This window comes from Streptomyces sp. NPDC052396 (assembly GCF_044593195.1).
Lineage (GTDB): Bacteria > Actinomycetota > Actinomycetes > Streptomycetales > Streptomycetaceae > Streptomyces.
The window spans coordinates 1-54,668 of record NZ_JBIUAW010000019.1 but is presented as its reverse complement, the minus strand read 5'-3'; the positions used below and the strand labels follow the sequence as shown (position 1 = coordinate 54,668).

The 54,668-nt window shown below is 69.8% G+C and carries 56 protein-coding genes and 3 pseudogenes (1 of these 59 running past the window's edge); 26 read left to right on the top strand and 33 right to left on the bottom strand.

Annotated elements, in window-relative coordinates:
• Together ACIHFE_RS31715 and ACIHFE_RS31710 are read right to left on the bottom strand one after the other, a co-directional pair.
• Positions 1–734, bottom strand: the 5' portion of a protein-coding gene (locus ACIHFE_RS31715) for a methyltransferase domain-containing protein (protein WP_400112120.1). The gene continues 73 nt to the left of window position 1, outside the view; the window shows 734 of its 807 coding nt (coding positions 1–734); it begins with the start codon at positions 732–734; the stop codon falls past the left edge of the window.
• A 56-nt stretch (positions 735–790) separates the two neighbouring features.
• On the bottom strand, positions 791–1,708 hold the full coding sequence (locus ACIHFE_RS31710) for a LysR family transcriptional regulator (protein ID WP_400112118.1): 918 nt from the start codon (positions 1,706–1,708) through the stop codon (positions 791–793).
• A gap of 107 nt (positions 1,709–1,815) precedes the next feature.
• Between ACIHFE_RS31710 and tdh the strand changes: the two genes are divergently transcribed.
• A complete protein-coding gene (gene tdh / locus ACIHFE_RS31705) occupies positions 1,816–2,856 on the top strand; it encodes an L-threonine 3-dehydrogenase (RefSeq protein ID WP_400112116.1) in 1,041 nt (346 codons plus the stop codon).
• A gap of 40 nt (positions 2,857–2,896) precedes the next feature.
• A complete protein-coding gene (locus ACIHFE_RS31700; RefSeq protein ID WP_400112114.1) occupies positions 2,897–4,084 on the top strand; it encodes a glycine C-acetyltransferase in 1,188 nt (395 codons plus the stop codon).
• Positions 4,085–4,246: 162 nt separating this feature from the next.
• Here the strand turns inward: ACIHFE_RS31700 and ACIHFE_RS31695 are convergent, their stop codons facing one another.
• Entirely contained in the window at positions 4,247–4,645 is a 399-nt protein-coding gene (locus ACIHFE_RS31695) for a winged helix-turn-helix transcriptional regulator (protein WP_400112112.1), read from the bottom strand.
• Between the two features lie 111 nt (positions 4,646–4,756).
• Between ACIHFE_RS31695 and ACIHFE_RS31690 the strand changes: the two genes are divergently transcribed.
• Complete coding sequence (locus tag ACIHFE_RS31690) at positions 4,757–5,422, top strand: NADPH-dependent F420 reductase (RefSeq protein WP_400112110.1); 666 nt, start codon at positions 4,757–4,759, stop codon at positions 5,420–5,422.
• A gap of 290 nt (positions 5,423–5,712) precedes the next feature.
• Positions 5,713–6,429 (top strand): transglycosylase SLT domain-containing protein, encoded by a 717-nt coding sequence (locus ACIHFE_RS31685; RefSeq protein ID WP_400112108.1) that lies wholly within the window; start codon positions 5,713–5,715, stop codon positions 6,427–6,429.
• On the opposite strand, the gene ACIHFE_RS31680 is transcribed toward ACIHFE_RS31685, so the two are convergent.
• Together ACIHFE_RS31680 and ACIHFE_RS31675 are read right to left on the bottom strand one after the other, a co-directional pair.
• Complete coding sequence (locus tag ACIHFE_RS31680; protein ID WP_400112106.1) at positions 6,430–6,687, bottom strand: hypothetical protein; 258 nt, start codon at positions 6,685–6,687, stop codon at positions 6,430–6,432.
• A gap of 145 nt (positions 6,688–6,832) precedes the next feature.
• Positions 6,833–9,337 carry a SpoIIE family protein phosphatase gene (locus ACIHFE_RS31675; protein WP_400112104.1) on the bottom strand — a complete coding sequence of 835 codons (2,505 nt, stop codon included), beginning with the start codon at positions 9,335–9,337 and terminating at the stop codon, positions 6,833–6,835.
• A 341-nt stretch (positions 9,338–9,678) separates the two neighbouring features.
• On the opposite strand from ACIHFE_RS31675, the gene ACIHFE_RS31670 reads away from it, so the two are divergent.
• The 3 genes from ACIHFE_RS31670 to ACIHFE_RS31660 all read left to right on the top strand — a co-directional run bounded on the left by ACIHFE_RS31670 (position 9,679) and on the right by ACIHFE_RS31660 (position 12,791).
• The gene (locus ACIHFE_RS31670) at positions 9,679–10,566 is read left to right on the top strand and encodes a LysR family transcriptional regulator (RefSeq protein ID WP_400112103.1); all 888 of its coding nucleotides are present in this window, start codon (positions 9,679–9,681) and stop codon (positions 10,564–10,566) included.
• Positions 10,567–10,705: 139 nt separating this feature from the next.
• Complete coding sequence (locus ACIHFE_RS31665) at positions 10,706–12,250, top strand: AMP-binding protein (protein WP_400112102.1); 1,545 nt, start codon at positions 10,706–10,708, stop codon at positions 12,248–12,250.
• 163 nt (positions 12,251–12,413) lie between these two features.
• Positions 12,414–12,791, top strand: coding sequence for a pyridoxamine 5'-phosphate oxidase family protein (locus tag ACIHFE_RS31660; protein WP_400112101.1), 378 nt, complete (start codon positions 12,414–12,416; stop codon positions 12,789–12,791).
• A 14-nt stretch (positions 12,792–12,805) separates the two neighbouring features.
• Here ACIHFE_RS31660 and ACIHFE_RS31655 read toward each other — a convergent pair whose 3' ends face one another.
• A complete protein-coding gene (locus ACIHFE_RS31655) occupies positions 12,806–13,243 on the bottom strand; it encodes a nucleoside deaminase (protein WP_400112099.1) in 438 nt (145 codons plus the stop codon).
• Entirely contained in the window at positions 13,240–14,058 is an 819-nt protein-coding gene (locus ACIHFE_RS31650) for an LLM class flavin-dependent oxidoreductase (protein WP_400112097.1), read from the bottom strand. Before ACIHFE_RS31650 ends, ACIHFE_RS31655 begins: the two co-directional genes overlap by 4 nt.
• 93 nt (positions 14,059–14,151) lie before the next feature.
• On the opposite strand from ACIHFE_RS31650, the gene ACIHFE_RS31645 reads away from it, so the two are divergent.
• Complete coding sequence (locus ACIHFE_RS31645) at positions 14,152–14,598, top strand: Lrp/AsnC family transcriptional regulator (RefSeq protein ID WP_400112095.1); 447 nt, start codon at positions 14,152–14,154, stop codon at positions 14,596–14,598.
• 12 nt (positions 14,599–14,610) lie between these two features.
• On the opposite strand, the gene ACIHFE_RS31640 is transcribed toward ACIHFE_RS31645, so the two are convergent.
• The 3 genes and pseudogenes from ACIHFE_RS31640 to ACIHFE_RS31630 all read right to left on the bottom strand — a co-directional run.
• Positions 14,611–15,117, bottom strand: a complete 507-nt coding sequence (locus ACIHFE_RS31640) for a GNAT family N-acetyltransferase (protein WP_400112093.1) — start codon at positions 15,115–15,117, stop codon at positions 14,611–14,613.
• A 60-nt stretch (positions 15,118–15,177) separates the two neighbouring features.
• Positions 15,178–15,624 (bottom strand): SRPBCC family protein, encoded by a 447-nt coding sequence (locus ACIHFE_RS31635; RefSeq protein WP_400112091.1) that lies wholly within the window; start codon positions 15,622–15,624, stop codon positions 15,178–15,180.
• Positions 15,625–15,762: 138 nt separating this feature from the next.
• Positions 15,763–15,936, bottom strand: a pseudogene (locus tag ACIHFE_RS31630) (chloramphenicol phosphotransferase); the annotation flags it as partial.
• A 116-nt stretch (positions 15,937–16,052) separates the two neighbouring features.
• On the opposite strand from ACIHFE_RS31630, the gene ACIHFE_RS31625 reads away from it, so the two are divergent.
• Complete coding sequence (locus ACIHFE_RS31625; protein ID WP_400112089.1) at positions 16,053–17,510, top strand: HEAT repeat domain-containing protein; 1,458 nt, start codon at positions 16,053–16,055, stop codon at positions 17,508–17,510.
• A gap of 219 nt (positions 17,511–17,729) precedes the next feature.
• Here the strand turns inward: ACIHFE_RS31625 and ACIHFE_RS31620 are convergent, their stop codons facing one another.
• The 3 genes from ACIHFE_RS31620 to ACIHFE_RS31610 all read right to left on the bottom strand — a co-directional run bounded on the left by ACIHFE_RS31620 (position 17,730) and on the right by ACIHFE_RS31610 (position 20,564).
• The gene (locus ACIHFE_RS31620; protein WP_400112087.1) at positions 17,730–18,839 is read right to left on the bottom strand and encodes a hypothetical protein; all 1,110 of its coding nucleotides are present in this window, start codon (positions 18,837–18,839) and stop codon (positions 17,730–17,732) included.
• A gap of 625 nt (positions 18,840–19,464) precedes the next feature.
• A complete protein-coding gene (locus ACIHFE_RS31615; protein ID WP_400112085.1) occupies positions 19,465–19,782 on the bottom strand; it encodes a hypothetical protein in 318 nt (105 codons plus the stop codon).
• 224 nt (positions 19,783–20,006) lie between these two features.
• The gene (locus ACIHFE_RS31610; protein ID WP_400112083.1) at positions 20,007–20,564 is read right to left on the bottom strand and encodes a hypothetical protein; all 558 of its coding nucleotides are present in this window, start codon (positions 20,562–20,564) and stop codon (positions 20,007–20,009) included.
• A 46-nt stretch (positions 20,565–20,610) separates the two neighbouring features.
• Here ACIHFE_RS31610 and ACIHFE_RS31605 point away from each other — a divergent pair, with 46 nt between their 5' ends.
• Both ACIHFE_RS31605 and ACIHFE_RS31600 read left to right on the top strand, forming a co-directional pair.
• The gene (locus tag ACIHFE_RS31605; protein WP_400112081.1) at positions 20,611–21,639 is read left to right on the top strand and encodes a KR domain-containing protein; all 1,029 of its coding nucleotides are present in this window, start codon (positions 20,611–20,613) and stop codon (positions 21,637–21,639) included.
• Positions 21,640–21,685: 46 nt separating this feature from the next.
• Positions 21,686–22,534, top strand: coding sequence for an endo alpha-1,4 polygalactosaminidase (locus ACIHFE_RS31600; RefSeq protein ID WP_400112079.1), 849 nt, complete (start codon positions 21,686–21,688; stop codon positions 22,532–22,534).
• 68 nt (positions 22,535–22,602) lie between these two features.
• Here ACIHFE_RS31600 and ACIHFE_RS31595 read toward each other — a convergent pair whose 3' ends face one another.
• The gene (locus tag ACIHFE_RS31595) at positions 22,603–22,950 is read right to left on the bottom strand and encodes a cupin domain-containing protein (protein ID WP_400112077.1); all 348 of its coding nucleotides are present in this window, start codon (positions 22,948–22,950) and stop codon (positions 22,603–22,605) included.
• 85 nt (positions 22,951–23,035) lie between these two features.
• On the opposite strand from ACIHFE_RS31595, the gene ACIHFE_RS31590 reads away from it, so the two are divergent.
• Positions 23,036–23,329, top strand: a complete 294-nt coding sequence (locus tag ACIHFE_RS31590; RefSeq protein WP_400112075.1) for an ArsR/SmtB family transcription factor — start codon at positions 23,036–23,038, stop codon at positions 23,327–23,329.
• A 15-nt stretch (positions 23,330–23,344) separates the two neighbouring features.
• Here ACIHFE_RS31590 and ACIHFE_RS31585 read toward each other — a convergent pair whose 3' ends face one another.
• From ACIHFE_RS31585 to ACIHFE_RS31575, 3 genes are all read right to left on the bottom strand, one after another.
• Positions 23,345–24,571, bottom strand: coding sequence for a PP2C family protein-serine/threonine phosphatase (locus tag ACIHFE_RS31585; RefSeq protein WP_400112163.1), 1,227 nt, complete (start codon positions 24,569–24,571; stop codon positions 23,345–23,347).
• Between the two features lie 238 nt (positions 24,572–24,809).
• Positions 24,810–25,019 carry a hypothetical protein gene (locus ACIHFE_RS31580; RefSeq protein ID WP_400112073.1) on the bottom strand — a complete coding sequence of 70 codons (210 nt, stop codon included), beginning with the start codon at positions 25,017–25,019 and terminating at the stop codon, positions 24,810–24,812.
• 37 nt (positions 25,020–25,056) lie between these two features.
• Complete coding sequence (locus tag ACIHFE_RS31575; protein ID WP_400112072.1) at positions 25,057–26,031, bottom strand: serine hydrolase domain-containing protein; 975 nt, start codon at positions 26,029–26,031, stop codon at positions 25,057–25,059.
• 94 nt (positions 26,032–26,125) lie between these two features.
• Here ACIHFE_RS31575 and ACIHFE_RS31570 point away from each other — a divergent pair, with 94 nt between their 5' ends.
• On the top strand, positions 26,126–26,578 hold the full coding sequence (locus ACIHFE_RS31570; protein WP_400112070.1) for a cytidine deaminase: 453 nt from the start codon (positions 26,126–26,128) through the stop codon (positions 26,576–26,578).
• 19 nt (positions 26,579–26,597) lie between these two features.
• Here ACIHFE_RS31570 and ACIHFE_RS31565 read toward each other — a convergent pair whose 3' ends face one another.
• Positions 26,598–27,005: an NmrA family NAD(P)-binding protein gene (locus ACIHFE_RS31565; RefSeq protein ID WP_400112068.1), complete on the bottom strand. Its 408-nt coding sequence runs from the start codon at positions 27,003–27,005 to the stop codon at positions 26,598–26,600.
• A 63-nt stretch (positions 27,006–27,068) separates the two neighbouring features.
• On the opposite strand from ACIHFE_RS31565, the gene ACIHFE_RS31560 reads away from it, so the two are divergent.
• The gene (locus ACIHFE_RS31560) at positions 27,069–27,656 is read left to right on the top strand and encodes a TetR/AcrR family transcriptional regulator (RefSeq protein WP_400112066.1); all 588 of its coding nucleotides are present in this window, start codon (positions 27,069–27,071) and stop codon (positions 27,654–27,656) included.
• A gap of 94 nt (positions 27,657–27,750) precedes the next feature.
• Here the strand turns inward: ACIHFE_RS31560 and ACIHFE_RS31555 are convergent, their stop codons facing one another.
• Positions 27,751–28,371: a TetR/AcrR family transcriptional regulator gene (locus ACIHFE_RS31555; protein WP_400112064.1), complete on the bottom strand. Its 621-nt coding sequence runs from the start codon at positions 28,369–28,371 to the stop codon at positions 27,751–27,753.
• A 36-nt stretch (positions 28,372–28,407) separates the two neighbouring features.
• Here ACIHFE_RS31555 and ACIHFE_RS31550 point away from each other — a divergent pair, with 36 nt between their 5' ends.
• Positions 28,408–29,208 carry an alpha/beta fold hydrolase gene (locus ACIHFE_RS31550; protein WP_400112062.1) on the top strand — a complete coding sequence of 267 codons (801 nt, stop codon included), beginning with the start codon at positions 28,408–28,410 and terminating at the stop codon, positions 29,206–29,208.
• Between the two features lie 6 nt (positions 29,209–29,214).
• Here the strand turns inward: ACIHFE_RS31550 and ACIHFE_RS31545 are convergent, their stop codons facing one another.
• From ACIHFE_RS31545 to ACIHFE_RS31515, 7 genes are all read right to left on the bottom strand, one after another.
• The gene (locus tag ACIHFE_RS31545; RefSeq protein ID WP_400112060.1) at positions 29,215–29,868 is read right to left on the bottom strand and encodes a response regulator; all 654 of its coding nucleotides are present in this window, start codon (positions 29,866–29,868) and stop codon (positions 29,215–29,217) included.
• Positions 29,865–31,106: a sensor histidine kinase gene (locus ACIHFE_RS31540; RefSeq protein WP_400112059.1), complete on the bottom strand. Its 1,242-nt coding sequence runs from the start codon at positions 31,104–31,106 to the stop codon at positions 29,865–29,867. Before ACIHFE_RS31540 ends, ACIHFE_RS31545 begins: the two co-directional genes overlap by 4 nt.
• 5 nt (positions 31,107–31,111) lie before the next feature.
• Positions 31,112–33,280: an MMPL family transporter gene (locus ACIHFE_RS31535; protein ID WP_400112057.1), complete on the bottom strand. Its 2,169-nt coding sequence runs from the start codon at positions 33,278–33,280 to the stop codon at positions 31,112–31,114.
• A 113-nt stretch (positions 33,281–33,393) separates the two neighbouring features.
• On the bottom strand, positions 33,394–34,323 hold the full coding sequence (locus ACIHFE_RS31530) for a hypothetical protein (RefSeq protein ID WP_400112055.1): 930 nt from the start codon (positions 34,321–34,323) through the stop codon (positions 33,394–33,396).
• Positions 34,324–35,094: 771 nt separating this feature from the next.
• Entirely contained in the window at positions 35,095–35,592 is a 498-nt protein-coding gene (locus ACIHFE_RS31525; RefSeq protein ID WP_400112054.1) for a DoxX family protein, read from the bottom strand.
• Between the two features lie 399 nt (positions 35,593–35,991).
• Positions 35,992–36,621, bottom strand: a complete 630-nt coding sequence (locus ACIHFE_RS31520) for a hypothetical protein (RefSeq protein ID WP_400112052.1) — start codon at positions 36,619–36,621, stop codon at positions 35,992–35,994.
• Positions 36,622–36,878: 257 nt separating this feature from the next.
• Positions 36,879–37,595 carry a TetR/AcrR family transcriptional regulator gene (locus ACIHFE_RS31515; protein WP_400112050.1) on the bottom strand — a complete coding sequence of 239 codons (717 nt, stop codon included), beginning with the start codon at positions 37,593–37,595 and terminating at the stop codon, positions 36,879–36,881.
• A 108-nt stretch (positions 37,596–37,703) separates the two neighbouring features.
• Between ACIHFE_RS31515 and ACIHFE_RS31510 the strand changes: the two genes are divergently transcribed.
• The 3 genes from ACIHFE_RS31510 to ACIHFE_RS31500 are packed head-to-tail and all read left to right on the top strand — an operon-like array spanning position 37,704 to position 40,023.
• Positions 37,704–38,048: a darcynin family protein gene (locus ACIHFE_RS31510; protein WP_400112049.1), complete on the top strand. Its 345-nt coding sequence runs from the start codon at positions 37,704–37,706 to the stop codon at positions 38,046–38,048.
• A complete protein-coding gene (locus tag ACIHFE_RS31505; protein ID WP_400112047.1) occupies positions 38,045–38,476 on the top strand; it encodes a hypothetical protein in 432 nt (143 codons plus the stop codon). Before ACIHFE_RS31510 ends, ACIHFE_RS31505 begins: the two co-directional genes overlap by 4 nt.
• Positions 38,473–40,023, top strand: a complete 1,551-nt coding sequence (locus tag ACIHFE_RS31500) for a multicopper oxidase family protein (RefSeq protein WP_400112045.1) — start codon at positions 38,473–38,475, stop codon at positions 40,021–40,023. Before ACIHFE_RS31505 ends, ACIHFE_RS31500 begins: the two co-directional genes overlap by 4 nt.
• A 124-nt stretch (positions 40,024–40,147) precedes the next feature.
• On the opposite strand, the gene ACIHFE_RS31495 is transcribed toward ACIHFE_RS31500, so the two are convergent.
• The gene (locus tag ACIHFE_RS31495) at positions 40,148–40,678 is read right to left on the bottom strand and encodes a winged helix-turn-helix transcriptional regulator (protein WP_400112043.1); all 531 of its coding nucleotides are present in this window, start codon (positions 40,676–40,678) and stop codon (positions 40,148–40,150) included.
• 79 nt (positions 40,679–40,757) lie between these two features.
• On the opposite strand from ACIHFE_RS31495, the gene ACIHFE_RS31490 reads away from it, so the two are divergent.
• Positions 40,758–41,402, top strand: a complete 645-nt coding sequence (locus ACIHFE_RS31490; protein WP_400112042.1) for a dihydrofolate reductase family protein — start codon at positions 40,758–40,760, stop codon at positions 41,400–41,402.
• 200 nt (positions 41,403–41,602) lie between these two features.
• On the opposite strand, the gene ACIHFE_RS31485 is transcribed toward ACIHFE_RS31490, so the two are convergent.
• Both ACIHFE_RS31485 and ACIHFE_RS31480 read right to left on the bottom strand, forming a co-directional pair.
• The gene (locus ACIHFE_RS31485; protein WP_400112040.1) at positions 41,603–42,790 is read right to left on the bottom strand and encodes a serine hydrolase domain-containing protein; all 1,188 of its coding nucleotides are present in this window, start codon (positions 42,788–42,790) and stop codon (positions 41,603–41,605) included.
• A gap of 671 nt (positions 42,791–43,461) precedes the next feature.
• Positions 43,462–44,460: a phospholipase gene (locus tag ACIHFE_RS31480; RefSeq protein WP_400112037.1), complete on the bottom strand. Its 999-nt coding sequence runs from the start codon at positions 44,458–44,460 to the stop codon at positions 43,462–43,464.
• Positions 44,461–44,847: 387 nt separating this feature from the next.
• Here ACIHFE_RS31480 and ACIHFE_RS31475 point away from each other — a divergent pair, with 387 nt between their 5' ends.
• The 3 genes from ACIHFE_RS31475 to ACIHFE_RS31465 are packed head-to-tail and all read left to right on the top strand — an operon-like array spanning position 44,848 to position 45,920.
• Complete coding sequence (locus ACIHFE_RS31475) at positions 44,848–45,210, top strand: DUF2089 domain-containing protein (protein ID WP_400112035.1); 363 nt, start codon at positions 44,848–44,850, stop codon at positions 45,208–45,210.
• Positions 45,207–45,467: a hypothetical protein gene (locus tag ACIHFE_RS31470; RefSeq protein ID WP_400112033.1), complete on the top strand. Its 261-nt coding sequence runs from the start codon at positions 45,207–45,209 to the stop codon at positions 45,465–45,467. Before ACIHFE_RS31475 ends, ACIHFE_RS31470 begins: the two co-directional genes overlap by 4 nt.
• A 21-nt stretch (positions 45,468–45,488) precedes the next feature.
• Positions 45,489–45,920 (top strand): SHOCT-like domain-containing protein, encoded by a 432-nt coding sequence (locus tag ACIHFE_RS31465; RefSeq protein ID WP_400112031.1) that lies wholly within the window; start codon positions 45,489–45,491, stop codon positions 45,918–45,920.
• A gap of 421 nt (positions 45,921–46,341) precedes the next feature.
• Here the strand turns inward: ACIHFE_RS31465 and ACIHFE_RS31460 are convergent, their stop codons facing one another.
• Positions 46,342–47,025 (bottom strand): response regulator, encoded by a 684-nt coding sequence (locus ACIHFE_RS31460; RefSeq protein WP_400112029.1) that lies wholly within the window; start codon positions 47,023–47,025, stop codon positions 46,342–46,344.
• On the bottom strand, positions 47,022–48,221 hold the full coding sequence (locus ACIHFE_RS31455) for a sensor histidine kinase (protein WP_400112027.1): 1,200 nt from the start codon (positions 48,219–48,221) through the stop codon (positions 47,022–47,024). The genes ACIHFE_RS31460 and ACIHFE_RS31455 overlap by 4 nt, the downstream gene beginning before the upstream one ends.
• 144 nt (positions 48,222–48,365) lie before the next feature.
• Here ACIHFE_RS31455 and ACIHFE_RS31450 point away from each other — a divergent pair, with 144 nt between their 5' ends.
• From ACIHFE_RS31450 to ACIHFE_RS31440, 3 genes are all read left to right on the top strand, one after another.
• Positions 48,366–49,112 (top strand): ABC transporter ATP-binding protein, encoded by a 747-nt coding sequence (locus tag ACIHFE_RS31450; protein WP_400112025.1) that lies wholly within the window; start codon positions 48,366–48,368, stop codon positions 49,110–49,112.
• 169 nt (positions 49,113–49,281) lie between these two features.
• On the top strand, positions 49,282–51,603 hold the full coding sequence (locus ACIHFE_RS31445; protein ID WP_400112023.1) for an ABC transporter permease: 2,322 nt from the start codon (positions 49,282–49,284) through the stop codon (positions 51,601–51,603).
• A gap of 239 nt (positions 51,604–51,842) precedes the next feature.
• Positions 51,843–52,139: a serine dehydratase beta chain gene (locus ACIHFE_RS31440; RefSeq protein WP_400112161.1), complete on the top strand. Its 297-nt coding sequence runs from the start codon at positions 51,843–51,845 to the stop codon at positions 52,137–52,139.
• On the opposite strand, the pseudogene ACIHFE_RS31435 reads toward ACIHFE_RS31440, so the two are convergent.
• A pseudogene (locus ACIHFE_RS31435) lies at positions 52,114–52,997 on the bottom strand (IS481 family transposase); the annotation flags it as partial. The gene ACIHFE_RS31440 and the pseudogene ACIHFE_RS31435 sit on opposite strands and share 26 nt — an antisense overlap.
• A 135-nt stretch (positions 52,998–53,132) precedes the next feature.
• Between ACIHFE_RS31435 and ACIHFE_RS31430 the strand changes: the two are divergent.
• Positions 53,133–54,017, top strand: a pseudogene (locus tag ACIHFE_RS31430) (IS5 family transposase).
• Positions 54,018–54,026: 9 nt separating this feature from the next.
• Here ACIHFE_RS31430 and ACIHFE_RS31425 read toward each other — a convergent pair.
• Complete coding sequence (locus ACIHFE_RS31425; protein ID WP_400112021.1) at positions 54,027–54,488, bottom strand: nuclear transport factor 2 family protein; 462 nt, start codon at positions 54,486–54,488, stop codon at positions 54,027–54,029.
• Positions 54,489–54,668: the final 180 nt, after the last annotated feature.

Here is a 54,668-nt window from a genome sequence, read left to right as displayed (position 1 = left end):
CTGCGGTCGATGAGGTCGCCGATGCACTCCAGCAGACCGTCGCGGGCCGCTGCGGGCAGGGCCCGGTGGCCGGAGTAGGTGCGCAGCAGATCCAGGTACTCCCGGGTGGAATAGGTCAGTTCGCGTTCATAGCGGCGGAAGAGCGCCGGGCCGAAGCGCCCGGAGGCGTCCAGTTCCGTATGGTCCTCGGGGATTTCGGTGGCCGGCGGCAGCCGCAGGCCGGGCGGGGTCGACGGGTCGAAGCGTTCGTAGCAGTCCTGCACTTCGGCGAAGAAGCCCGTGCTGCCGCCGGCGATGTGATGAGTGGAGACGGTGGCCAGGGCGCCCGACGGGCGCAGGGCATCGGCCGCCTTGGTCATACGGATCGCGGGGTCGATCCAGTGGAAGGAGGTTGCCGCCAGGACCAGGCCGAAGGGCTCCGGGGGCAGTGGCCAGTCCTCGAAGGCGGCGACCACGATCTCCACGCCGGGGAAGCCGGCCAGGTTGCGGCGGGCCGCCGCGGCCATCCGCGCGCCCAGTTCCACCGTGGTGATCCGGTAGCCCCGGGCCGCCAGGGGGAGGGTGGCCTGCCCGGTGCCGCAGCCGATCTCCAGGATCCGGGAGTCCGGGGTGATGCCGGTGAGTTCGGCGAGGTCGTCGAAGACGGCGGGCGGGTAGCCGGGGCGGACGCGGTCGTAGAGTTCCGCCGCCTCGGTGAAGGTCTGCCGCAGTCGCTCGCGGTTCGGCTCGGTCACGGGGGAACGGTAGGGGAACGGCCGGCCGGGGTCAGCCGGATATCCGCGGTCGCCGCTCAGGTGGTGACGAGTGCGGCGGCCTGCCGGCGCAGTTCGGCCAGGGTGAGCTGGAGCAGGGGATGGTCCTCGCTGCCACGGCGGACCGCGGTGAAGACCCGCCGGGTGGGACCCGGTCCGCGCAGTGGACGGACGGCCGGGGTGAGCGCCGGGCGGATGCCATGCAGAGCCGAGCGGGGTACCAGGGCCACCCCCGCGCCGGCGCTGACCAGGGCGCAGACGGCGGAGAAGTCGTCGGAGAGGCACTCCACGGCGGGCTGGAAGCGGGCCTCCTCGCAGGCGCGCAGGACGGCTTCATGCACCGGGTTGCCGGGCCAGGGCGTGATCCAGGGATCGTCCCGAAGGTCGGTCAGGCCGATCTCCGGCTTGTCGGCCAGCCGGTGCCCGGGCGGCAGCACGGCATCGAAAGGCTCCTCATAGAGCGGGGCATGCAGAAACCGCCGTCCGCCCGGCGCCAGGGAATCGCGGTGCTCGACGGCCACCGCGATATCGGCCTCGCCATCGGCCAGCAACCGGGCGCTGGCGTGGCCCTCCGCGTCCTTGACCCGGACCCGTACCTGGGGAGCGCTGCGCCCCAGGACGGCCACCGTGGGGGCGACGACCTCGGTGATGGAGGTGGCGAAGGCGGCGATGGTCACCTCGCCCACCAGCCCCGTCGAGCACCGGGCGAGATCGGCCTCCGCCCGCTCCAACTGGGCGGAGATCTCGTCGGCATGGCGGGCCAGGAGGCTGCCGGCGGCGGTGAGACGGACGATACGGCCCCGCCGCTCCAGCAGCGCGTGCCCGGTCTCCGCCTCCAGGGCGGCCAGCTGCTGGGAGACGGCCGAGGGCGACAGATAGAGCGCATGGGCGGCCGCGGTGACGGTGCCATGAGCGGCGAGGGCGCGCAGCACCCGCAGGCGACGGGGGTCGATCACCCGTTCACTATCGCATTCACCCGATCAGTTGATGAAGCCAGGCTTCACAAGATGTGCAGAAAAATGTTGATGGACTTCACAGGGGTCAGACCCCACAGTGATCTCTCATGAGGGCATTGGTGAAGACCACGGCTGGGCCGGGTCTCGAACTGACCGAGGTACCGACCCCCGAGGCCGGTCCCGGACAGGTATTGATCAAGGTGCTGCGCACCGGCATCTGCGGTACCGATCTGCACATCGACACCTGGGACGACTGGGCGGCCCGTGTGGTCCGCGCCCCCCTCGTCCTGGGCCATGAGTTCGCCGGCGAGGTCATGGAGACCGGCGCCGGAGTGACCGCGGTCAGCGTCGGCGACATCGTCAGCGGTGAGGGCCACCTCGTCTGCGGCACCTGTCGCAACTGCATGGCGGGCCGCCGCCACCTGTGCATCCGCACCGTCGGCCTCGGCGTCCACACCGATGGCGCGTTCGCCGAGTATGTGGTGCTGCCCGAGTCCAATGTCTGGGTCCACCGGCACGAGATCGACATCGATGTCGCCGCGATCTTCGACCCGTTCGGCAACGCCGTGCACACCGCGCTCTCCTTCCCCGTGCTCAACGAGGACGTCCTGATCACCGGGGCCGGCCCCATCGGCATGATGGCCGCGGCCGTCGCCAACCACGCCGGCGCCCGCTCCACCGTGATCACCGACGTCAGCCCCTACCGGCTCGCCCTGGCGGAGAAGATGGGCGCCACCGTCGCCCTTGACGTCAGCAGCCGGCGCATCGCCGATGTGATGCCAGAGCTCGGCATGACCGAGGGCTTTGACATCGGCATGGAGATGTCCGGCCGCGCCGACGCCCTCCAGGACATGATCGCCACCATGTCGCCCGGCGGCCGGATCGCCGCCCTCGGCCTGCCCACGGGCGATGTGAGCATCGACATGGCCACGGTCGTCACCCGCATGCTGACCCTGCGTGGCATCTACGGCCGCGAGATGTTCGAGACCTGGTACGCCATGTCCGTTCTGCTGCGCAGCGGCCTGGACATCTCCCCGGTGATAACGCATCGCTTCGGCTTCGAGCAGCACGCCGAGGCATTCGCCACGGCCCGCTCCGGCCAGTGCGGAAAGGTCGTCATCGACTGGACCCGGCCGACCGCCCCCTGACGCGCTCACCCCTGACGTACGACCACCCGAGGAGTCCCCCATGTTCGACGGCATGCGCGAGCACCTGCGCAAGGAACTGCAGGACATCCGCGACGCCGGGCTGTACAAGTCCGAGCGCGTGATCACCAGCCCGCAGTCCTCGGCCATCAGCGTCGGCGACGGCAAGGTCCTGAACTTCTGCGCCAACAACTACCTTGACCTCGCCGACCATCCCGAGGTCATCGCGGCTGCCAAGCAGGCCCTGGACGACTGGGGCTTCGGCATGGCCTCCGTCCGGTTCATCTGCGGAACCCAGGCGCCGCACAAGGAACTCGAGGAGAAGATCTCCCGGTTCCTCGGCATGGAGGACACCATCCTCTACAGCTCCTGCTTTGACGCCAACGGCGGTGTCTTCGAGACGCTGCTGTCCGCCGAGGACGCGGTGATCTCCGACGAGCTCAACCACGCCAGCATCATCGACGGCATCCGCCTGTCGAAGGCGGCCCGCTTCCGCTACCGCAACCGCGACATGGCCGACCTGGAGCGCTGCCTGAAGGAGGCGTCCGGCGCCCGCCACAAGCTGATCGTCACCGACGGCGTCTTCTCCATGGACGGCTATATCGCCCCCCTGGACGAGATCTGCGACCTGGCCGAGCGCTATGGCGCCCTGGTCATGGTCGATGACTCGCATGCCGTCGGCTTTGTCGGCGAGGAGGGCCGGGGCACCCCCGAACTGTTCGGGATGACCGAGCGAGTTGACATCATCACCGGCACCCTGGGCAAGGCCCTCGGCGGTGCCAGCGGCGGCTATGTCGCCGCCCGCGCCGAGATCGTGGAACTGCTGCGGCAGCGCTCGCGCCCGTACCTCTTCTCCAACTCCCTGGCCCCGTCGATCGTCGGCGCCTCGCTGCGCGTGCTCGACCTGCTGGCCGAGTCCGGCGACCGGCGCATCCGGCTGCGGGAGAACACCGCGCTGTTCCGCAAGGAGATGACGGCGGCCGGCTTCGAGGTGCTGCCCGGCGAGCACCCGATCACCCCGGTGATGGTCGGCGACGCCGCCCTGGCCGGCCGGATGGCGGCCGAACTGCTGGAGAAGGGCATCTATGTGATCGCCTTCTCCTACCCCGTGGTGCCGAAGGGCAAGGCGCGCATCCGCGTCCAGCTGTCCGCCGCGCACTCGCGTGAGGACGTCCTGCGTACGGTTGCCGCCTTCCGCGAGGTGCGGGACGCCATCGGCGCCACGGCCTGACCAGAGCACGGCACGGGCCCGGTCGATCACGGACTTCACTGACCTCGTGATCGACCGGGCCCGCGGTATGCGAGCACCAAGTCGGGGCGCCGTCGGGCTGCCAGGCCCCCGCCGGCACAGTTCCCGCGGCAGGTGCTGCCGGGAGACGCAGCAGCGGCTCGGTCACTTCGACCGCGCCACCTGGTTCTGCGGCCGCCGGTAGCTGTTCTGCGCGGCGAGGACGGTCTCGCCGTGGACGGCGGCCCATGCGCCCAGCGCGCGGATCGGGTCGAGCAGAGCCGTGCCCGCATCGGTGAGGGCGTAGTCGACCCGGGGCGGGGCCTCGGCGTAACGGCGGCGTTCCACCAGCCCGTTGTACTCCAGGCGCCGCAAGGCGTCGTTGAGCACCTTGGGGCCGATCCCGCCGATCCGGGTGAGCATCCCCCGGGGCCGCATCGGGCCCTGTTCGCCGAGTATGTACACGATCACGCTGTCCCAGCGATTGGCCAGTACCTCGAAGCCGATCCGAGCGCGGCAGTCCGCCGCGAACACATCCCCGCCCATGTCCTCCAGCTCTCCCATGGGGACATCTTGCCCCGGCTGTCACTTACCGGATGGTGTGCATCGGTCCGGCTAGCGTCCCCGACACGGCAGTTCGCCGTGCACAACGCAGGACGGAACGAGGAGCAAGCAATGCGGATAGGGATTCTCGGCACGGGTTCCATGGCTGAGGCCCTCGGCGGGGCCTGGGTACGGGCCGGGCACGAGGTGTTGGTGGGCGGCCGCGATCGTACGGCGGCGTCCCGGGCCGCGGCCGGAATGGGAGCGGCGGGAAGCGGCGGACTGGCGGAGGCGGCGCGGTTCGGCGAGGCCGTTCTGGTCGCGGTACCCGCCGATGCCGCGGCGGGGGTGGTCGGATCGCTGGCCACGGAGCTGGCCGGCCGGGTCCTGCTGGACTGCACAGTGCCGATGCGGCCCAGCGCGGCGGGCCCGGTCCTGACCACGGGGGGTGCGGAGGAATCCATGGCGCTGCGGCTCGCGGCGGCGGCGCCCGAAGCGCGAGTGGCCAAGGTGTTCGGCATCTGCCACGAAAGCATCTGGACGCTGCCGCGCCCGGCGTTCGAGGGCACGGCGCTCGCCGTGCCGTTCAGTACGGACGATGCGGCCGCTGCCACAACGGTGACGGAGCTGATCGCGTCCATGGGCTGCACAGCGGTGCCCTGTGGCGGCCTGGAGCGGGCTGGGCTGCTGGAGGCCACGGCCGTCCTCGCGATCGGCGTGTGGTGGTCCGGCGGCGAGATCCGCCACGCCTTCCCGGCGCCCGCCCTGGCGCCGGGGGCGGTGGACGACGAGTCATAGGGGCGGGTCCGGAGTAGCGGTTGGTGGGCGGTGGGTGAGTTCGGGGGGTGTGGGGTGTGAGCCCGCCCATGAGACCTGGGTCACTTACGAGTCTCTTTAGTGATAACCGAGGGCCGGAGGGAGCGAGTTGGCGGGGTGTGGCCGGGGCTGAGCATGAGGTTTGGTCGTAGGTCACACCCTTTGCCAGGGGGTTTTTGCGTCGCTAAGACTGGTCGGGTCGCACGGCGCCGGTCGTCGATCGAGACGAAGCGCTGCGGCGCACTCCCCCGACTGGAAGGTTCAGCTCACTTATGCGTTCTGGCTATACCCACCTGACCAAGGCCCACAAGTTCGCTGTTGCCGGTATTGCCACGGCTGGTGCCGCTGCCCTGTCGCTGGGTGTGGCGGGTACCGCTTCGGCTGCTGAGTCCTCCTCGGTCAAGCCGGTGGCGTGGAACGCGCAGACCTTCGCCGGTGCGGGCCAGGCCGAGCTGGCCAAGGTGTCGGACACCGCTGCTGCCCAGGCCAAGACGCAGGCCGCCACGGTCAAGACCGCCGCCGCCAAGAAGCAGGCCGAGACCAAGGCCAAGGCCGCCGAGAAGGCGCGCGCCGCCAAGAGCGCTGCCGCGAGCCGTTCCGAGGCCCGCAAGCCCATCCAGACCGCCCCCGCCCCGGCCGCCCCGGCTGCTCCGGCGCCGAAGGCGTACGGCAATGACCTGGACGGGTGGATCAACCAGGCGCTGGACATCATGCACGCCAAGGGCATCCCCGGCTCCTACGACGGCGTCAAGCGCAACATCATGCGCGAGTCGACCGGTAACCCGCAGGCGATCAACGACTGGGACGTCAATGCCCAGGCCGGTATCCCGTCGAAGGGTCTGCTGCAGATCATCGACCCGACGTTCAAGGAGTTCCACGTCGACGGCACCTCGTGGGACATCTACGACCCGGTCGCCAACATCGTGGCCTCCTGTAACTATGCGGCCAAGACCTATGGCTCCATGGACAACGTCAACTCCGCCTACTGATCAGTAGCAGTAGCAGTACGCCAAGAGGGCGGCGGCACCCGGCACACCGGCCGGGGCCGCCGCCCTCTTCGCTGCCCGGCGGACGACACGACCATTCATCAGCGGGTGCTTCGCGGGACCGTCGGCCGGCACAAGGCCGGCGGCGCCCAGTGCCGCGCCCGCGAACAGCTCCGCGTCGGGCCCCTGCCCGCGGAACCAGGGCGCCGGCCAGCCGCCGGTGTGGTGGATTCCGGAGGGGGGGACTTCGACGGCGATCACGCCGCGACAAGGGCTCGCCGGCGAGCACATAGGCCGCGGTCAGCGCGAGGGTACGGCCGCATCGACGGAACGGACATCAAGGGCTGGCAGCCGACCAGCAACCTTCAGTGGTTCGGAATGAACAGCCCCTGCTGAGCCGTAGAAGTCACCGGTACCCGGTGAGCAGCAGGGCGATGTCATCGGAGCGGAGCGGCGAGTGGCGGGCCCTGCGCAGCAGGCGGTCGGCGAGTTCCTCGAGGCTCCCGGACGGGGCGTGGGCCAGGGAGGCCCGTAGATGGTCGATGCCCAGGCCGATGTCGACGCCGCGTTCCTCCACCAGGCCGTCGGTGTAGAGGGCAAGGACCGAACCCGGCGGCAGGTCCACCCGGGTCTCCGGGTAGGTGCTGCCGTCGTCCACGCCGAGCAGCGGGCCACCCGGCAGGTTCAGGACCTCGGTGGTGCCGTCGGGGCGGCGCAGCAGTGGCGGGCAGTGCCCGGCGCGGACCGCGAGTGCCTGGTCGGTGTCCGGCTCGATGCGGATGTAGCAGCAACTGGCGAGCAGCCCGGGGTCAAGTTCCGTCAGCAGCCGGTTGGTTCCGGCCAGGACGGCACCGGGGGAGTGGCCGGCCGTGGCGAACGCCTTTACGGCGCTGCGCAGTTGGCCCATGGTGCCGGCGGCGGCGACGCTATGGCCTTCCACATCCCCGATGACCAGGGCGACTCCGCCCGCGGTGGGGATGACGTCGTACCAGTCACCGCCGATGTCCATCCCGCTGGTGCCGGGCAGATACCGGCCGGTGATGCGGATGCCGGGCAGCATGGGCAGCCGATGGGGCAGGAGAGCGGTCTGCAGCCCGTGGGCGAGAGCGGACTTGGTGTCATAGAGCCGGGCCCGCTCCAGTGCCTGGGCGATCAGCCCGCCGAGCGCGGTCAGGCTGCCGCGGACCTCGGCGGTGAAGTGCTGGGGCTCGTCGAAGCCGAGGGCGCAGGTGCCCACGGGGCGGTTGGACGCGATCAGCGGCAGGTAGGCCCAGGCACCGGCATCCGCCACGGGACCTGCCGGACCGCCGCCGGGGGAATCCTGCCCCGACTCGATGAACCGGGGCACCCCGGAGGCCAGTGCCTGGGGCCCGGGCAGCGGGGCATCGAGCGGCTCACCCTCCGGCCCGTGCGGTCCGAGCCCCTGCCGGCCGGTGTGGAAGAGCAGGTGGAGCCGGCCCTCGTCGATCACCTGGATGGCCAGGTGCTGCCCGCCGAAGGCCGGCAGGAGCTGGTCGGCGACGACCTCGCACACCTCGCCGGTGGTGACCGCCTCGGTCAGCGCGCTGCCGAGCTGAAGGACGTGGTAGATGGCCCCCAAGCGGGCCGGTGCGGCCCCGTCCGCCGGCGGTGCTCCCCCTGCCGGAGGCGCGGGCGGGGGCCCCGCGGGCCCGGCGGCGGTCTCCTGCCCGGGGGCGTTTTCCTGCCCGGAGCTCACAGCGGGTCCGGTTGGCGCCGCCGGCGGGGGCGGTGGCTGTGCGGGCACGACCCTGCCGGTCACCCCGTTGGCGTCCGGGTGGAGGGAGAAGGCGAGCCATTGGTCCGGCGGACGGCGGGCCAGAAAGGTGGTGGGCTGCTGCGAGACCATCGCGGCCCGGTGCCGGTCCTCGAAGGCCGGATCGGACAGCCAGGGCAGGACCTCCCACAGGCAGCGGCCGAGCAGTTCCCCGCCGGGTACGCCCAGCAGCCGCTCCAGGCTGCGATTGGCATAGGTGATCCGCCCGTCCGGGTCGAGGGAGAGCAGCCCGTCCCGGAGCCGTTCCACCGCGGTGACCGCCGTCGCACCGGCTCCGGCGTCGAGCACGCCGCCGACCAGGTGGGCTCGTGCCTCCGGTCCGGGGGCCTCCGGTACCCGGCCCCAGAGCTCCACGCCGCGGTATCCCTGGCCGGCCCGGATGCGCAGCTGCCGGGCGAGGATTCGGCCGTCCGTGACGGCCGCGCGGGCGGCGGCCCGGAGCGCGGCCCGGTCACCGGGATGGAGCCGGGAGGCCAGGGTGTCGGCCCGGCCGTCGAAGGCGTCGGGCGCCAGCCCGAAGATCGCGCACAACTCGTCGTCGGCGACCACTACACCCGTGTCGAGCTGCCAGTCGAACAGCCCCACCCGCACCGCCCGGGCGGGCGGCACCGGGACCTCGACGGGCACGGTCCCGGTGCCGCATTCGAGGCTGTCCCCGTGGGCCCGGAGGTCGGCGCCGAGCCGGTTGGCGATGGTCCGCAGGTGGCGAAGGACGGTTTTGGAGAGCCCCGGGTGCCCCGGTGCCGCCGCCCACACCACCGCCAGCGCCCCCAGGCGCTCCGGCCCCGCCCGCACCGGCACCGACGCCGAGCCGAAGGCGTACGGCAGGGCCACCGCGAGCTGAGGGTAGCGGCGCATCGTCTCGTCGGCGTCGGCCAGATGGACCGTGCGGCCGGACCGGTAGGCGACGGCCACCGGAATGGGGCTGTTCACCGGGATCAGCCGCCACTTGCCGAGCAGGGAAGGCGGGGTGCCGCAGGCGGCGGCCAGCACAATGGACCGACGGTCCACGGAGCGGAGGAAAAGGCTTCCGGACTGCGCGCCGGTCTCCCGGACGGCCTTGGCCACGGCCGCCGCCAGCAGCTCCTCGCGCTCCGCGTGCGGGTTGGTGGTCATACCGTTCCTGACGTGCGGCCCCGCCCGCTCCGCCGGCTCGCGCCGACCCATGTTTCCTCGTGTACGTCCAGGTGGCGCCGGTGTCAAGGCGAGCTCGGTGATCGGGCACGTGGGGCTGCTCCGCGATCATGCGGCCCAGGAGCCGTCGGACATACCCCGGCGGCGCTGGGCGGCTCCCGGCGCGGCCCGACGACGAAGGGCGCCGGGGCGCCCAAGGGCTCGTCCGGATCCCTTGTGCGCGGCTGTGCGCGGCGACAGCGCATACGCCCTCGCAACGCTTGTCCAGCGACCCGACCGTACCCGCGCCGCACCCCGGCCGAAGATCCGGGGAGACTACCGTCATGGATCTGCTGTCGCTGCGATACTTCCAGGCCGTGGCCCGCCACCAGCACATCAGCCGGGCCGCGGAGGAACTCCGGGTGGCCCAGCCATCGGTGAGCCGGACCATCATCCGGCTTGAAGCGGAACTTGGTGTTCCGCTATTTGACCGTCAAGGGCGCCGGATACGGCTCAATGAGCATGGTGCGGCCTTCCTGCGCCGGGTGGAGCGGGCGCTGGCCGAACTCGACGATGCCCGGCGGGAGATGACCGATACCGCCGGTGACGGCCCGGGCCGGGTCGCGGTCGCCGCCGAGACCCTGTTCCAGCTGGCCCGGGTGCTGGCCGCCTTCCGTGTGCACCGTCCCGGGGTGAAAGTGCGCCTGTTCCAGGCGCCGGTGGATTCGATGCGGCGCCATCTGCGGTCCGCCGAAGTGGACTTCGCGCTCGCCTCCCAGCCGCTCACGGGGTCCGAGCTGTGCTCGCTGGAACTGGTGCGGGAGGAGGTGCTGCTGGCCGTGCCGCCCGGGCATCCGCTGGCCGGCCGGGAGAGTGTCACGGTGGCCGAGCTGGCCGGCGAGGAATTCGTCAGCACCCGCCCCGGCCACTGGCAACGCGCCCTGCTGGAACGGCTCTTCGCCCGAGAGGGGCTGACGCCGCGGGTGGTCTGCGAAGGCGACGAAGCCGGCGCCACCCCGGAGCTGATCGGCGCCGGGCTCGGCATCGGTTTGATACCGGCCATCGCCCGGCGGGCCCGCGGCGAGCACGGTCCGACGGCCTGGCTGCGGCTCGATGCCCCGGACTGCCACCGGACGCTGACCCTGGTATGGCGCCAGGACGCCTACCTTTCCCCCGCCGCCCGGGACTTCCGCCGGCTGGCCATGGAACAGCTCATGCTCGAAGAGTCATGAGTACATGGCGAAACCGGTCGTGGATGGCATGAGCGCGCGGTACTAGCGTCAAGAACGTCCACCGGGTTCCAAGGCCGGGTTCCAAGGCCGGGTTCCGAGGCCGCGTCCCAAGGCCGGGTTCCGACAAGGGAGAACAAGCATGAACCAGCAGCACACCGCCACCGAAGGCGGTTTCCGGAACTATGCGGAGGCCGTCCTCGATGTGCTGTCCGCCGAGCCGCGGCGGCCGGTCATCACCACCGCCGAGGGGCTGGTGATCAGTGCGGCGGAGTTCCGGGACCAGGTCCACCGGCTGGCCGGGGAGCTGGCGGCGCGCGGAGCGGGCCGCGGCAGCACGGTCACCCTGCTCACCGGCAACACCGCCGAGGCCATCGTCGCCCGCTATGCCGCCAATCTGGCCGGTGCCCGGGTGGTCGGCCTCTACGAGGGCATGAGCGCGCCGACCATGGCCCACATCATGGACAGCGTGGACTGCTCCCTCCTGCTGGTCGACGGCCAACGGCAGGCCACCGCCGAGGAGTTGCGACAGCTGGACGGCGTTCCCCGGATGCTCTCCCTGGGGCCGAGCGGCTTCGCCGAGGACGTGCTGGCCCTGGCCGGCCGGCGTCCGGCGCTGCCGATGGGCGGCCAGGTGGGCCCGGACGACGACTGGTGCATCCGGCACACCGGCGGAACCACCGGAATTCCCAAGGGCATCCGGATGGCCCATGGCTCCTACCGGCAGACCCTGGACCGCCCGCTCGCCAACGCCGGCGACCCGCCCCGTTATCTGGCCTGCACCGCGCTCGCCCATCTCGCCGGGATCCTGGTCGATATGACGCTCTATCAAGGCGGCACGGTGGTCCTGCGGCACGGCTTCGAGCCCGGGGATGTGCTGGCCGCCATCGAGCGCGAGCGCATCACCCACACCTGGCTGCTGCCACCGCTGCTCTACCAGTTGCTGGACCACCCGGACCTGGCCCGTACCGACCTGTCCAGCCTGCGCCGGATCACCTATGGCGGCACCGCCGCCGCACCGGCCAGACTGCGGCAGGCGGCCAAGGTCCTGGGGCCCGTGCTCTACGGCTGGTATGGGCAGGCCGAGGCGCAGAACATCACCGAAGCGGGCCCCGACGAGCAGGAGTTGGCCGGGGTCGGCGGGCAACTGACGGTCGGACGGGCCGTGCCCGGAGTGGAGATCGCCATCCGGGACGCCGACGGCACCACCCTGCCGCCCGGTGAGTGGGGCGAGGTACAGGTGCGCTCGCCCTATGTGATGCCCGGCTACTGGAAACAGCCGGAGCTGACCGCAGAGGTGCTGCGGGACGGCTGGGTGCACACCGGTGATGTCGGCTATCTCGATGAGGACGGCTACCTCTATATCGTGGACCGGATCAAGGAGATGATCGTGGTCGTCGGGGGCCATGTCTATCCGGCGGAGCTGGAGGATCTGCTGCTGAGCCATCCCGCCGTCGCCCAGTGCGCGGTCTTCGGCAACCGGGACGAGGAGTCGGTGGAGCATGTGCACGCGGCCGTGGTGCCCGCCGCCGGACACCGTCCCTCACTGGAGGAGATCCGGGACTTCGTCACCGCCCGCAAGGGGCGCCTCTACGCCCCCGAGGCACTGCATCTGATGCCCGACCTGCCGCTGACGGCGGCGGGCAAACCGGACAAGTCGCTGCTGCGGTCCCGGTTGTCCGGCTGAGCTGCGGCAGTCACCTCCTGAGGCCGTCTCAGCAAGTGGCCGGGCCGACCCTGATGCCCGGGACGCGGCCCGCCGGGCCGAAACCGATCCCGGCCGTGGCGCCGCCCAGTTGGAAGTCCCGGGCGGGTTCCTTCCCCGCAGCCCAGGACCCGGTGCACTGTCGGTGATCGAACGGCCCGACCGCGCACCGCTGACGGTCCCCATCTGGTACCACTGCACACCGGGCGGCGAACTCTGGGTGCGCACCGGGCCCGACTCCCGGAAGGCGCAAGCGATCCGGTCAGCGGGACTCTTCAGCCTGATGGTGCAGCAGGCCGAGCCGACCGTGCGCTATGTCTCGGTGGAGGGACCGGTGACCAGGACGGCACCGGACAGCCGAGAGCGAGCCCGGGAGATGGCCGCGCGGTACCTCCCGCAGGACAAGGTCGCCGGCTTTGCCGAGTACGGCCAGACCCGGCTCGGCGAGCACGCGGTCATCTCTATGCGGCCGGAACACTGGGTGTCCGCGGACCTGGGCTCCGGCACACCCGGACCGAGTTGAGGAGTTCGATGCCATCAACTCGGCCGGTAGTAGGCGTCGATGGGGGCGCGCGCCTCCTCGAACAGGGCCGGGCCGTCCTGCGTCACCGTAGGCCAGTCGCCCGACTGCGGGTTGAGTTCGACGAGTTGTTCGGTGGCGAGCGCGTAGACGACCCGGCCGATGCCGGAGCGTATGATGCCGCCGGCGCACATGCCGCACGGCTGGCAGCTGGTGTAGAGGGTGGTGCCCGCGGCCGTGTCCGGGTCGAGTTCGCGGGCCGCCCAGCGGGCGAGCTTCAGTTCCGGGTGGGCGGTGATGTCATTGTCGCGCCGCACTGTGTTGTGGGCCTCGGCGAGGACCATGCCGTCCGGGCCGGCCAGCAGGGAGCCATACGGCGCGTCGCCCTGGGCGATGGCGTGGGCCGCGATGCCGATCGCCTGGCGAAGGAGCGTCGCATCGGCGGTGGTGATCATGATGCTGTTCTCCAGTTGTTGGCCACCTCGGTGAGCGCCTGCCAGGCTGTGTGGGGCTGGCGGGTCTCCTTCGGGTCTCCGTGGTAGGGATCGAGTACGACGGTTTCGGCACCGAGCAGGCGGAGTTGGTGGAGATCGTCGAGGATCTGCTCGATGGTGCCGACGCCGGCCGGCCGTTCGGGACCGTCGACCGGGGTGGTGGTCGGTCGCAGGGCGATACGGGGTGCGAACGCCGGCAGCGAGTGGTCCGCCAGGACCGTGCGCATCCGGTCCAGGGAAAGCCGCAGCGGATGCCAGGCGTCCCCGAACCTGGCGGCACGTCGAAGCGCCGCCGCACTGTGGCCGCCGATCCAGACCGGGATCGGGGCGACGCCCTCCTCGGTCCCGGTGCGCCAGGCGTCCCGCAGGGTGGCCAGGTACTCATCGGTCAGCCGGCCGCGCGCGGTGAAGGGCACGCCGAGCGCGTCGAACTCCTGCCGGGCCCAGCCGACGCCCACCCCGAGCACCAGCCGGCCACCGCTGAGCCGGCTGAGGTTCATGGCCATCCGCGCCACCAGCAGCGGATGCCGGTACGGGAGGATCAGCACGGTCGTGCCCAGCCGCACCCTGGTGGTGACGCCGGCCAGCCAGGACAGTGTGGTGAACGGCTCGTAGAACGGCTCCGGGTACCGCTCGGCCACATCCGGGGTGACGACCACGTGATCCGACACCATAAGGAGGTCATAGCCGAGCCCCTCCGTGATCCGCGCCCAGTCGCGCAGCAGGCCGGGATCGGTGCCGGGCCCGAAGTTCGGTATGTTGACGCCTAGTTGCATGACCCGAGGCTATCCCGGTGTTCTGGGCGTACGGAACCGAATCTTCCCGGGATGGGCGGCGGTCCTCCGTGATTCTCCCGGTAGATTCACGGCATGGCAGTGAATCTTGATGAAATCGACTGGGCGATCATCGCGCAGCTGCAACGGGAGGCCCGTATCTCCCTCAGTGAACTGGGGCGGCGAGTGCGGCTCAGCCCGTCGGCCACCACGGAACGGGTCCGGAATCTGGAGTCGTTGGGCGTCATCACCGGCTACCACGCGGTGGTGGACCTGGCCAAGGTCGGCTATCCCGTGCTCGCCGTCGTCCGGCTGAAATACCCGGGCAACCGCCACGAGCCGTTGCGCCGACTGCTCGCCGAGCGTCGGGAGATCCTGGAATGCCTGCGCACCACGGGCGATGACTGCTACACCCTGAAAGTGGCCGCGATATCCATGGAGCATCTGGAGACGCTTGTGGACGAGTTGGCGGGCTTCGGCAGCACGACCACAAGCGTCGTCTACAGCCAGACGCTGCCCTATCGCGGCCCCGACCGGTCCTGACCCGGTCTCGCGTCAGCGGAAAGCTCTCACCGGGACCCGGAATGAGATCCAGACATCGGGGGGAAGTTCCGGCCGGTGCGGCACCGGCCTGCGCTCCTCGGCCCATGCCTCGCCGGCGATCTCCGTGGCGACCCGACGCCAGAAACGAACCGCTGCCATGTTGGCGTCCTGAAAGGCGACTTCCCATGGACCCGGGTGGCTGGCCACGACCTCCTGGACGGCCTGCAGCCCAATCCCCTTCCTTCGCGCCCCGCGCACGATGAAGAAGCTGTTCAGCACGCGGGTTGGGCCCGCCAGGGCGCGGACGAAGGCGAAGCCGGCGGGGTGGCCATGGCTCACCAGGAGGTAGGGGGCCCAGTCCGGGTCAGTGAACGCCGTGTGGAGGCGATCGCTGCGGAACGTTCCGTCCGGGTTGGGCAACTGACCGTGGAATTCCGAGAGATCATGGCTGAACATCAGCCACAATCGCTCCACTATGGGACGGTCGGCGTTGTTTGCGAGGCGTGCGATGTCGGGCATGGAACTCCTCCACAGGGGTGGGGCGCGGGACTCCGGTAACGCGGTGGCCGGGCCGTCCGGTCAGAAGGTTCTGGCGAGGTAGGCGTTGCGGGATCTGATCAGCCGGGGCATGTACCAGCCCAGGACGGCGGCATCGGCAAGGCGCCCAAGCGCTCCGAGGGGTGAGGCGAAGTCGACGACATCCGTCATGATGGTGCCGCCGCTGCCGTCGGGCTCGAAGTGGTGCGCGTGACACCACCGCTGGAACGGGCCGGCTTCCTGCTCGTCCACAAAGCGCCGGGGGCGGTCGTATGAGGTGATACGAGCGGTCAGCCGCCAGGTCAAGCCGAAGTGGCGGGCCTGGAAGGTCACCGCCTCACCGGGCGCGAGAGTGCCTCGGGCCCGGCCCCCTACCGTCCGCTCCGAGGAAGCGGCCATGGACCGGGTGTGTTCCGCCACATTGAGACAGGCATCGAAGACTTGCTCAGGAGAGGCCGTCAGGGCCGTGGTGAGCTCGAAGTGCGGCACGGAAGCTCCTTCCGCCTGGCAGGCCCTTGCGAGGATACCCACGCCCAACTCGCCGCAGGGCTCGGTGAGTCCGGCGCTCACCGGGCTCGCGGAGCGCCCGGCGAAGTGCTGCCGCAGCGTGCCGCCCGCCCTCGATCACTCCGGAGCGAACCCGATCCCGCCGTCCGATGCCTGCATGGACGCCGGCATCGCCTCAACCAGTGTGTCCGTCCCCAAAGCCAGCCATGGATCCGGCAGTACCGCCTGCAGACACCGGACAATCCCTGACTTTCCCGAGCTGGAACCACCGTTGAGAACGATCACCTGAGTCATCACCGCGCCACAGTAGGGGCACCGGGGCAACAGTCGAAACGGAATTCGCACGACTCGCGGTCGGCCGGCCTTCTACGATCTCCCAGGTACGGCGAAATGGAACGAACGGGACAGCCATGCGTGAGGACACTCAGGGCACAAACACCGCAGCAGCGCGACTCGCACAAGGCGCGGCGCTGCAAGACGTGTTGGCGGTCGCCGACCCCGGCGACTGGCTCGCCTTGGACGCGGCAGTGCGGGACGCGGCCTGGTGGTACCGGGCGCAGCTCATGCCGGAGTGGAAAGACGGCGCCTCATCGCCCGGCCTGCCCGACGACCTGGCGCGGCTCGGCGAATCCCGGCTTGCCCTCGCCCTGTGCCACCGTGACGGTCGCATCCGCGAAAGGGCGATACGTTCCTCCGCCCGATACCCGGGCCTGCTGCCGCTGATCGTGATCCGCTGCGCCGACTGGGCCGAACCGGTGCGCACCTGCGCCCGGGAACTGCTGCGCACCACCCTGGATATGGACCAGGCCGTCTCCCTCGCCCCGCTGATCGTGTCCGTCGGCCGCCGAGACCGGGGTGGCTTTGGCACGGATCTGCTCGGGACGGTGCTGCGCCAGGCGCCTCCTGGCCGGCTGGCCGCGCTGTTTGTCGCTCCCGACCGAGCCGTCCGGCGGTTCGTCCGCCGGCTGGCCATCGAGCAGCGGATGCTGGGCCCCGCCGAACTGGCCCGCGCGGCCGCCCGGGACGAGGACGCCGTGATCCAGGACCTGTGCGCCACAGCCGCACTCGCGATGCTGCGGGACGAGGACGGGGGCGAGGACGCGCGCGACGAGGCGTACGACGCCGTGCTCACGCCCCTGCTGGCGGCGCGCAATCCCCGTACCCGCGCCACCGGCGTCACCGCGCTGCGCGGGGCCGGGCGGCCGGTGCAGGCCGAGCCGTTCCTCAATGACCGGTCCGCGCTGGTACGCGCCTGCGCCCGGTATGTCGTACGACAGCACGGAGGTGACCCGACGGCCGGTTACCGGGAACGATGCCTGGCGCCGGACGACCCGGAGCTGCCGCCCGGCGCGGTCATCGGGCTGGCCGAGGGCGGCGACCGCGCGGACGGCGAGTTGCTGTGGCCGCTGCTCGCGCATCCGGCAGCCGGGGTGCGGGCACAGGCGGTGGCCGGGCTCCGGGCGCTGGACCTCGCGGACGCGGAACGGCTGCGGCCCCTGCTCGACGACCCGGTCCCCGCTGTCGTACGGGAGACGACCACCGCACTCCTGCCGTCGGCCGGCCAACTGCCCGCCGACTGGCTGCTGGAGCGCATCGAGGCCCAGCGGCCGCGCCACATTCGCCTCGCCGCCTTCCGGCTGCTCGACGCGTACGGCGGGATCGTGGCGCTCCGGGCGGCGGTCGGGCTGATGGAGGACCCGGACCTGAAACTGCGTACCTGGGCGGGGCAGTCCGTGCAGCGCTGGCACCCGTCGGCGGGCGTACGGCCCGGAGACCCGGAGGTGGGCGAGCTGCTCGACCGGAGCCGGCACCTCTTCAGCGACTATGTGCTGCGGCGGCGCAAGTGGGAGGCCGGGCTGGCCGGTTGACCGCCGGGCCTGTCACGGGGCCGGGCGGTTCTCTACAGCCCTTGCGACAACAGGAGTTCGTGGGCCAGATGTGCGCCACGTGTTGCTTGTCCGGCTCCTTCCGATTCCCTTGAGGGGATGTCCTCAAGTCCTGCGGCCAGGGCCTGTATTGCGAACCCCGCACCCCGCACCACGGGATCGAGCTCCTTCTCCGGTGCCGGTGGCGCGGCTCTCCGCTTGTCATTCACGCCCGCCTTCCGGGCCGGCGTACCGCAGTAGTGCCCCTATCCCGTCTGCCAGCGGCAGTTCGTGTTGTGGCACCACGACCAGTTGCGCTCCGGTGCGCACCACGGCGCGAATCACGGCGGCGCCGGCAGGCCCTTCCCGGAAGCTGAGGACGCCATACGGCTCGAGGTCCGCTCCGGACAGACCGATCTGCGTCGGCTGGGAACCCACATGGAGCGGTGTGGGGAGCAGCGCGGGGGTGTTGAGCAGCAGCGTGTTCACTTGAGAGCGCTGGAGTGCGGCTACGACAGCAGGAAGGCCCTCGACCGCGCGCTGGTGCCGGGCCCGCTCGGCCTGGAACATCTCGGTACGAGCCCGGTCGGCGGCGCTCATTCTGCCCTGGAACACCCGTGCCAGTTGCCGTTCCATCAGGGCCCGGCCGGCCTCTGTCCGGCACCCGTCGCCGCCGCTGACGACGGTGTGTTCGCGCCACTGCTTGGGCAGGCGGTTGGCCAGCACATTGCGGGCCCAGGTGAGTCCGCTCAGCACGATCGTCTCGGCACCGCTGCGACGGGCCAGCTCGGCGATGTCGCCGGCGACATGGGCGGCGCCGCTGGGCCAGCCCGCCGCAGAGCCGCGCACACGATGGCAGACTCCCGGAGCGACCGTACTCATCGGCCATCTGCCCGCCTGGAAGACCACCTCCAGTTCCTCAGGCGCATCCGCATGAGGGTGCGGGTGCGGGACGCGGTGCACGGTGACGGCGGTGTAGGGGATGTCCGGTGCGTGCTGCACTGCCAGCGGCATCAAGTCAGGCAGGGCGGTGAACCCGGCCTCGTCGTGCACCGGCGGCTCGGGCAGTTCCTCGGCCAGAATCAGACGTCCGTGGCTCGCGATGATCGCTTGGCCATGCATTCCTGAGATCTCCCGGTCACAGCCCGCGACACCGGCGACCACGGCCATGGTGGCAGCGTCGGCTCCCTGCCGCGCCAGGTCCTCGCACACATGTTGCCGGTGTACCTCCATGGCCCTGTCCGGGTCGTCGATGTCGCGAGAGGAGTCCAGGTAGGCACATGCGTAAGGTCCCTGCCTCGCGTACACCGCATCGAGAAAGTCCAGCTTCATGATGATCTCGTCCTCGGTGGCCTTCCCGCGTAGGCGCTCGCTCTTCCAGTAGAGCTCTTGGTGTTCGGCGTCGCGCGTCGGCCGTCTCTGCGGCTGAGGTGGGCCCCGTCCCGAGGATGTCGTGTGACTGGCTGCTCCGGCGCGGTCAGGATGCGTAGTCGACGGGGAACGTGGTGGCGTGGGCCGGGGCGGCGGGCGTAGGTCCTCCGGTTGTTGGAGCAGCCGGCCGATCGCGGTGAGGAAGCGCGCGCCGACGGTGCGGTGGCCGGTGCAGTGGTCGGCGGTCGCGGCCGGCCGGACGCCGAGGAGCCTATGAGTGACGGCGCGGGGGACGGTGCGTCACCCACGAAGCTGCGTACGGCCATCCCAGCCATCGATCGCAAGCTTGCCCAATACCGGGCTGCGCTCGACGCCGGAGCAGGCCCGGCTGTCGTCGCCGGGGGGATCGTCGCGGCGCGATGAGGCAAGACAAGACGTTGGCTGAGCAGCAGTTGGCCCGGCGGCTCCGCCTCCGAGCCGACCCTGCGGCGACGGCTACGCCCGGACGTCCGATCGCCGAGTTCATCGGGCCGGACCACTGTGCCTCAGCCGGCGGGACGCCTGTGCAGCCAGGGTGGACAGCCGGTCATCGAGGGCCGGCGGCGGGTTCCGGGCGTTCGCGGTCCGCACGGTCCAGTGCTTCGATGGCGTCGGCCAGACGGTTTCGGCACTCCGCGCCGTCCGGGTGGACCCACAGTGCGGCGTCCAACTCGGCCACGGCCCGGGCGAGGAACTGCCTGCGCCGCCCCATGGCATGGGCTTCGGCAACACGTACCTGGTCGGTGATCATCCCGATCGAGGGCACCTCGGGGAGCGCCGCCCCAAAACGGTCGCGGCAGCGGGCGGTGAGGCGGCCGATGAGATCGCCTGCCGGCGGCGGCTCGTGCTGGTCGGCAGTGTTCAACGGCTCCTCCATGAGGGGTCAGGCCGGCGAGGACCATTCAAGGCGAAAATGCCAAGGGGAAGTGCCGCTCATCGTAGAGGCGTTGGAAGGGAACGCGCTGCGATACCCAGGGAATGAGACGGGGTATCTCTTCGGTCATGCACAGGTGCGAGGCCAGCGGCACCCGCTGCTGTGCGACGCGTCGGAGCGTGGCCGGAATGGCATGCCGGCGGGCTGACCACTCATCAAGAGCGCTGCGGAGCAGGCCCTGACGGATACCGGTCCTGCCGGGAGCCCTCGGCAGCCGAAGCCCGGGCTATGCCGAGTCGCAGGCCGTCGACACCGGTGGTGTCGCTGGTGACGAGCGACTGTTCGGCCGTCACATGGGTCATAAAGACCAAGGGCGGCACAAACGGTGGGACCCGCAGGTTGTCGGGGCTGAAGGTCAGACAGACCAGATCCTGGACGCAGCCGCTGAACCGGGTGAGATAGATCCGTACATCCCCACGGAGCCGCAGCTCCCGTGTAGCCAGGGCAAGTTGGCCGCCCCGGCCGTCGGCACGCAGTTGGCAGTCGGAGAGGGAAGCGGCCCGCATACGCAGGACGATCACCTTGCGCGGTCCCGTGACGGTGGGGAGCCGGACCACATCCGCGAAGATGGGCCCGTCAGGGGTGAAACGGGTAGTGGTGACCGTGGACGGGGTCCGGGCGGCCTCGATATCCCCGGCCGGGTGGGCGGTTGGCCCGGGGATGCCGTTGGCCGCCGGCAGGATGACGGGCAGGGCGACTGCGAGGGACTTCACCTGGCCCCCCTGGCCCCCGTGCTCTCCCTGGGCGGCCGGCGGTGCGGTGGTCACGGGTGTCCAGGCGAAACTGGGGGCCACCCTGCCGGTGGTCTTCCTCACCGTTCACTACGGCCTGGGGCACCTGGCCCACCTCACCCGGGGCGAAACCGTGCTCGTCCACGGTGCCACCGGGGGAGTGGGCCTGGCCGCGATCCAGTACGCGCGACTGCACGGCGCCCAGGTCATCGCGACCGCCGGCAACGAGGTCAAACGCGACCTGCTGCGCGCACTGGGCGTCGAGCACGTCCTTGACTCCCGCGATCTGCGCTTCGCCGAGGAGATCCGGCGCATCACCGAAGGCCGGGGCGTGGATGTGGTGCTCAACTCCCTGGCCGGCGAGGCGGTTTCCCGCGGCCTGGAGGCGCTGCGGCCGGGCGGGCGCTTCGTCGAACTGGGCAAGCGCGACGTCCATGAGAACAAACCGCTGCGGCTGGGCCCCTTCGGCCGCAACATCGCCTTCTTCGGCCAAGTCACCGCCCGGGCCCACACCTTGGACGTCTGCGACACCCAGGCCGTCCGCCGGATCATCATGGAAGCCGAGGCAAGCGGGCACCCCTTGCGAGGCGTCATCCACTCGGCGATGCACCTCGAGGACGGATTCCTCGGCACCCTCACGGACCAGCAGCTCCGAGACGCCCTGAACCCCAAAATGGGCGGGGCCGCGGCACTCGACGCCCTCACCCGGCACCACCCCCTCGACCTGTTCCTCACCTACTCCTCCGGCAACGCCCTGATCGGCAACCCCATGCAGTCCAGCTACGCCGCCGGAAACCTCTGTCTGGAAGCCCTCACCCGCAAACGCCGCGCCGCGGGCCTGCCGGCCATCGCCATCGAGTGGGGCGCCATCGGGGAAACCGGCTATGTCGCCCGTAACCACAGCGTTCAGGAAACCCTGTCCCGGCTGGGAATCCTCCCCATCGCACCGGGCGAGGCATTCCGGGCCGCCGAGGACTTCCTGGCACGGTCCACCTGCGCCTGGGCCTGGCCGGCGCGACTTGCCCAACCGCCCGCCCTCGGCCGCAGCACCTCCTGACGGCCACCCGCACGGCAGCGGGCCGGTCCGAACGTAGGGTGCCTATGTGATCCTTTTCCGCTCCCGCGCCGCTCTCGCGGCCACCCTTCTGTCCACGGCTCTGGTCACGGCTTGCTCTGCCGCCGGCACACCCTCCGACACCACCGAGAGCCTTGAGCGCAGCGCCCCCGCGCAAGTGCGGCTACCGAGCCCCCACACCGTCTTCGACTACCAACTCGGCGGCGCATACCCGCCCAACAGCAAGGTACGGGCCGTCTCCCGCGACCGCGAGGCCAAGCCCGCCAAGGGCCTCTACAACATCTGTTATGTCAACGCCTTCCAGTCGCAGCCGGGCGAAGCCATCAACTGGTGGAAGAAGCACCACTCCAACCTGCTCCTGAAAGACGATCACGGGCGTCTGATCGTCGACAAGGACTGGGAGGAGCCTCTGCTGGACATCTCCACTTCCGCCAAGCGCCAGGCCCTTATGAACATCGTGGGCCCATGGATCGACGGCTGCGCCGCGGCGCACTACGACGCGGTGGAACCGGACAATCTCGATTCCTATGAGCGGTCCGAAGGCAAACTCACCCGCCAGCACGCGATCGCCTTCGCGCAGCTCCTGGCCGCCCGCGCCCACCAGCGGCACCTGGCCATCGCCCAGAAGAACGGCGCCGACCTGCTTCCCCAACGCACCCGTATCGGCTTCGATTTCGCCGTGGTCGAAGAGTGCGGACAGTACAAGGAGTGCTCCGAATACAGCGATGCCTACCATGCGAGGATCTTTGACATCGAGTATGTGAAGAAGAATTTCACCGCCGCCTGCCGGGCCTGGGGAAAGAAGCTGTCCATCACCCTGCGCGACCGGGAGGTCAGCCCTGCCGGGGCTGACGGTTACGTATACGAATCCTGCTGAACGCACCGCTGTTTCCGGGGACATGTTCCGGGCCCGGGCGGGCCCGGAACGGCAGCCGTCAGCCTTCGTCAGCCTTCCGGATAGAAGACGAACAGCCGGCAACCGGTGGTGGACTGGGGCACATGGCTGGAGCCCGCCGGGCAGTGCAGGAACGTCCCCGCCGGATAGTCACGAACGCCGTCGTTGAACACGCCCTCGACAACGAACACTTCCTCCGGCCCGGGCTCGTGCACATCGAGCCCGGGCCATACCGCGCCGGGCGCGATATCGACCACCTGGGCCGAACGGCCGGACTCCTGCCGCCACAGCGGGCGGATGGTGATGCCCTCCCCGTAAGCCCTGGCCGGGGCGTCGTCAGCGTGGACCCAGACGCAGGCGGGCTGGTCGGCGAGGGGTTCTTGCTGCTGTGCGGTCATGGTCGCGTCCTCCGGTAGCCATGGGATGCAGGAGATATATCAGCGTTCGATGATGCGTTTGCAGGGAATGTATCATCAACTACTGATGAAAGATCAATCGGTTGAGACACCCGACACACATCTGCCGGCCATAGGACGGGCGTTGAGCTGCCGGACCCGTCTCACTCTGCTGCAGTCACTGGCGCTGGGTGAGGCCACGGTCGGGGAGCTGGTGGAGCGCTCCGGCAGCACCCAGCCCAATGTGTCCAACCACCTGGCCGTACTGCGCGCCGCGGGTCTGGTGAGCGGGCGGCGGCTGGGGAGGAGCGTCCGCTATGCCCTCGCTTCGCCCCAAGTGGCGGATCTGGTCAGGGCATTGACGGCCGTGGTGCCGGATTAGCCGGCCGGCTCCAGGTCACCAGTGCTGCGGGCGCCATTCGAAAAGCAGGATGGTCGCGTCATCCCGCAACTGGTTGCGCTGGTACTCGAGGATGGCGTGGATAAGCAGCCGCAACACCTCGGCCGGGCGCTGGCCGGCAGCGGAGGAACGGATGATGAAGTCGGTGAACCGGTCGAGGCCGAACTCCTCACCGTCCGCGTCGCGGGCTTCCACCACACCGTCGGTGTAGAGCAGCACACAGTCGCCCGGCTCCAAGGTCGTCTCATGGACCTGCCGGGCTGCCGGGGTGAATTGGCCGGCCAGGCCGATCGGCGGCTGCGGAGGGCTGTCCAGCGCCCCGTCGAGCACCCGCTCGGCACGGATCAGCAGCGGCGGCGGGTGACCGCAGTTGACCCAGCGCAGCACCCCGGTAACCGCGTCGAACCGGCACAGCACGCCGGTGGCGAAACGGTCCGGCAGCCAGCGGGCGAGCGCCTGGTCGAGGGAGCCGACAATGTCGGCCAGCTCTCCGCCGCCGCGGCGGGCGTTCCGCGCCGCCGCCATGGCGACCGAGGTGGTCAGGCCGGAGGCCAGATCGTGACCCATGGAGTCAAGGATCATGGTGTGCAGCACATCCTTGATCACCGAGTGGTCGAAGGCGTCGCCGGCGACGTCATACGCCGGTTCCAGGACCGCGGTCGAGACACACCTGCTGCTGCCGACGGAGCGGGACGGCAGAAAGGCCCGCAGCATTTCGGTGGGCAGCCGCATGGTCGCGGTACGGGTCCGGGCGGCAAGCCAGTCGCTGTAGCCGCGCTTGGAGGTGATCAGCATGGCGAACAGATGGGCCAGCATCCGGCTGCGACGCAAGCGCACCCCGTTGAGCGAGGCGGTCCGCACGGCCAGCACGCCCAGCCGCTCCGCACCGTCCACCAGCGGCATCCAGACGATCACGCCCTCGTCGGCGTCCGCCACCCGCGGGGAGACCGTGCGGTACGCCCAGCCGGCCAGCGAGTCGTCCACCGTCAGCGGCTGCAGGGCCTCGTCGAGCGGGATCAGCAGACGTTGTTGCAGGTCAGCGAGGTAGATCAGCGCGGCGTCCAGGCCGAGGGCCGAGGCGCACCGGTTCGCCAGGGCGGGCAGTTCAAACGGCAGGGCGGTCTGCGCCTCGATGATCAGCCCTGACAGCCGATTCTCGTCGACGGCGGCGTCGGGACCGGCAGACGCGGGCGGTGGGTCCGACACGGGGATCACCCCTTCCATGCCCAGTCTCACACCGATCCCGGCCTCGCTCACGCGGGCACGATCGCGCGGGCCGGGCTCGCCGCGGCGTTGTCGAGCGGCCGGCAGTGGTCGAAGGGTTGGCGGTGTACCGCCGGGATGGCGCTGATGCGGAGGGTGCAGCCCTGGCTGTACGGTCACGCCCTGGAGTCCAGGTGGCTGCGGTTCGTCCACTTCCGCGCGGGCGAGCCCCCGCCTGGCGCAACGACGGGCACGCGGGTCAGCAGGCTCGCTGCCGGCCGACGTCGCGAACCTCACGGCCCGTAACAGCCGCCTGTCCACGCACATCACCCGCCTCGAACGACGCCTCTCCGAGGCCCTGGGGCAAGCGGCCCGGGAAGCCTCCGGCCTCGGCAACCCGGCAGACGTCGAAACGCTCACCCGCCGGGTCGCCGAGCCGGCGCAGCAGATCCTTGATGGCCCAGGTCAACCGCTGACCGCGGCACTCAGAGCTCAGTACCGAGGTCTCAGGCGGCGAAGTCGTTGACCGCCTGGGCAATGTCGTCCCCGGTCAAGGGCTGCTGCATGTCGCTGAGCAGTCGCGCCAAGGCGGGCAGGGCGGTCTCCTGGTTGGCGAGGGCCACGCTGACATAGTCCCGGTTCGGGATCAGGACCATGGCAGCCCGGTAGCCGGGTAGCCGTCCGTTGAGATACATCTGACCCGAGGGCCCCAGGGCCCATCCCAACCCGTAAGCCATGGAGTCGTCGGACCGGGTGCGCGGACGACGGATCTCCTCCAGGAGAGCCTGATCGGCGAGCAGTTCCTCGCCGACGGCCAGGAGCTCCGACACCGACGACCACAGGCCGCCGCTGGGCCGACGGGTGCGCGGATAGCCGAGCAGTGGGAGTTCAGTTGTGCCGTTCCACCCGGTGACGGACGCCGCCGGGGTCTCAAAACCTGTCCGTTCAAGGCCCCAGTGGTCGAGGAGGGCCCCCTCCAACGCGCTCTCGAACGTTGTGCCGCTCAGGGCCGCGAGGATCGAGCCGGCCAGGAAGTAGTTGCCGTTGTAGTAGGACCACCGCTCGCCGGGCTCCCGCTCGTTCCCGGCGCGGACCACGAGCCGGGCGGCTTCCAGCAGCGCTCCCTCCCCATCGCCCAAAGCCTTCACGGTTGCCGCGTCCACCGATTCCCGCAGGCCGGAGACCTGCCCCAGGATCTGCTCGATGGTGAGGCTCTCGTCGGCCAGCCAGTCCGGCGCAAGGCCGGGAAGCAGTTCGAGGACTGGTACGCCCAACGGGACACCGTTGTCCCGTAGCACGCGGACCAGTGCCGCAGAGGTGAAGACCTTCGTCAGCGACGCGATACGGAAACACGATTCCGCCGTCACCTCGACCGTCCCCTGGGTCGCCGTGGTGCGGGCACCCGCCACCGACGAACCCACCGCTACCGCCGGCACATCGTGAAAACTCGTCTGTTCTTCCATCAGCTTCTGAATATTCACAGGGGGCATCGTATTGACGGCGTTCCGGACCCTTGGGCGCGGTGGCACCGGCCGGGGCGGACAGCGACACCGGCCGCTCTGTACCGTGCTGCGCATGGCTGTTGATCAAGAGCTGGTGGATGCCGCGATTGAGCTGATGTGCACCCGTTTTCCGGGGCAGGACTGGTCCGGGGCCGCGGCGCTGCGGCTCGACGATGGCACAGTGCTTACCAGTACGGCACCTGATGTTCCCAACAACGCCGTGCGCTTGTGCCATGAAACGGGGGCCATGTGTGAGGCCTTCAAGCTGGGCCGGCGTGTGGTGGCGTCGGTGTGCGTGACTGCCGCCGATGGGGACCGCGGCCACTGGGTCCTGGCTCCCTGTGGCGTCTGCCAGGAACGGCTTTTCGCGTACGGCCCGGATGTGGAGGTCGCGGTGCCCATACCCGCGGACCCGCGCCATTGGCGCACGCTGCGGCTGAGGGACCTTCAACCCCATTGGTTCGCGCGGGTGTTCCCCGATGATGTCTGGCCTTTCGACGACGATGAGCCGGAACCGTCCTCCTGAGCCGGTTCCGCAGGCAGGCTCACGCCCACTTGCTGACCAGATTCCGCGGCAGGACCTCGCTGCCATGGCGCTCCACGCCGGCAACCGAGGTGAAGACGAAGTGCTCGACGCCGGCGGCACGCGCGGCCTCGGCGACGTTGATTCCCCAGCGGACCTCGTCCTCGGCGCTGAAGTCCGGCGCGGTCCCGGGGGAGCCGACCGTGGGCTGGACGCTGAACATGCCGTATGCGCCGTTGGCCGCGGCGAGCAAGGAGGCGACGTCCTCCATCCGCGCGCCGGCGCTCGCCAGCTCCTTGGCCGGTGCGCCCTCCGGGTCCCGGGTGAGTGCGCGTACCTCCCAGCCGCTGCCGAGCAGGTGCCGGGTCACCGCCCGTCCCTGCGGGCCGGTCGCCCCCACCACCACGACGGTCTTTCCTGTCGGTTCCACGAATCTCCCCATGCCGTAGCCGACGAGGGCGCACATCCAGTTAGCAAGCCGTCAGGAGTTCCCGTGCCCAAGAGCGCAGCCGACCCGGCTATGCGGCCGATGCGTGCCGACGCACGCCGCAACTACGACCGGATTGTGGTGGCCGCCGAGAGCCTGGTCGCCGAACAGGGCGCCGAAGCCTCGCTGGAGGAGATCGCCCGATGTGCCGGAGTCGGCTCGGCCACCCTTCACCGGCACTTCCCCTCCCGGCAGTTGCTCCTGGAAGCCGTCTTCAAGGGCCGGGTGGACGCCCTGTGCGCCCCAGCGCGTGACCTGCTGCCCGACCCCGATCCCGGAGCCGCACTCGTCAGCTGGCTCCGCGCCGTCGGCGCACACGCCGTGGCCAATCGGGGCCTTGGCGCATCACTGATGCACGGCGCCCGCGACGGCGACCCGACGCTGGGCAGCACCTGCCACGCGATGATCACCAGCGCCGGCGATGAACTCCTCGACCGCGCCCGCCAGGTGAATGCCGTACGCCCCGACGTCACCATCACCCAACTGCTCAAACTCGTCAGCGCCATTGCGCGGGCCACCGAGGAGGAACCCGACGGCCCGGCCGAGGCCGAGCGGCTGCTCGCCCTGGCCATCGACGGGGTGCGCGCCCGCTGAAGGTCCCATCGAGGAGCGCACGTTCATCGTGGCGACCGGTCGGTGCACCGTGGGTGTCCCGGACCGGGCGCGGGAGTCCCGCAGACGTTGCGGGTCATGATGCTGGTGATGTGAGGTGCCGGCAGATCAGCTTGTGGGCGAGGTGCGCCGTCGCAAGCAAGTCCTCGCGAACCGTGCCGAGGCCGGCTTGTACCGACAGGCCGTGCACCACGGACTGGACGAGGCCGGTCAGGGCCACCGCGTCGGTTCCGGCGGTGAGTTCCCCGTCCCGGTCGGCCTGCTCGACGCGCGCCAGGAGGGTTCGCTCGTTCCAGCCGTGCAGTTCGGCGTAGTAGGCGCTGGTGTCGAGAGTGCTGGTGCTGTCGGTCATCGCGGCGCTGCTCAGAAGGCAGCCTGGATGTACGTCGCTTGGCTGGGTGAACTCATGGACCGAGTCGATGAGGATGCGTTCGATGACGGTCCGCGGGTCCTGCTCGGCGACGGCCTGCCGGTGGATCTCCCGGTAGCGCTCGGCATAGGTCCGCACCGCTTCCTCGAACAGTCCGGCCTTGCTGTCGAAGGCCGCGTAGAGGCTGGAGGTGGAGAGGCCAAGGGCGGCGGTGAGGGCGCGGGTTGATGTCCCGGAGTAGCCGTATCGCCAGAAGAGGCGGGCGGCGTCGAGGATCGCGCGGTCACGGTCGAAGGCTCGTGGTCGTCCACGGGTTGGTCGGGGCACCATTGCATTGTAGAGCGTTTGCTCCATAATGGCTTTATGGAGCAAGCGATTCAGAAGAATTTTCCGGTCGGTGGCGGCAGTTGGGTAACGGTCGATGTGTACGGTGAGCCGGGCGCCCCGGGACTTGTCGTCGTCCCGGGCGCGATGAGTGATGCGCATGCGTGGCGTCATGTCGCGACCGCCATCGACGCCTGGCCGTCGGTGATGGTGGTCAACCGTCGAGGACGTACCCCTTCGGGGCCGTTGACCAGTTCCTACTCGCTGCGGACGGAGGTCGAGGACCTCGGTGTGATCCTCGATGAATTCGCCGGTACGCAGGCGCTGTTCGGCTGGAGCTATGGCGGCTTGATCGCATTGCTGGCCGCCGGCGAACGCCCGTTCCGTCAGGTGATCGCCTACGAGCCGGTGATGCGCCCGTTCGCCCGTCACGCACTGCCGGACCTGAAGGCCGCCGAGGAGGCGGCGGACTGGGACGCCAGCGTCGAGATAGTGAACCGGCAGATCTCCGGCTTCGATGCGCCCTATGTCGAGGCCCTGCGGGCAGACCGTCAAACCTGGGCGACCCTGAAGCACTTGAGCGGGCCGGCGTACGCCGAACTCGCCGCGCTGAACGCGACGTCGCTACCGGAGGCGCTGGCAGGACGGGCGGACCGTGTCGATCTGATCGTCGGCCAGTGCAATCGCGGAACGGCCCCCTATGGAACGTCGTTCGACGATGTCCGGCAGCGCGTCACCCATGCCGAAGTCCATGAACTCCCCGGCCAGGGCCATCTGGCACACCTCCAGGCGCCAACGGAGCTCGGCCGCCTGCTCAACGGCCTCGCCGCTGTCCGATAAAGAGGTTCACCGAGGTCTTCCGGGAGCGCGGCGCAGCAGGCCGCGTTCCAGGGCGACAACCACCGCATGGGTGCGGTCGTTGACATCGAGTTTGGCGAACAGCCGCAACAGATGGGTCTTCACGGTGGCTTCCGCGATGACCAGCCGCTTGCCGATCTCCGCGTTGGTGAGCCCGTCGGCGACCGCGTTCAGCACATCGGTCTCCCGGGCGGTGAGCGGCACCGGCGCGGGCTGCCGCATCCTGGCGACCAGCTTCTCGGCCACCCGTGGGGCGAGCACTGTCTCACCGCGGGCCGCCGCCCGGATGGCGTCGGCCAGTTGCTCACGGGTGGTGTCCTTGAGCAGATATCCGATGGCACCGGCCTCCACCCCGCGCTCGATATCGGCGTCGGTGTCATAGGTCGTCAGGATCAGCACCCGGGTGCGCGGGTGCCGGGCCACGATCTCGGTCGTGGTCGCGACCCCGTCGAGTACCGGCATCCGCAGGTCCACCAGGGCGACATCGGGCGCGTACCGGTCGACGAGTTCAAGCGCCGCCAGGCCGTCGGCCGCCTCACCGACGATCTCGATATCCGGGTCACCGGCGAGCAGGGCGATGACGCCGGCGCGCATCACCGTGTGGTCGTCGACCACGATGACGCGGAGTGTCCCGCTGGTCATGCCGTCACCTTCCGGTCCGTGGGAATCATGGGAATCATCGCGAGCACCCGGGTGCCGTCGCCGACCGAGCTGGTGACGGTGAGCTGACCGCCCTGCTCGGCGAGGCGCTTGCGCATCCCGTCGAGCCCGAACCCCGCCGACTCACCGATCACGAACCCCCGTCCGTCATCGGTGATTTCCAGCTCGACGCCGAACGGCTGTTGCGCCAGCACCACGTTCACCGTGGAGGCCGCGGCATGCTTGCGCACATTGGCCAGCGACTCCTGCAGACAGCGCAGCAGCGCGATCCTGGTCCGCTGGTCGCACACCGGGTCGGCCAGTTCCGCATCGACCATGAGCCCGGTGTCCTCCGCGAACCGGTCCAGGGTCCGGCGCAGCGTCCGGGCCACCGAGCCCGCGGCCACCCGGCTCTGCTGTGCGGAGCCGACCAGCTCCCGCGCCTCGGCGAGGTTGTCGCGCGCCGTGCTCTCGATCGAACGCAACTGCTGGGCGCTGCGGTCCGGATCGGTGGCCAGCCCCTCCCGGGCCGCTTCGGCCAGCACGATGATGGACGCGAAGCCCTGCGCGAGCGTGTCATGGATCTCCCGCGCCATGCGCTCGCGTTCGTCGGCCGCGCCCTGGCGCTGGTGGGCTTCGGACAGCCGCGCCTGCGTCCGTTCCAACTCCTCGATCAGCCGGGCGCGTTCACCGCTCTGCTCCACAACCGAGTGGATCCACAGCCCGATCAGGACGCTGGCGGCCACCACGATGAGCGTGGAGACCAGCGTGGAACCGAAGAACTCGGCGCTCCAGCCCTTGCGCAGCCAGCTCCCGGTCAGCGTGGAGGTGGTGGCCAGCCCGGTGAAGACCAGCGAGGCCCGTACCGTCCGGCCGAACAGCCAGAAGTGCGGCAGGGTCACAATGAACAGCGCCGCATAGCCGCTCCAGAAGTAGGCGCTGCCGCCGAGCCCCAGGACCAGCACCCAGAGATAGGTGTACGGCCGCAGGACGGGGTTGCCGGGGAACCGGTCGAGGACCGCGTAGCTGAGCATCACACAGCCCAGCAGCGCCAGTGCCGCATAGGTGTTGCCGCCCTGGCGCTCCGTCAGGGCGAGGCCGGCGAACAGCGCGCCGAACAGCACCCAGCAGGCCACGTTCCACCGCCGCAGGGTCCTGGCCCAGAACGGGTTGCCGGGGCGGCCGAAGGCCGCGCCGCTGAAGGAATGGGGGCGGCTGTCGGCCCTCGACCACGGAATCATGGTGATCAACTTACGTCGGCCGTTATCAGCGTGGGCCGCCGCACCGGCCGGACCCCGTGCGCGGGCCACCAGCTCGCCTCGCCGAGCAGCGTCATGGCCGCCGGCAACACCATGATCCGGATGACAAAGGCATCCAGCAGCACGGCCGCCGCCAGCACAAATCCGATCTGCTTCATCTCGATGATGTGCAGGAAGACAAAGCTGGCGAAGACCGTCACCATGACCACCGCGGCGCTGGTCACCACCGCCGCCGAGCTGCCGATCCCGTCGAGCACCGCCCGGCGGGTCGGTACGCCGCCCAGGACCGCCTCCCTGATCCGGCTGACCACAAACACCTGATAGTCCATCGACAGCCCGAAGAGGATCACAAACAGGAACAGCGGGACCCGGGAGCCGATCGACCCGGTGGACTGGAAGCCAAGCAGGCCCTCGGCCCAAGTGCTCTGGAACACCAGGACCAGCAGCCCCAGCGCGCCCGCGGCGGACAACAGGTTGAGCACCACGCCGAGCAGCCCCAGCACCACCGAGCGGAACGCCAGCGCCGTCATCACCAGGGTGACCAGCAGCAGCGCCCCGATGACCAGCGGCAGCCGAGCGTTCTGATGGGCGGGATAGTCGGTGGTCCGGGCGACATCACCGGTCACCCCGGCCTCGGCGCCGGGTATCCGGCCGACCGTGGCGGGCAGGTAGTCCGCCCGCAGGTGAGTGAGGGAGCGCCGCGCCTCGTCGGAGTTCCCCAGGTATGGCACGGACAGCTCCAGCACGCTGATGCGGTGGTCGTCCGAGGTCCGCAGCCTGGGCCGGCCGGTGAACAGCGGGTCGGTCCGCGTGCGGCGCCCGAGTTCGGCAAGCGCGGCGGCCACCTCTCCGGCACGGTCCGGCCGGGCGCGGACCACGATCTGATGGGTGACCCGGTGCTCGGGGAACGCCTCGTTGAGCCGGTCGTAGGTCCGCATGGCGGGGATGGCGCGCGAGTGGGTGTCGCGGCTCATCTCCACCAGCTTCAGCCCCGCCAGCGGGGCGGCCAGGACCAGCAGGAACAGCACGGACACACACAGGGTGAGCACCGGATGCCGGCTCGCGGGCCGGGTCAGCGCCGCCCACACCCGGCCGGTACCGCCGCCCGTCCGTACCCGCCGGGGGCGGCGGGTACCCGCCCGTCGCGCCGCCCGCTGCCCGGCTTTGACCAGCAGGGCGGGCAGTACGGTCAGCGAACTGGCCACGGCTGCCAGGACGACGACGATGGTGCCGGTGGCCAGTGAGGAGAAGATGACATCGGAGGCCAGATACAGGGTGGCCGTGGAGACGATCACCGCGAGCCCGGAGACCACGACCGCGCGCCCCGAAGTCGCCGCGGCCAGTTCCACCACCGCCTCGGGGCCGAGCCGGCCGCCGCAGCGCGCCCGTTCCTCCCGTTCCCGCTTGAGGTAGAAGAGCGTGTAGTCGACTCCGACGGCGAGACCGATCAGGATGATGACATTGGTGCCGACCCCGGCGTCGGGGAAGAGATGCGAGGCCATCATGGACAGTCCCAGGGCCGCGGCGATCGACGAGAGCGCCAGCAGCAGCGGCACGGTGGCCATCAGGACGGAGCCGAAGGCCAGCAGCAGGGTGATCAGGGTGGCCGGCAGGGTGATCGCCTCGGAGAGCGCCAGATCACTGCCGCGCTGAGCGTCAACTCCCTTGCTGATGGAGGGGGATCCGGTCTCCTCCACCCGTACGTCCGGATGGCTCCGCTGCACCGCCGCGGTCTGCGCCCGCAGCGGCCCGACATGCTTACGGGCATCCAACTCCGGCCCCCGCATGGTCACTTCGACCATAAGGACCTGGCCGTCGCGCGCGGCGAGCGGCGCGGCCACCCGCTCGACCTCGGGCAGCTTCGCCATCCTGGCCGCCACCTCGCGCGCGGCCTGGTCGGCGGCCCGCCGGTCCAGGGCGCCGGACCGGGACGAAACCAGCACCTGTTCGGTCGGCCGGCGCTGCAAGTGCCCTTCGGTGGCCATCGCCTCGGCCCGGCCGGCCTCGCCGACCCGGTAGTCCTCGGTGGTGGCGTTATGGGTGCCGACCGCGATACCAAGGCCCAGGCACAGCACCACGAACACCAGCCACCCGGTGATCGCGCGCCAGGGGTGCAGAGCGCTCCAGCGAGCGGCGCGCACAGGTAGATCTCTCATACGAAGAGCGTCGCCGGACCGGCCCTGCGCGGGACAGCATCACCCGGTTGTACTTTCCCTCCACCGGTCAGTGGACTTGGGGGTGGGGTTACCCCCACCCCGTGAACAGTGCGTCAGCTGACGCGCAGCGTCAGTGCGGCGGTGTGGAGCGTGCCGCCGGTCTGGAACTGCAGGAACATCCGCCAGTTGCCCGGCTTGGGCAGCATGGCGTGGAACGAGAGGTCCGGCCCGCCGTGATCGCCACTGACCTTGGTCTCCGGGTGGAGGTGGGCGAATGCCTGGTCGCCCGTGTGGAAGGCGGTCAGGTGGGCGTAGGTGTCGAGGTAGGGCTGGAGATCGGTGACGGGCTTGCCGTCCTTGCTGATGCCGACCGTCATCGGGTGGGCCATCCCGGCCATCAACTCGCCCTTGACCGTGACCGTGTAGCCGTCCACCTCGGCGGTCGAAGCCGCCGCCGGGAGCGGGGTGCTCTTGGCGGCGCCGGGGACGGTGACGGTGCGGCTGAGGACGAAGTCCTTGCCCTTGCCCGCACCGCTGTCGGGGATGAAGGAGGCGAATATGCGCCAGGACCCCGGTTCCAGGGCCGCGAGGCCGGCGGTCCAGGTGCCATCGGCGGCCATGACCGGGTGCAGATGCTGGAAGCCGGTCAGGTCCGAGCGGATCGCGTAGAAATGCATCCGCTTCGTCTGGTCCTCGGCGAAACCGGTGACCGGCTTGCCATCCGGGCCCATGATCCGGAACGCATAGTCGCCGGCCTTGCCGGTGGGCAGTTCGGCGGTGTTCGAGGCCAGCTGGTAGCCGTCCTTGCTGTCGGCCAGGCCGTCGCCGGTGGCCATGGAGCCATGGTCCATGCCCGGCATGGAGTCCATGGAGTGGGACGAGGCGGGCGCCGAGGACATCGAGCTGTGATCCATGCCCGGCATCGAGGAGCCGGAGGAGTCCTTCGACGAACCGCACGCGGCCAGCGCCAGTGCGAGAACGGCCGCCGTGCCGGCCGCCGCGAGAGCGCGACGGCGCAGGGTGAAACGAGAAGCGAACGACATCAGAGAAGAACCTTCGGGGCGTGCGCGCCATAGTCGGTGCGCAAGTGAACAGGGCACATGGCCCGACGCCCGTTCACCGGGCTCGGGCAAGGCCCCGTCACCTCCGGGCGACGCACACCCTCAACAGCACAGCGCGCCCGCCACCCGGCGGTCCACGCCGCCGCGCATCCGCGGCAGCCATCCACCGCCGGCTCAGCGCCCAGCCGCACAGGCCCACGAAGGCCGCGACGGCCATGAGCCAGTGACTGGGCCATGCGAACCGGTCGCGGACCGGAGTCGCCACACACTGGGCTCCGTGTCCGCCGGACATGGCCTGGGAACCGGCATGCGCCGGGCTCCTCCCGGCCATCGAGGCCGGCGCTGCGGTGGCAGCACTGCCGTCGCCGTGCATGGCGGCATGCGCACTGCCCATGGGCAAGGAGATCGGTGCCGTGTCATGGCAACTGTCGGCCGCACTCGCCGGGGCACCGTGCATGAGGAACAGCCCGAACAGCACCGCGCACACCGCCATCAGCCGGGCCGGAGCCCGCCTGCGCGATCGCACGTCGTTCATTGCCGCCTCATCCCTCACCGGCCCAGGCCGGGCCGTCTGATCATCAGCCCAGAGCATACCCCCTCCCCGTATCGCCGTGACCTGCCACCTCCGTAACAGCGAGGCTCGGGCCCGATGTCAGCGCCGACGGCCGTCACCCGTCGTGGCGGGTGCGAGTGCGGGCCCGGCGCCGGCGGCCCTTGGGGCCTTGGTCGCGCGTCCGGCAGAGCGGTGGTGCTTTACCCGTGCGCAGGACCGGCAGCACGGCCCCGGCCGGAACTCAGGTATGCGTCGAGGGACCAGGCGCCGGCACCGACGATGAGCAGGAAGAGGCTGCCGCACAGCTGGGCGAAGTCCAGACGGGACTCGTGGGCGAAGTCCCACCAGCCGGACTCGCCGTGGAAGATTTTTGAGCCGCCCCACAGGATCGGCAGCTTGGTGATCAGCAGCGCGCCGAGCATGTCCACCACCATCGGTACGGCCGCAAGCCGGGTGAGCAGCCCAGCCAGGATCAGCACTCCGCAGAGGATCTCGAAGACCCCGTCCAGCGCGGCGAAGAAGTCCGCGGCGGGGATGCCGGCCTTGTTGAAGCGGCCCGTTCCCAGCGCTTGCTCGCGGAGGAACTTCAAGATCCCCTCCACGAGGAAGACCGCCCCCACATACAGCCGGATGAGTACCACCGCACGCGGCGCCGTGGTGTCCGTCAGCTTTGCCCACCAGGTACTGATCTGTGTCATGCCCCTCGGCCCTTCGCCTCGGCGACGTATCGGACACCAACATCGTTCCGCGTGCCGCCCGCCGGCGGGCGGCACGGCGTCCATCCGGCGTAACCAGCCGGGTCTACGGCCCGCCGGCGCGAGGCGAGGACCGCGCGCACCTCGTATGCGGCCCCGCCGACGGCCAGGGCATGCGGCAGGCGCGGGTTCCGGGCCGTCGCCGACGTGGTGCGGGAGGCACCCAGGATTCAAGCCCGCCGGGCCCGCTCGGCGGACGCGCCGCGTTCTGAAAAGGAGGACGTCAGGGCAGTTCCCACACCGTCACATCCAGCCGCTCGCGGCCGCTTCCCGCCCCGCCTCCCACGGTGAAGAACCCGGTGCGTCCGCTCTCCGTCCCAAAGCAGGCCATGGCCCCGGCCCTCACCTCCGCCCTCCGAGGTTGGTGTTCAACAGGTCCACGCACTCCTGCCGCTTCGGCGGCGTCGAGCCGCCCCAGGCGACGATCGTGTTGCCGATGAATTCGCCTGGAGCACAGCTGAGTTGGCAGGCGAGCCCCAAATCGCCCAAGGGTGCCCGCTGCGGCGGGACGGTGTCGAGGAACCAGCCGGTGACCGGGATCCCGCTGGTGTGCCCGTCATCCAAGGTCAGCGTCCCGTGCCATCGAACGCCCACGGTCCGGGGGGTTGCGGAGGCGGGCGGCTCGGTGGCGGTCGGGGCGGGTGGTTCATGTGTGCGAGGCGATACCGGCTCCGTGGTGGCGGGGCGCGGCGGGGGCGGGGGATCCACGGGCAGGCGGGCCGGGTGGGAGGGAGCCGGGTTTCCGGCGGAACCGCCGCTTGCCGAACCGCCGTCCGACGACGGCCTTTCCCGGAAGAACAGCGCCGCCCCCAGGGCGATCGCCACCACCCCGATGACCGCGACCGCGCGCCGGGCGCCCACGGTGGGGATGGCCGGGATCTCCGCTCCGCCCAGCTTCACCGGCTGCCCGGCGGCGGCCGCGACGAGACACGCCACTCCGGCGATCCACAAGGGCACGAGATAAGCGAGCACGGCTGACGCCCCCCGTCTGTTCCCGTAGGGCCCTGGCAATGGCCACGGCGGCTCCGACGGTAGCGGGGCGACAGGAGCGGGGCCAGCTCACCCTGGGTCCGGCGGCCCGGCCAACGGTCCAGCGGTGCGGGGGAGTTGCACACGGCGGGTGAACGCGGAGCCGTCGCAGGGGCCGTGGCGGACCGGTGTGAGCGCCTCGGCGGCGGCAGTTCACCGTCGGGTCCGGTAACTCCCTTGCCTGCCGCCCGGGGTCCGGATCAGTCGGCCGAACTGCCCAGAGCGGTAAGGATGTCGTCGAGGGTGTGCTCGAAGAGCGGTTCGGGATCGGTGAGGGCGAAGTCGAGGTGCCCGAAGACCTCCACGGCGACTGTCCCGTAGAGGCGGCTCCAGCAGGCGACGAAGACGTAGATGACCTCCAGGGGCACGGGCGCGCCGGAGAGGTGTTCGCGCACCTCCTCCAACTGCGTTGCCCATGCGGGGTCGAGGTCGGTGGGCGGGTGGATGGTGCCCCGGCGCCACAGCTGGACCATGAGCTCGAGGATGATGCCGCCGAAGCGCCAGCCGGAATCGTGGGCGATGGTGCCGGGTGTGGTGTCGGCATCGGCCTCCGGCTTGGCGAACAGCAGGCCGAACTCGCGGGGGTGGGCGAGCACCCAGCGGCGCAGTTCCCGGCACACTTCGCGCAGTTGCCGCCCGGGCTCGGCGGCCGGGTGGCGGTCGCGGGCCGAGGCGAGGGTGGCGGCGAGCTCGTCGTAGAGGGACGAGGTCAGTGCCTGGATCAGGTCGCGGTGGCCGGCGTAGTAGCGGTAAAGGCCCGGCGCGGTCATGCCCATCTCACGGGCGATGGCGCGCAGCGTGACGGCGGATGGTCCTTCCTCGACCAGCAGCCGCCGGCCGGTGCGCAGGATCTCGGCCAGTGCCTCCTCGCGCACCCGGTGGCGGCGGCCGGTACGGGTTTCTGCGGTGCTGGGCATGGGGCTCGACCCGCCTTCCTTCACTCCCTTGACAAAGTTAACGCCTATCACTTTAGCTTGCTCCGAAAGTTAACACTGTTAGCAACACCTTCTTCGGGGGAGTCGGAAATGAAGTACGGCATCGTGCTCACCTACACGGTCACTCCGCGCTGGCTGGCGCTGTCGCGGGAGGAGCGAAACGCGATGCGTGCGGCGCATCTCGAACCGGTCTTCGCCGCCTACGCGGACCGGGTTCAGGCGCGGTTCTTCGACGCGGAGGCGTTCAGCGGCCATTTCTCGGACTTCGTCGTGCTGGAGACCGAGGACCTGGGCGCGTACTACTTCCTCGTCGAGGGCCTGCGGGACACCCCCGTCATCTCCGAGGGCTATCTCACCTTCGGTGAGATCTTCCTGGGGGTCGAGGACGGCTTTCATCGCTACGAGCAGGCCCAGGCGGAGGGTCCGGGCCGATGACCGGGCACAAGCGGAAGGCGGGAGAGTGGCCGATGCGTGTGCTGCGGGTCGCGGCGGTGGCGGTCCTGCTGGACACACTTGTGCAGGCGGCCCTGGCAGGTCTGTTCGTCACCGGCGATCTGGACCTGCTTGCCTGGCACGCGGTCAACGCCGGCGTACTCAGTGCCTTGACCGTTGTCGAGACGGTGTCAGCGCTGGTGGTCTGGCGGCGTCTGAACGCCCCGGGCTGGCCCGCGGCGGCCGGCGCGGCGCTGGTCGCGTTGGTCACCGTGCAGCAGAGGCTCGGTGAAGCCCGCGTGCTGGCCGGCCATATGCCGCTGGGCATGGCCATCTTCGGCTGTGCGACGGCCTTGGCGTGCTGGGCATTCACCTACCGTGCCGGTGCCGTGCGGTATGCCGGACGGTCTATGACGGGAGTTGCCGAGTGAGGGGCCTGAGCCGACGCGGGCTCCTGGGACTGGTGGCCGGCGCCGGGGCGATGGTGACCGCGGGTGCGGCGGGCTGGTCCCGCCTGGCCGGCGCGTCGACCGGCCGGGTCCTGGCCAGCGAAGGGCCGTTGCCCAAGCCCTTCGGCGTCCCCCTGCCCGTGCCGCCGGTGGCCCGGCCGGTGCGCGGGGCGGGCGGGGCCGACTGCTACGAGGCCGAGCAGCGCGAGGGCCGCGTCGAGATCCTGCCGGGCCGCAAGACCACGGTGTGGGGGTACGACGGGATCTTCCCCGGCCCGACCTTCACCGCTCGTTCGGGGCACAGGACGGTGCTTCAGGTGCGCAACAGCCTCACCGTCCCGACGGTGACGCACCTGCACGGCGGCGTCACCCCGCCGGAGTCCGACGGCTACCCCACCGACCTGCTCCTGCCCGCCCGCTGCTCACCCGGCCAGGCACACCAGGCGCACAGCGGCATGGCGGTAGCCCATGGCGGGCGGATGGCCGTCGGCTACCGCCGCTATGAGTACCCGTTGCCACAGCGGGCCGCGACGCTCTGGTACCACGACCACCGCATGGATTTCAGCGCCCCGCAGGTCTGGCACGGTCTGGCCGGCTTCTTCCTCATCAGCGACGCGGAAGAAGACCGGCTCCCGCTGCCCGGCGGAGAGCGGGACATCCCGCTGATGCTGTGCGACCGCTCCTTTGAAGCGGATGGCTCCTTCCGCTACCCCGTCCACGGCCACGACGCCTTCCCCGACGGGGTGTTGGGCGATGTCCAGCTCGTCAACGGCGCGCCCTGGCCCGTCCTGGAGGTGTCCGCCACCCGCTACCGCTTCCGCCTCCTCAACGCCTCCAACGCCCGCCGCTACCGGCTCCGCCTGGAAGCCGACGAAGGCGGGCGGGGGCGGTTCGTCCAGATCGGCAGCGACGGCGGCCTGCTGGCCGCACCCCAGCCCCTCGACACGATCGACATGGTGCCGGGCGAACGATGCGATGTCGTCATCGACTTCGCCGGTTTCCCCGCCGGCAGCCGGATCGCCCTGCGCAACACGGTGGCCCAGGGCGGCATGCGGGACGTCATGCGCTTCCATGTGGTGCGCAAGGAGCGGGACGACAGCCGTATCCCGGCCCGTCTCGCCGCCTCCTTCGAGAAGCTCGGGCCGAGCAAGGGGATGCCGGTGCGGGTCTTCGACTTCCGCCGGACCAATACGGGCGGGGACCGGCAGATGTGGACCATCAACGGCCGGCCGTTCAGCCCCGATACCGTACTGGCGTCCCCACGCCTGGGCAGTGTGGAGCGGTGGCGCTTCAGCAGCGACTTCCATCACCCCGTCCATGTGCACCTGGCCCAGTTCCAGGTCCTGTCCCGCGGCGGCAGACCGCCGGCCATGGCGGACGCGGGCTGGAAGGACACCGTGGACGTCCGCCCCTACGAGGTGGTGGAGGTCCTTGTACGGTTCGCCGGATTCAAGGGGCGCTATATGCTGCACTGCCACAACCTCGAACACGAGGACATGGCCATGATGGGCAACTTCCAGGTCGTCTGACACCCTGCTCCACGCACCCATGACAGCGCCCCGCACATACTACGGAGTTGTGGGCGCGCTTGGTGCCCTGGTCGTCGCGGCCTCCGCGCACCGCGCCCCGCACGGAATGGCCGGCGAGTGCCACTCAGCCGGTGGACGCGGCGCGTTCGTAGGCCAGAGTGAGTTCGGCGAGGACACCGTCGGCAGGCTGTGGGCCGCCTTCCAGGTGCATGGTGCGGAGTTCGGCCATGAATCTCTCCTCCAGCTCGGGGCCGCCGGCGGCGAGGAGTTGGGCGCGGATCGACAACTCGGGTGATGTGGGGAGCCAACGGGAGCCCCAGGCGCCCAGCCGTGTCATCAGCGGAACGAGTTCGATCGACGCCTCGGTGAGCCGGTATTCGATCTTCTGCCGGTGGCTTGGGTCGTCATGCCGACTGAGCAGGCCGGCGTCCACCAGCTTCGAGAGGCGGGCGGCAAGGATGTTTGACGCGATGCCCTCGACCGAATTCGTGAGGAGTTCGCGGAAGTGCCGGTAGCCGCCAAACATGACATCCCGTAGGACGACGAGGCTCCACCGGTCGCCCAGCAGCTCGACGGTCAGATTGATCGGGCAGCCCGACTTCCCCGCCGGCACGGGCAGTTGGCCGCTGCGAGCTGGTTGTTGCGTCATGTCCATGATGCAGTAGAGTACCACCGGTTGTTGATTGCAATCAGTAGCCGCTTGGCGGCTCCCGAAGAAGGACCAAGGAGGACGCATGTCCCAGCTGTTGCGGGTGCAGTGCTTCAATGTGTCGCGGGACGGGTTCGGCTCCGGCGAGGGGCAGAGCCTGGAGAGGCCCTTCGGTCACGCGGATCCCGCCGCCCTGTTCTCCTGGGCGGGCGCCACCGCGAGTTGGGTGAACCGCACCGACCCCGGCGGCACTCGCGGCCTGGACGACTACCTGACCCGCGACCACGCCCGTGGCATGGGAGCGGAGATCATGGGGCGCAACAAGTTCGGCCCCCAGCGCGGGCCTTGGGAGAACCACGAGTGGCAAGGATGGTGGGGGGACAACCCGCCTTTCCACACGCCGGTCTTTGTGCTCACCCATCACGAACGCCCGTCCTTCACCCTGGCCGACACCACCTTCCATTTCCTCAACGCGACACCGGCCGAAGCACTGGCCCAAGCGAAGCAGGCCGCCAACGGCCGGGATGTGCGCCTCGGTGGCGGAGTCGCCACCATCCGCGAGTTCCTGGCGGCTGATTTGGTCGACACCATGCATATCGCCGTCGCGCCCGTCGACCTCGGCCGAGGCGAACGGCTGTGGGAGAGCCACACCGAGCTGCTCGACCGCTTCCACCTCGAGTCCGTGCCGAGCCCCAGCGGAGTCACCCATCTCTTCTTCTGGAGGCGATGACCACGCCGGCGACTGACCGTGGTTTCGCGGGGGTTGGCCCAGGTTGCGGGAGTCGTCGATCCCCATTGCACGGGGTCGACGACTCGCGGAAGCCTTCCCGGGGATCCCTTACCGGATTGCTGACGGCCTGCTGGTCGAGCCCCCCGCGTCGGTGGCCGGCGCACCGGCGCGAATCACCGGTTCCTCATCGGCTTTGCCGCTTATGAGGCGCTGGGGCCCCCGGCGCACAGTGCGTGGTCGATCAGGGCGCTGGCCGCCTTCTCCTGGGCCAGTATGTGCTTGGGGGTGTCGCCGCGTGCCTCGGACATGGAGACCACGGCGCTTCGCCTGCCGTTGTCGGTGACGCCGTTGAGGGTGATATAGCCGCCGTCCCCGCCCTCGTGGCTCCAGTAGGTCCCCCCGCAGCTCAGGGGGCGTTCGACCAGGCCGAGCCCATACCGGCCGCCGGGCCACAGCCGTTTGACGACCTTCCCTCTCACGGGGACGGTCCGCTTCATCTCGGCCAGCTGCCGGGCCGGTAGCAGGCGGCCCGAGAGCAGCGCACGGAAGAGGCGGTTCTCGTCCCGCGTGGTCGTGGCCCACGAAAGGCTCTCGTGCTCCACCGCTATCTGGTCGGTGACGTCCACCCGGGAACGGGGGCCGAAGAGTTGGTAAGCCTGGGCGTGCGGCCGGGGCAGGGTGGACGAAGTGCCCATCCACCGGGTCTGGTTGAGGCCGAGTGGGCGCAGGATGCGGTTTTCGATCTCCTGGTGGGCGGGTTGGCCGGTGACCTTCTGGATGATCATGTCGAGCAGGACATAGCCGGTGTTGGAGTAGCTCCAGCCCTTGCTGGGCGCGTGGCCCATGGCGAGGTCAACCAGCTGCTTGGCGCTGTAGACGTTGTGGCGCTGCTGGTAGTACTCCTTCCGCGTGGTGTATCCGGGCAGGCCGTCATCCGTGATGCCGCTGGTGTGCTGGAGCAGTTGGCGGATGGTGATCTTCTTGCCGTCGTGCCCCTTGCCCTTGCCTTTGCCCTTGACCACATTCGGCAGCCAGTGGTCGACCGTGTCGTGCAGGGACAGCCTGCCCTCGGCCTCCAGTTGGAGGACCACGGTGGCGACCAGCGTCTTGGACGTGCTGGCCATGCGGAAGTAGCCGTCGGAAGGGACCGGGCGGCCGGTGTTCAGGTCGGCCGTGCCGCTGGTGGCGACCGTCTGCCGACCGTCAGACCCGATCACGCGAGCCTGCACACCACTGACACCGAGGGCATGGATCGCGTTGGTGTCCTGGCGTAACCGCTCCACAGGGGAGCGGCCGGCGGGCTGGGCGACGGCGGTGGCCACCTGCGCGCCGAGCAGCGCAGCGACACCGAGTGTCATGGCGAGGTGCTTTCGCACGGTCGAAGTCATGATCGAACGCTAGTTTTGCCTCCCGGTGCGGCACGATCCGGCGCACCCCAGGGTCGGACTGGGGATATCCCCACCCCAATGGGCGCGAGCGCATCAGCACGCCGCGTCGGCCTCGGCTCCGGCCGGGACGGCCGATCCCACGTCCCCTGGGGTGCGATGGACTACAGCCGGACGGTGGTGCCGGGCTCGACACGGCTGATCGGGATACCGGTCAGGCCGTTCTCGCCCAGGAGGCTGGCGGTGGAGGCCTGGCCGAGGTCACTGAGCATGAGTTCGTGGATCTGGATGACGCGCTCGGGCTTGACCGCTCGGATGTAATCGGCGGCTTCGCCGAGCTCTGACTTGTACGATGCCTCTTGAACCCGCGCCCGGTCGAAGTCATCGCGGTTGAGCCCGGCCCGGCGATGCTGACCGGCGTGCTGTGCGTCCGGCGGGACCGGCCCGCGGGGAGTGGGTCGGCGGGCTCGAACACGCCGGGCCGGGGCCGCAGTTGTCGCCATGCCTGATGGCGCGGCGCGGCGGAACCCTCGGCCCGACGCCCTTGGATTCTTGAAGCCGTCCTCGTTCGCAGGCAGTTGCCTGCTGAGGAAGAGCCGTCGGCCGGGATCCCGGCCGACGGCTTGAGAGGGCCCATGGACGCAGGGGGTGCGGACCCGGCCCGGGGCTGCCTGTTACCTGAACATGCGGTCACCGCTGGTGGCCATGCGGTGGGTGCCGCCGTGGTGGTTCACCCAGTCACGGACGAGCTTGATGGCGTTGGCGCACTGCCAGTTGTCGTCGTACTCGCGCACGCCGGTGAAGGCCCCGTAGCCCGCGATGATGCCGTCCACACGTGCATCGCCCAGCAGTTTGTCGACGTACCACGGGTCGTTGTACGTGGTCGTCCAGGACAGCGTGGCCGCGAGCTTTCCAGCGGCACGGTCCGCGGCGCCCTTCTTCAGTTCCGCGCAGGTGTTGTAGGTGGCTTCCGTGCAGTTGCCGAACCCCTTGGAGATATCGCTGTCGCCGTAGTCCATCGCCCGGTGACCGGTCGGGAGCCCGGAACCGGCCCGGTTGTAGGCGCCTTCGGCCTGGTCGCGGGTCCCGGTCGTGGTGATGCCTTCCAGCTTGCCGAGCTTGCCTTGCAGGCTCTTCCAGCCCCGGCCGCCGACGTCCGGGGTGCTACCGCCGTGGTACTCGTAGAAGCCGTAGAGCACCTGGATCCCGGCAGCCGTCAGCCGCTGCGCCTTGTCATGCAGTCCGGCGACGCTGCACCCGCGGTTCGGGGCTTCTCCGCAGTAGTTGGGGTCCTTGATGTCCAGCCAGACCAGCGCCAGCCGGCGGCCGGCTTTGGCGTTGGAGACAATGCGGTCGATCATGCTGTCGAAGCTGGGGCCGCGCCGGTTGTCGCCGGCCGAGGAGCAGTCGTGATAGGCGCGCCACTCGTTCGGGTTCCACCAGGCGCAGACATCGATCTCGATGCCGTTGGCGCCATGCTTGAGTGCGGCGTCCACGCCGTCCAGGGTGTCGACTCGGTGCGCGATGGCGTAGATCGCCTGACGGTGATCGGCCGCTGCCGCCGGGGTCGTACTGAGCGCGGTGGCGCCGATGATCCCGCACAGTGCCGCCACCAGCGCCCGTAACATCCGTGGGCCGGCGCCATGTTGAAGGTGAGTGGTCAAGAGAGGCACTCCTTCATGTCGGTGTCCTGAAGCGGACATTCCGATCTCATCAACTGCACGTTGACATGCGATAAATGGGCAATAAACGAAAACTGGGTAAGGGTGGACTATGAGCGGCAGACAACCCTTTCCGCTCACTCCGGACTTCACCTCGGTCGTCGTCCATGGGTTCGTGATGCCGAGGCCCGCGCTGCCCGCCCCGCAGCCTGGGGCGGGGCCAACTGCCCGGAGTGCTGGTCTTGTTCGCCATGGCATGGGAGGACTCATGCCTCGCGGCCGCCGCCCACGCAAGCATCGAGAATCAGATTGAGAAAATTAAGGTCAGTGCGTTGCTGACTTAAAAAACTCAAGGTACAACTGAATGGCAGGTGCGTCGCGAGAGCAAGGGAGTCGAGGGTGGACTGGCAGGAACTGACTGACCTGACGCGCGGACAGCCGTTCGTCGTCGAGCGGGTCCGCCTCGCCGGCAGCGGTGTCGCGATCGAGGGGCAGTTCGAGCCGCCGCAGCTGGCTCAACTCAGCGTCGACGACCAGGTGTTCGTCGCCGCGTTCGTGCGATCACACGGTTCGATCAAGGAGATGGAGCGGACCTTTGGGGTGAGCTACCCGACGGTCAAGTCTCGGCTGAACCGGATCGCCGAGCAGCTCGACTTCGTCGACACCGACCCGGCGCCCAGCGGCGCGGATGTCGTCGAACGCCTGCGACGGGGGGAGATCAGTGCCCAGGAGGCGCTGGCCGAGCTGGAGGGTTCCGGGTGATCCCACAGCTGGTGACGGTGCGGTACCGCCGGTCCAATGGCCGCTGGCTGCGGCTGTATGTCCCTGTCCTGCCGGTGCTGCTGGTGCTCTCCCCGCTGCTGCTGCTCGCCGTGCTGGGCGGGCTGGTCGCATGTTTGGTCACCAGGGTGAGTCCGGCGGTTGCGCTGCGCGGCGTCGGCCGACTGCTGTGGGCGCTGCCCGGCACCCGGTTCGAGATCGAGGAGGGCCGAACGGCCTTCCTGGTCAGCATCAGATGAGTCAGAGAGCAAGGAGCACTGATGAATGAGCAGCGCCGCCAGATCCTGGAGATGCTGGCCGAGGGCAAGCTCAGCGCGGAGGAGGCCGAGCGGCTGATAGACGCTCTCGAACGGCAGCAGCCCGAGGCGCCGGCGGGCGCCACGTCCCGCCCGAAGGCCCGGCCCAAGTACCTGCGTGTGGTGGTGGAAGCGGCGGACGACTCCGGTGGCGACGGGTCGAGCCGGGTCAACATCCGGGTCCCGCTCCAGCTACTGCGCGCCGGGGTCCGGCTCACCAGCCTGATCCCTCCGCGGGCGCTCACCAAGGTCAACGCTGAGCTCAACAAGTCAGGAGTACCGATCGACCTCGGCGAGCTCAAGCCGCAGCACCTTGAGGAGCTCGTCGACCAGCTCGACGACATCGCCATCGATGTCGACGACCCCGGCTCCAAGGTGCAGATCTTCTGCGAGTGACAACATCGCGGCGCCCCACACCCGCCGGGACCACGGGGGCGGCCGGCCGGTAGCCGCGGGCGTCCAACCCCGTGGTCCCGGTGGGTACCTGGGAATCCGCAGGCGGCATCGCCCGATCTTGGGGCCGGTATCTCCGCCTGGCTCAACGTCGGATCCGACCGCGGGCGGGCGTGCGACACGCTCGCCGCCTTCGACGCCCCGGAGAAGACCGAAGGCGCCGCCATGGCTGGCGTCCGCACCCGGCGCGGGCGGCATTGACGTGTCGCCGGGCCCGGGCCTGAAGGCCGGTCCTGCCAACTAGGGCGGGCCGGAGCGCCTGCCCGAGGTGACCTCCGGCAGAGGCCCGGGTGCAGGTGGGTGAGTTGGCGCAGCCGGCGAACGCGGCGAACTCGTGGTCGGCGATCGTTCTTCTCATCCCGCCCTACCGTCTACGCGGCACGAGTCCGGTGTCGAAGGCGATGATCGCCAGCTGGACGCGGTCTCGCGCCTGGAGCTTGGCGAACAGACGCGCGACATGGGTCTTCGCGGTCGCCGCGCTGATCACCAGCCGCTCGGCTATCTCAGCGTTCGACAGTCCCTGTCCGACCAGTGCCAGCACCTCGCGCTCCCGGTCGGTGATCCCCGGGATGGGACTCGAGTCCGCGGCGGGCTCGGCGTCCGGTTCGGGGGCCGCGGGGCCGGACGTTCCGGCGAAGTCCGCGATCAGCCGTCGGGTCACGCTCGGCGCGATCAGCGCGTCGCCGGCAGCCACCACGCGGATCGCGTCCAGGATCGCGTCCAGGGCCATGCTCTTGAGCAGGAATCCGCTGGCCCCGGCGCGCAGTGCGCCGTAGACGTACTCGTCGTCGTCGAAGGTCGTCAGCACCAGCACCTTGGGCGGGTCCGGCTCGGCGGTCGCCTGCCGGGTCGCCTCGATCCCGTCCATGCCCGGCATCCGGATATCCATCACCACGACGTCCGGCCGCAGTTCACGTACCAGGCGCACCGCCTCGTGGCCGTCGCCGGCCTCGCCGACCACCTCCAGGTCGTCGGTGTTGCCGATCAGGATGGCGAGCCCGACCAGCATCAGGGGTTGGTCGTCGGCCAGCAGCACTCGCACGCTCATGCCGGGAGGCTCGCCGTCACCCGGAATCCGCCTTCCGGACGCCGGCCCGCGCTGAACTGGCCGGACAGCAACGTCACTCGCTCGCACATGCCGAGCAGGCCGAAGCCGCTTCCGCCGGCCGCGGAGTGCCTCGGACGGCCCGGCCCGCCGGAACCGTCGTCCCCGTCGTCCACCACCTCGATCCTCACTCCTTCCGGCTCGTAACCGACCGCGACCCGGCACGTTCGCGCCCCGGAATGCCGCACCACGTTGGTCACCGACTCCTGGATGATCCGGAATGCCGACAGTTCGATCTCCGGCGGCAGTGGACGCTGCTCGCCCTGCCAGGTCACGTGGACCCGCACCCCGGCGTCGGCCGTGCGTTCGGCGAGCCGCGGGACGTCGGCCAGGCTGCCGGCCGGCGCCAGCGGAGCGGCCTGCGGCATGGCGTCGTCCGGCTCGGCGCGGCGTAGCGCCCCGAGCATGCGCTGCAGCTCCAGCAGCGTCTCCCGGCTGGTGGTCTCGATGCCGGTCAGCGCCCGCCGCGTCTGCTCGGGCTTGGTCTGAACGACCCGCGCCGCCGCTCCCGACAGCACCGTGATGATCCCGATGCTGTGCGCGACGCTGTCGTGCAGTTCGCGGGCGATTCGCAGCCGCTCGGCCATGACGGCGTGGGCCGCCCTCTGCTCGTGCAGGGCTTCGAGGTATTCACGGCGTTTGCGGTACACCCCCCCGAAGACCCACGCGACCGCGAACCACAACGCGATCCCCCCGGTCCACTGGGCTGCGTCGCCGACGTTCTCCCCGGGGTAGCTGTGGATGTCGTTGACGAACGCGGCCGCGACGCCCGCGACGGAGCCGACGGCGGCAGCCTTCGGCCGCCGGGCGGCGAGGTACCCGCTCAAGGCGACGAGCAGGACGAACACGATCACGGGCCGCGCGCCGAAGGCCTCGCCGAGGACTGATTCGCCCAGGATCACCGCGAAGACGGTCGCCGGCAGACGGCGCACCAGCAGAACCGGAAGGGCGAGCACGATGTACAGACCCAGCATCTGGACGGGCTCGAGGTCGGGGAACCGGAACAGGCCGTTCTCAGGGGTCGGCATCGTCCAGGGGAGCAGCATCGCGTAGAAGCAGGCGGTGGCCGGCACCACGGCCTGTGACATCAGCCAGGTCACGCGCTTCGATGTCGAGAGACGCTGCAGAAGCTCTTCCATACGGAGATCGTATTCAGTGGCGTCGGCTCTGCGCGTCGCCCCGGGGATGTACGCGGGGTACGCCGCCGGGCCGATGGCCTGGGGGAAGAGGTGACATCCGCCGGCCGACGCGATGGATCGTGGTCCGTTCGTAGGTTCATGGCCATGACGAATCCGCCGATGATCGCTCTCCAAGACGCGATAAAGAAGTACGACGACGGCCCGCCCGCGCTGGCCGGTGTGACCTTGTCCGTGGCGTCCGGTGAGTGCGTGGCGATCCTCGGCCATTCCGGCAGCGGGAAGTCCACGCTGCTGAATCTGATCGCTGGTCTGGACAAGCCTTCCAGTGGCACCGTGACCGTCGACGGCACCCGCGTCGACCAGCTCGGTGAGGCCGGTTCGGCGAAGTACCGCCGGGCCTCGATCGGCATGATCTTCCAGTACTTCAACCTGCTCGACGACCTGACCGTGTTGGACAACGTCATGGTTCCGGCGCAGCTGACCGGGATGGGCAAGGGCGAAGCGAAGCGGCGGGCCATCGAGCTGCTCGGCTCGCTGGGCATCGACCGGCATGCCAAGGCATACCCGCAGCGGCTGTCCGGCGGGCAACGGCAGCGGGTGGCGGTGGCCAGGGCCCTGATGAACAAGCCGGCGCTGCTGCTGGCCGACGAGCCCACCGGCGCGCTGGACTCGAGCTCGGCCGAGGACGTGCGCCGGCTGCTGCTGGACCTGAACAGCGAGGGCCAGACCATCTTGTTGGTGACCCACGATGTGCAGTTGGCCGCGAGCACCGCGCGCCGCACGATCGAGTTGGTGGACGGCGCGGTCAAGCGGGACGTCGTCAACGACGGCAGCGGTGCCGGCCTGGCCGCCCGCACGCCGCTGACCCGTCCGGCGGGAGCGGTCGGATGACACTGCGCAAGCCGCCGATGCCCCGGCGCCTCTTGGAGGTCGGATTCCGGGCCGTGGCCCGCCTGCTGCCGGCGGTGAGCCGGTGAGCGTCTTGGGCAAGGTCGTACGCTCCGGCGTGGGCCGGCGTCGGGTCCAGTCCATCGTCATGGCCCTGACCACGTTCGCCGCAGTGACGTCCTCAGTACTCTCCCTCGGCCTGCTGGCCGTCGTGCAGGCCCCGTTCGACCACGCCTTCAGTGCTCGGAACGGGGCGCACCTGGCGGTCCAGTTCGACGGCTCGAAGGCCACGGCCGCGCAGGCCGCCGCCACCGCGCACGCCGCCGGCGTCACTGAGGCGACCGGACCGTACCCGATCGCCGCCGCCCTGGACACGACCGTCGGCACGGACTGCCCCAACAAGGATTTCGCCGGTCACGACAACGGTCCGATCACCGTCACCACCCGGCCCGACCTGGGTAGCACCTCCGGGATGGACCAACTCGTGCTGACCCAGGGGCGCTGGCCGACCAGCCCGGGCGAGATCGCCCTGCCGTGGCAGCACTATGCCACCGTCTGCTTCGGCGATTCGGTGGTGTTCTCCTCCCTGCCGGGCAAGCCGTCGTTCAAGGTCGTCGGCTTCGGCGGCTCGGTGACCAACAGCGCGACCGCCTTCGCCACCGCCAACGGTTTCGCGCGGCTCACCGCCGCCGGTGCCAAGTCCGACAAGCAGATGCTCTACCGGTTCGCCAAGGCCGGGACCGACGCCGACATCGCCACCGACAAGCAGGCGGTGGCCGCCGCCGCGCCGGCCGGCGCGGTCGAGAGCGGACAGTCGTACCTGACCGCGAAGCAGCAGGCCGGCGGCAACGCCAGGGCCTATGTGCCGTTCCTGATCGGCTTTGGGATCCTCGGGCTGTTCATGTCGGTGCTGATCATCTCGATCGTGGTCAGCGGGGCTGTGGCCTCGGGAATCCGGCGTATCGGGATTCTGAAGTCGTTGGGCTTCACCCCCTCGCAGGTGGCCCGCGCCTACACCGCGCAGGCCATGATCCCGGCGACGCTCGGCCTGGTGCTCGGCACGGTTTTCGGCAACCTCCTGGCTGTGCCGATCCTGGACGAAACCACCAAGCAGCTCGGCGCGGCCAGTGCCACGATTCCGTTGTGGGTCAGCGCCGTGGTGCCGCTGGGCACCCTGCTGATCGTCGGCACCACGGCCTTGATCCCGGCACTGCGGGCCGGCCGGATGCCGACGGTGCAGGCTCTGGTGGCCGGCCGCGCCCCCAAGGCCGGGGGCGGTCGGACGGCGCAGCGTCTGGCCTCGCGGCTGCCGCTGCCCCGGGCCATGTCGCTGGGTCTGGCCCAGCCGTTCGCCCGGCCGGCCCGGGCCGTACTGGTCGGTGCGGCGGTGCTGTTCGGCGTGGTGAGTGTCACGTTCGCGGTGGGGCTGGGGACCGCGTTCAACAAGTACTTGGACACCAGTACCTCAGGCTTCAACGTCGCGTCGGAGATCGTGATACCCACAGCCGACGTAGGCGTGCCCTGGGGTCGCTACGGCCCCAACGACCCGCGCAGGCCGCACCTGGACGCCGCCAAGGTGGCCGCCGCGCTCGCCAAGACCCCGGGCACGAAGGCCGCGTTCGGCTGGGGCGAGAGCGGTGCGACCATCGTCGGCGCCCCGCCCGGCGGCGAACCGCCGAAGGTGTTCACGATCACCGGCGACTTCTCCTGGACGAACATGGAGCTGCTGTCCGGCCGCTGGTTCTCAGCGCCCGGCGAGGCCGTGGTCGGCGACAAGCTGGCCACGACGGTGGGGATCCACGTCGGTGACAACGTCACCGTGGTGCAGCAGAACAAGCAACTGCCGCTGAAGGTCGTCGGCATCAACTTCGACACCAACGTGGGCGACTACACGGTCATGACGGGTGCGGCCACCTTCACCGCCGCCGGTCTGGCCCCGCACATCGAGCAGTTCAACGTCGAGCTGGCCGACAAGGTCAGCGGATCGGACTGGTCCACCTCAGCCGCCGCCGCGCTGACCCCGCTGAACGCCTCGGTCCATCCGAACTCGGGCGGGGGCAAGAACATCGTGATGATCATCATGGGCACCCTGGTGGCCACGCTCACGCTGATGCTGGTGGCGGTTGCCGCGCTCGGGGTGCTGAGCATGGTGGTGCAGGACACCCGGGAGCGGGTTCATGATCTGGGGATCTTCAAGGCCCTCGGGATGACGCCGAAACAGACCATTGCGATGGTGCTGACCTCGGTGTCCCTCACCGGCCTGATCGCCGGGCTGATCGGGGTCCCGCTCGGGGTCGCGGTGGAGAAGGCGACGCTGACCCCGATGGGGAACGCGATCGGCCGGCACCTGCCGCCGAGCGTGTCCCACGTCTACACCGCCGGGCTGCTCATCCCCCTGCTGGCCGGCGGGATCGTGATCGCCCTCCTCGGGGCACTGCTGCCGGCCAGCTGGGCGGCACGGTCCCGGACCGCCACCGCACTGCGGACCGAGTAGGACCTACCAGAGCCGCCGGTCGCCGCAGCAAAAGCGGTGCTGGGCACTGCCCGGCGCGGCAAGAACGCCAATGCCGACCTTCCCCGGTTGACAGCCTCGGGAGGTCGGCATTCCGGCGTTCTTTCCTCAACACAAAGGCGTGAGAGGCACCCAGGATGGCGGTCGGCGTTTTCGACCTGTTCTCGATCGGCATCGGCCCGTAGAGTTCACACACCGTCGGCTCGATACGCACGGCCCGGATGTTCGTCAAGCGCCTGGACAACGAGGGCCCGCTGCCCCGGGTGACCAGGGTCCGCGCAGAACTGCTCGGCTCCCTCGGCGCCACCGGCCACGGCCACAGCAGCCCGAAGGCAGTGTTGCTGGGGTTGGAGAGACAGGTGCCGGCCACCATGGATGTGCGCGGGCGTGGAGCCGGACCTGGCGCGCATCCGCGAAAGCGGCCGACGGCGGCTGTTGGGCACCGAGAAGGGCGCCGAGGCCGAGATCGCCTTCACCGAGGACCACGGCCTGGTTGTATTGCCCTGCAGCGTTGTTGACGCGGCTGATCGGTGGCTGGCCTGCCAGTGCGGTGTGGCAGCGATGGTGGTTGTAGGTGTGCAGGAACGCTGGCAGGGCGGCGGTTCGCTGGTCGTTGCTGGTGTAGGGCCGCAGGTAGGCCCATTCGTCGAGCAGGGTGCGGTTGAACCGTTCGACCTTGCCGTTGGTCTGTGGCCGGTAGGGGCGGATGCGTTTGTGGGTGATGCCGGCTGCGGCCAGGCTCTGGCTGAAGAGTCTGGACTTGTAGCAGGCGCCGTTGTCGGTCAGGACACGTTCGACGGTGATGCCGTGGCCGGCGAAGAAGGCCTGGGCCCTGAACCAGAACGCGGTGGCTGTCTCCTGGCGTTCGTCGGCCAGGACTTCGCTGTAGGCAAGGCGGGAGTGGTCGTCGACGGCGGAGTGGATGTAGCTGTAGCCGATCACCGGTTCGCAGCTCTTGCGCCGGTCGGTGGTGGCCTGGCGGTTGCGGTCGCCCGCCTCTCTGCCCGTGCGCCAGCCGCCTCCGTCGGGGATCCTGCCGAGCTTTTTGATGTCGACGTGGACCAGCTCACCGGGCCGGGACCGCTCGTAGCGCCGTACCGGTTCCCCAGTCGGCCGGTCCAGCCAGGCCAGCCGGTGCAGTCCGTGGCGGACCAGGATCCGGTGGACGGTGCAGACCGGCAGGCCCAGGATCGGGCCGATGCGGGCCGGGCCGAGCTTGCGGTCCTGCCGCAGCCGGCACACCGCTGCCTCGGTCACGGCCGGGGTACGGTGCGGCGAATCTCGGCCGCGACATGCGCAACCGGACGGCCGGAACAGACACGATCAACCAGCAACCGTCTCCCGAAGACAGTCAGCCGGGCATTACGGTGGGACACGAAGACCTCCGTGCGGTGCAGTCCTAGACAGCTCCACCACACCGGAGGTCTTCGCCGTGATCAAGGCCTACGACTGTCAACAACGCTCGTGATCAATACAACTAGGCGTGTATCGAAAGCGGATCTTGAAGTGAGATGATCTCGCTTTGGGCACGTGGAGATCTGACGGATATGCAGTGGGCCCGCCTGGAGCCGCTGTTGCCGATGGGTGCGAAGCCGGGACGCCCGCCGATATGGACCAGGCGGCAGCTGATCGACGGCATACGGTGGCGTACCCGTACTGGGGCGCCGTGGCGGGATGTCCCGGAGAGGTACGGGCCCTGGGGCCGGGCGTACGACCTTTTCGCCGTTGGCAGCGAGACGGCACATGGCAGCGGATCTTTGCCGAACTGCAGGCCGTGGCCGACTCGAAACAGCTGTTCACCTGGGACATCAACGTCGACTCCACTGTCTGCCGAGCTCACCAGCACGCCGCCGGAGCACGGAAGAAGGGGACCTGCAGGTCGAGCCGCCCGGCGGAGCCGCCACTGAGCCGGACGACCACGGGCTCGGGCGCTCGCGCGGCGGCTTGACCATCAAGCTGCACCTGGCCGTCGAGCAGGGCCAGAAGCCCATGTCGCTCGTGATCACGGCCGGGCAGCGCGGGGACTCCCGCAATTCGAGCCAGTGCTGGAGAAGATCCGGGTGCGTCGCGTCGGGTTCGGCAGGCCACGCACCCGACCGAACCGGGTGCGGGCCGACAAGGCGTATGCCTCCCGCAAGAATCGTGCCTACCTGCGGCGTCACGGGATCCGCTACACCATCCCGGACAAGGTCGACCAGGCCCGCAACCGCAAGAACCGTGGCCCGCGCGGCGGCCGCCCGCCCCGGTTCGACAAGATCGACTATCGCGAGCGGCACGTCGTGGAGTGCGGCATCAACCGCCTCAAAAGACACCGGGCGGTGGCCACCCGCTACGAGAAACGTTCCGTCCGCTACGAAGCGACCGTCCTCGTCGCGGCCAGCAACGAGTGGCTGTGACCAGGCATCTCACAGGTGGCTTCGCTCGGACGGCGCCACCGCCGCACAGGCATCAGCGATCGCTTCCGTGTCCCAGTAGAAGGGGCGGACCTCAGAGATCTGCCCGTCCTGGACCCTGATCGTCTGCAAAATCGGGAACGCGAGTTCACGGCCGGTGGCACGAGCTCGAGCACGGACCTGGGTGAGTACCACGGCAGTCTCGCCGGTGGCGAGGAACTCCTGCTCCGCCATGTCGAACGACTCCCACACCTGACTCATCGCGAGGAAGAACTTTTCCATGCCCTCGCGCCCATGCCAGGTTCCGCCATAGGGCAGAGCATCGGCTTGGTGCAGCACGACGTCAGGCGCGAAGAACGGAGCAAGCAGGTCGAACGAGGCCGAGCCCGGGCCTCCGGCTGCCAAATACTCGGCCTCAGCCGCATACATGCCAGTAAGGACGGTTAGCGAGTCGGTTGCGAAAGAAGCTGTCATGCCGTCAGCGTGATCAATCGCGACGGATCGCGCTGGCGGCAATCAGACATCGATCTGTGGTGTGGGGAGCACTTTTGATGTAGGCCCTAGTCTGCCGAGTCAGGAATCCTGTTCAGATGAGTAGAGTTGCCTCGTGGCACGTATGGGGCGGCCGCTGGCCGAATTAACGCTGTCGAACGA

Coding starts and splice junctions, on each gene's coding strand:
- ACIHFE_RS31490 (WP_400112042.1), top strand. CDS start 40,758: ATGTCCCAGCTGTTGCGGGTGCAGTGCTTCAATGTGTCGCGGGACGGG.
- ACIHFE_RS31640 (WP_400112093.1), bottom strand. CDS start 15,117: ATGCCCGACATCGCACGCCTCGCAAACAACGCCGACCGTCCCATAGTG.
- ACIHFE_RS31620 (WP_400112087.1), bottom strand. CDS start 18,839: ATGAAGCTGGACTTTCTCGATGCGGTGTACGCGAGGCAGGGACCTTAC.
- ACIHFE_RS31665 (WP_400112102.1), top strand. CDS start 10,706: ATGAACCAGCAGCACACCGCCACCGAAGGCGGTTTCCGGAACTATGCG.
- ACIHFE_RS31545 (WP_400112060.1), bottom strand. CDS start 29,868: ATGACCAGCGGGACACTCCGCGTCATCGTGGTCGACGACCACACGGTG.
- ACIHFE_RS31690 (WP_400112110.1), top strand. CDS start 4,757: ATGCGGATAGGGATTCTCGGCACGGGTTCCATGGCTGAGGCCCTCGGC.
- tdh (WP_400112116.1), top strand. CDS start 1,816: ATGAGGGCATTGGTGAAGACCACGGCTGGGCCGGGTCTCGAACTGACC.
- ACIHFE_RS31585 (WP_400112163.1), bottom strand. CDS start 24,571: ATGGAAGGGGTGATCCCCGTGTCGGACCCACCGCCCGCGTCTGCCGGT.
- ACIHFE_RS31670 (WP_400112103.1), top strand. CDS start 9,679: ATGGATCTGCTGTCGCTGCGATACTTCCAGGCCGTGGCCCGCCACCAG.
- ACIHFE_RS31595 (WP_400112077.1), bottom strand. CDS start 22,950: ATGACCGCACAGCAGCAAGAACCCCTCGCCGACCAGCCCGCCTGCGTC.
- ACIHFE_RS31570 (WP_400112070.1), top strand. CDS start 26,126: ATGGCTGTTGATCAAGAGCTGGTGGATGCCGCGATTGAGCTGATGTGC.
- ACIHFE_RS31645 (WP_400112095.1), top strand. CDS start 14,152: ATGGCAGTGAATCTTGATGAAATCGACTGGGCGATCATCGCGCAGCTG.
- ACIHFE_RS31505 (WP_400112047.1), top strand. CDS start 38,045: ATGACCGGGCACAAGCGGAAGGCGGGAGAGTGGCCGATGCGTGTGCTG.
- ACIHFE_RS31685 (WP_400112108.1), top strand. CDS start 5,713: ATGCGTTCTGGCTATACCCACCTGACCAAGGCCCACAAGTTCGCTGTT.
- ACIHFE_RS31675 (WP_400112104.1), bottom strand. CDS start 9,337: ATGACCACCAACCCGCACGCGGAGCGCGAGGAGCTGCTGGCGGCGGCC.
- ACIHFE_RS31450 (WP_400112025.1), top strand. CDS start 48,366: ATGACGAATCCGCCGATGATCGCTCTCCAAGACGCGATAAAGAAGTAC.
- ACIHFE_RS31695 (WP_400112112.1), bottom strand. CDS start 4,645: ATGGGAGAGCTGGAGGACATGGGCGGGGATGTGTTCGCGGCGGACTGC.
- ACIHFE_RS31510 (WP_400112049.1), top strand. CDS start 37,704: ATGAAGTACGGCATCGTGCTCACCTACACGGTCACTCCGCGCTGGCTG.
- ACIHFE_RS31485 (WP_400112040.1), bottom strand. CDS start 42,790: ATGACTTCGACCGTGCGAAAGCACCTCGCCATGACACTCGGTGTCGCT.
- ACIHFE_RS31455 (WP_400112027.1), bottom strand. CDS start 48,221: ATGGAAGAGCTTCTGCAGCGTCTCTCGACATCGAAGCGCGTGACCTGG.
- ACIHFE_RS31625 (WP_400112089.1), top strand. CDS start 16,053: ATGCGTGAGGACACTCAGGGCACAAACACCGCAGCAGCGCGACTCGCA.
- ACIHFE_RS31655 (WP_400112099.1), bottom strand. CDS start 13,243: ATGATCACCACCGCCGATGCGACGCTCCTTCGCCAGGCGATCGGCATC.
- ACIHFE_RS31530 (WP_400112055.1), bottom strand. CDS start 34,323: ATGTCGTTCGCTTCTCGTTTCACCCTGCGCCGTCGCGCTCTCGCGGCG.
- ACIHFE_RS31590 (WP_400112075.1), top strand. CDS start 23,036: ATGAAAGATCAATCGGTTGAGACACCCGACACACATCTGCCGGCCATA.
- ACIHFE_RS31460 (WP_400112029.1), bottom strand. CDS start 47,025: ATGAGCGTGCGAGTGCTGCTGGCCGACGACCAACCCCTGATGCTGGTC.
- ACIHFE_RS31525 (WP_400112054.1), bottom strand. CDS start 35,592: ATGACACAGATCAGTACCTGGTGGGCAAAGCTGACGGACACCACGGCG.
- ACIHFE_RS31440 (WP_400112161.1), top strand. CDS start 51,843: ATGTTCGTCAAGCGCCTGGACAACGAGGGCCCGCTGCCCCGGGTGACC.
- ACIHFE_RS31425 (WP_400112021.1), bottom strand. CDS start 54,488: ATGACAGCTTCTTTCGCAACCGACTCGCTAACCGTCCTTACTGGCATG.
- ACIHFE_RS31535 (WP_400112057.1), bottom strand. CDS start 33,280: ATGAGAGATCTACCTGTGCGCGCCGCTCGCTGGAGCGCTCTGCACCCC.
- ACIHFE_RS31515 (WP_400112050.1), bottom strand. CDS start 37,595: ATGCCCAGCACCGCAGAAACCCGTACCGGCCGCCGCCACCGGGTGCGC.
- ACIHFE_RS31465 (WP_400112031.1), top strand. CDS start 45,489: ATGAATGAGCAGCGCCGCCAGATCCTGGAGATGCTGGCCGAGGGCAAG.
- ACIHFE_RS31650 (WP_400112097.1), bottom strand. CDS start 14,058: ATGCAACTAGGCGTCAACATACCGAACTTCGGGCCCGGCACCGATCCC.
- ACIHFE_RS31540 (WP_400112059.1), bottom strand. CDS start 31,106: ATGATTCCGTGGTCGAGGGCCGACAGCCGCCCCCATTCCTTCAGCGGC.
- ACIHFE_RS31495 (WP_400112043.1), bottom strand. CDS start 40,678: ATGGACATGACGCAACAACCAGCTCGCAGCGGCCAACTGCCCGTGCCG.
- ACIHFE_RS31550 (WP_400112062.1), top strand. CDS start 28,408: ATGGAGCAAGCGATTCAGAAGAATTTTCCGGTCGGTGGCGGCAGTTGG.
- ACIHFE_RS31700 (WP_400112114.1), top strand. CDS start 2,897: ATGTTCGACGGCATGCGCGAGCACCTGCGCAAGGAACTGCAGGACATC.